The sequence below is a fragment of the Klebsiella sp. HMSC09D12 genome (genome assembly GCF_001808475.1).
GTDB lineage: Bacteria > Pseudomonadota > Gammaproteobacteria > Enterobacterales > Enterobacteriaceae > Klebsiella > Klebsiella oxytoca.
Genome location: NZ_KV793495.1, coordinates 149,427 through 201,249, shown reverse-complemented (window position 1 = coordinate 201,249; position 51,823 = coordinate 149,427). Strand labels below are relative to the sequence as shown.

At 55.4% G+C, this 51,823-nt stretch carries 43 protein-coding genes and 1 tRNA gene; 22 read left to right on the top strand and 22 right to left on the bottom strand.

Annotation, left to right across the window (positions count from 1 at the left end):
• Positions 1 to 326: 326 nt before the first annotated feature.
• Both cirA and HMPREF3178_RS20520 read right to left on the bottom strand, forming a co-directional pair.
• Positions 327 to 2,300, bottom strand: coding sequence for a catecholate siderophore receptor CirA (cirA, locus tag HMPREF3178_RS20525; protein WP_004114107.1), 1,974 nt, complete (start codon positions 2,298 to 2,300; stop codon positions 327 to 329).
• A 304-nt stretch (positions 2,301 to 2,604) separates the two neighbouring features.
• Positions 2,605 to 4,074, bottom strand: coding sequence for an amino acid permease (locus tag HMPREF3178_RS20520; RefSeq protein ID WP_004103903.1), 1,470 nt, complete (start codon positions 4,072 to 4,074; stop codon positions 2,605 to 2,607).
• Positions 4,075 to 4,279: 205 nt separating this feature from the next.
• Here HMPREF3178_RS20520 and HMPREF3178_RS20515 point away from each other — a divergent pair, with 205 nt between their 5' ends.
• On the top strand, positions 4,280 to 4,762 hold the full coding sequence (locus tag HMPREF3178_RS20515; RefSeq protein WP_024274493.1) for a hypothetical protein: 483 nt from the start codon (positions 4,280 to 4,282) through the stop codon (positions 4,760 to 4,762).
• Positions 4,762 to 5,250 carry a hypothetical protein gene (locus HMPREF3178_RS20510; protein ID WP_016809573.1) on the top strand — a complete coding sequence of 163 codons (489 nt, stop codon included), beginning with the start codon at positions 4,762 to 4,764 and terminating at the stop codon, positions 5,248 to 5,250. The genes HMPREF3178_RS20515 and HMPREF3178_RS20510 overlap by 1 nt, the downstream gene beginning before the upstream one ends.
• Here the strand turns inward: HMPREF3178_RS20510 and yieE are convergent.
• Positions 5,229 to 6,101, bottom strand: a complete 873-nt coding sequence (gene yieE, locus HMPREF3178_RS20505; protein ID WP_004103910.1) for a DNA-binding transcriptional regulator YeiE — start codon at positions 6,099 to 6,101, stop codon at positions 5,229 to 5,231. The two genes, HMPREF3178_RS20510 and yieE, sit on opposite strands and share 22 nt — an antisense overlap.
• Positions 6,102 to 6,273: 172 nt before the next feature.
• Between yieE and HMPREF3178_RS20500 the strand changes: the two genes are divergently transcribed.
• The 3 genes from HMPREF3178_RS20500 to HMPREF3178_RS20490 all read left to right on the top strand — a co-directional run bounded on the left by HMPREF3178_RS20500 (position 6,274) and on the right by HMPREF3178_RS20490 (position 9,367).
• A complete protein-coding gene (locus tag HMPREF3178_RS20500; RefSeq protein ID WP_004103912.1) occupies positions 6,274 to 7,323 on the top strand; it encodes a YeiH family protein in 1,050 nt (349 codons plus the stop codon).
• 96 nt (positions 7,324 to 7,419) lie between these two features.
• Positions 7,420 to 8,277 carry a deoxyribonuclease IV gene (gene nfo / locus HMPREF3178_RS20495; RefSeq protein ID WP_004103914.1) on the top strand — a complete coding sequence of 286 codons (858 nt, stop codon included), beginning with the start codon at positions 7,420 to 7,422 and terminating at the stop codon, positions 8,275 to 8,277.
• Between the two features lies 1 nt (position 8,278).
• Positions 8,279 to 9,367 carry a sugar kinase gene (locus HMPREF3178_RS20490; RefSeq protein WP_004103916.1) on the top strand — a complete coding sequence of 363 codons (1,089 nt, stop codon included), beginning with the start codon at positions 8,279 to 8,281 and terminating at the stop codon, positions 9,365 to 9,367.
• Positions 9,368 to 9,401: 34 nt separating this feature from the next.
• Here the strand turns inward: HMPREF3178_RS20490 and HMPREF3178_RS20485 are convergent, their stop codons facing one another.
• The 6 genes from HMPREF3178_RS20485 to fruB all read right to left on the bottom strand — a co-directional run bounded on the left by HMPREF3178_RS20485 (position 9,402) and on the right by fruB (position 16,712).
• Entirely contained in the window at positions 9,402 to 10,652 is a 1,251-nt protein-coding gene (locus HMPREF3178_RS20485) for a NupC/NupG family nucleoside CNT transporter (protein WP_004103919.1), read from the bottom strand.
• A gap of 96 nt (positions 10,653 to 10,748) precedes the next feature.
• Positions 10,749 to 11,684, bottom strand: coding sequence for a pseudouridine-5'-phosphate glycosidase (locus HMPREF3178_RS20480; RefSeq protein WP_004114116.1), 936 nt, complete (start codon positions 11,682 to 11,684; stop codon positions 10,749 to 10,751).
• Complete coding sequence (locus tag HMPREF3178_RS20475) at positions 11,677 to 12,612, bottom strand: pseudouridine kinase (RefSeq protein WP_053065084.1); 936 nt, start codon at positions 12,610 to 12,612, stop codon at positions 11,677 to 11,679. The genes HMPREF3178_RS20480 and HMPREF3178_RS20475 overlap by 8 nt, the downstream gene beginning before the upstream one ends.
• 325 nt (positions 12,613 to 12,937) lie before the next feature.
• Positions 12,938 to 14,626, bottom strand: a complete 1,689-nt coding sequence (gene fruA, locus HMPREF3178_RS20470) for a PTS fructose transporter subunit IIBC (RefSeq protein ID WP_070585469.1) — start codon at positions 14,624 to 14,626, stop codon at positions 12,938 to 12,940.
• A gap of 16 nt (positions 14,627 to 14,642) precedes the next feature.
• Positions 14,643 to 15,581, bottom strand: coding sequence for a 1-phosphofructokinase (gene fruK, locus HMPREF3178_RS20465; RefSeq protein WP_004103928.1), 939 nt, complete (start codon positions 15,579 to 15,581; stop codon positions 14,643 to 14,645).
• Positions 15,582 to 16,712, bottom strand: a complete 1,131-nt coding sequence (gene fruB, locus HMPREF3178_RS20460; RefSeq protein WP_032728557.1) for a fused PTS fructose transporter subunit IIA/HPr protein — start codon at positions 16,710 to 16,712, stop codon at positions 15,582 to 15,584. It abuts the gene before it with no gap.
• 330 nt (positions 16,713 to 17,042) lie between these two features.
• On the opposite strand from fruB, the gene setB reads away from it, so the two are divergent.
• On the top strand, positions 17,043 to 18,224 hold the full coding sequence (gene setB / locus HMPREF3178_RS20455; protein WP_053065085.1) for a sugar efflux transporter SetB: 1,182 nt from the start codon (positions 17,043 to 17,045) through the stop codon (positions 18,222 to 18,224).
• 25 nt (positions 18,225 to 18,249) lie between these two features.
• On the opposite strand, the gene HMPREF3178_RS20450 is transcribed toward setB, so the two are convergent.
• Positions 18,250 to 18,501: a YkgJ family cysteine cluster protein gene (locus HMPREF3178_RS20450; RefSeq protein WP_004103933.1), complete on the bottom strand. Its 252-nt coding sequence runs from the start codon at positions 18,499 to 18,501 to the stop codon at positions 18,250 to 18,252.
• 146 nt (positions 18,502 to 18,647) lie between these two features.
• Here HMPREF3178_RS20450 and yeiP point away from each other — a divergent pair, with 146 nt between their 5' ends.
• The 10 genes from yeiP (at position 18,648) to yejF (ending at position 31,186) form a co-directional block, all read left to right on the top strand.
• On the top strand, positions 18,648 to 19,220 hold the full coding sequence (gene yeiP / locus HMPREF3178_RS20445; RefSeq protein ID WP_004103935.1) for an elongation factor P-like protein YeiP: 573 nt from the start codon (positions 18,648 to 18,650) through the stop codon (positions 19,218 to 19,220).
• A gap of 315 nt (positions 19,221 to 19,535) precedes the next feature.
• Positions 19,536 to 21,002 carry a mannitol dehydrogenase family protein gene (locus HMPREF3178_RS20440; RefSeq protein ID WP_004103940.1) on the top strand — a complete coding sequence of 489 codons (1,467 nt, stop codon included), beginning with the start codon at positions 19,536 to 19,538 and terminating at the stop codon, positions 21,000 to 21,002.
• Between the two features lie 119 nt (positions 21,003 to 21,121).
• The gene (locus HMPREF3178_RS20435; protein WP_004103941.1) at positions 21,122 to 22,099 is read left to right on the top strand and encodes a CobW family GTP-binding protein; all 978 of its coding nucleotides are present in this window, start codon (positions 21,122 to 21,124) and stop codon (positions 22,097 to 22,099) included.
• 36 nt (positions 22,100 to 22,135) lie between these two features.
• Complete coding sequence (locus HMPREF3178_RS20430; protein WP_024274498.1) at positions 22,136 to 22,849, top strand: phosphatase PAP2 family protein; 714 nt, start codon at positions 22,136 to 22,138, stop codon at positions 22,847 to 22,849.
• A gap of 426 nt (positions 22,850 to 23,275) precedes the next feature.
• On the top strand, positions 23,276 to 23,845 hold the full coding sequence (mepS, locus tag HMPREF3178_RS20425) for a bifunctional murein DD-endopeptidase/murein LD-carboxypeptidase (protein ID WP_004103943.1): 570 nt from the start codon (positions 23,276 to 23,278) through the stop codon (positions 23,843 to 23,845).
• A 182-nt stretch (positions 23,846 to 24,027) separates the two neighbouring features.
• A complete protein-coding gene (locus HMPREF3178_RS20420) occupies positions 24,028 to 25,590 on the top strand; it encodes a cyclic di-GMP phosphodiesterase (protein WP_070585468.1) in 1,563 nt (520 codons plus the stop codon).
• Between the two features lie 70 nt (positions 25,591 to 25,660).
• Positions 25,661 to 27,466 carry an extracellular solute-binding protein gene (locus HMPREF3178_RS20415; protein WP_070585477.1) on the top strand — a complete coding sequence of 602 codons (1,806 nt, stop codon included), beginning with the start codon at positions 25,661 to 25,663 and terminating at the stop codon, positions 27,464 to 27,466.
• Positions 27,467 to 27,475: 9 nt separating this feature from the next.
• Positions 27,476 to 28,570, top strand: a complete 1,095-nt coding sequence (locus tag HMPREF3178_RS20410; protein WP_023329877.1) for a microcin C ABC transporter permease YejB — start codon at positions 27,476 to 27,478, stop codon at positions 28,568 to 28,570.
• Positions 28,570 to 29,595 carry a microcin C ABC transporter permease gene (locus tag HMPREF3178_RS20405; protein ID WP_032728558.1) on the top strand — a complete coding sequence of 342 codons (1,026 nt, stop codon included), beginning with the start codon at positions 28,570 to 28,572 and terminating at the stop codon, positions 29,593 to 29,595. Before HMPREF3178_RS20410 ends, HMPREF3178_RS20405 begins: the two co-directional genes overlap by 1 nt.
• Before the next feature lies 1 nt (position 29,596).
• A complete protein-coding gene (gene yejF, locus HMPREF3178_RS20400; protein ID WP_070585466.1) occupies positions 29,597 to 31,186 on the top strand; it encodes a microcin C ABC transporter ATP-binding protein YejF in 1,590 nt (529 codons plus the stop codon).
• A gap of 3 nt (positions 31,187 to 31,189) precedes the next feature.
• Here the strand turns inward: yejF and HMPREF3178_RS20395 are convergent, their stop codons facing one another.
• The 3 genes from HMPREF3178_RS20395 to rsuA form a co-directional block, all read right to left on the bottom strand.
• Positions 31,190 to 31,534 carry a YejG family protein gene (locus HMPREF3178_RS20395; protein WP_004103951.1) on the bottom strand — a complete coding sequence of 115 codons (345 nt, stop codon included), beginning with the start codon at positions 31,532 to 31,534 and terminating at the stop codon, positions 31,190 to 31,192.
• Between the two features lie 330 nt (positions 31,535 to 31,864).
• Positions 31,865 to 33,061: a Bcr/CflA family multidrug efflux MFS transporter gene (locus HMPREF3178_RS20390; protein ID WP_004103952.1), complete on the bottom strand. Its 1,197-nt coding sequence runs from the start codon at positions 33,059 to 33,061 to the stop codon at positions 31,865 to 31,867.
• Positions 33,058 to 33,777 (bottom strand): 16S rRNA pseudouridine(516) synthase RsuA, encoded by a 720-nt coding sequence (gene rsuA / locus HMPREF3178_RS20385; protein ID WP_004103953.1) that lies wholly within the window; start codon positions 33,775 to 33,777, stop codon positions 33,058 to 33,060. The genes HMPREF3178_RS20390 and rsuA overlap by 4 nt, the downstream gene beginning before the upstream one ends.
• A 148-nt stretch (positions 33,778 to 33,925) precedes the next feature.
• On the opposite strand from rsuA, the gene HMPREF3178_RS20380 reads away from it, so the two are divergent.
• Both HMPREF3178_RS20380 and rplY read left to right on the top strand, forming a co-directional pair.
• Entirely contained in the window at positions 33,926 to 35,683 is a 1,758-nt protein-coding gene (locus HMPREF3178_RS20380) for a DEAD/DEAH box helicase (RefSeq protein ID WP_004103954.1), read from the top strand.
• A gap of 137 nt (positions 35,684 to 35,820) precedes the next feature.
• The gene (rplY, locus tag HMPREF3178_RS20375) at positions 35,821 to 36,105 is read left to right on the top strand and encodes a 50S ribosomal protein L25 (protein ID WP_070585464.1); all 285 of its coding nucleotides are present in this window, start codon (positions 35,821 to 35,823) and stop codon (positions 36,103 to 36,105) included.
• Between the two features lie 61 nt (positions 36,106 to 36,166).
• Here the strand turns inward: rplY and HMPREF3178_RS20370 are convergent, their stop codons facing one another.
• The gene (locus HMPREF3178_RS20370) at positions 36,167 to 36,760 is read right to left on the bottom strand and encodes an NUDIX domain-containing protein (protein ID WP_016809562.1); all 594 of its coding nucleotides are present in this window, start codon (positions 36,758 to 36,760) and stop codon (positions 36,167 to 36,169) included.
• Between the two features lie 80 nt (positions 36,761 to 36,840).
• Here HMPREF3178_RS20370 and HMPREF3178_RS20365 point away from each other — a divergent pair, with 80 nt between their 5' ends.
• A complete protein-coding gene (locus HMPREF3178_RS20365) occupies positions 36,841 to 37,599 on the top strand; it encodes a DeoR/GlpR family DNA-binding transcription regulator (RefSeq protein ID WP_070585462.1) in 759 nt (252 codons plus the stop codon).
• Between the two features lie 50 nt (positions 37,600 to 37,649).
• Here the strand turns inward: HMPREF3178_RS20365 and yejK are convergent, their stop codons facing one another.
• Positions 37,650 to 38,657 (bottom strand): nucleoid-associated protein YejK, encoded by a 1,008-nt coding sequence (gene yejK / locus HMPREF3178_RS20360; protein WP_004114145.1) that lies wholly within the window; start codon positions 38,655 to 38,657, stop codon positions 37,650 to 37,652.
• A gap of 178 nt (positions 38,658 to 38,835) precedes the next feature.
• On the opposite strand from yejK, the gene HMPREF3178_RS20355 reads away from it, so the two are divergent.
• The 3 genes from HMPREF3178_RS20355 to HMPREF3178_RS20345 all read left to right on the top strand — a co-directional run bounded on the left by HMPREF3178_RS20355 (position 38,836) and on the right by HMPREF3178_RS20345 (position 40,997).
• Positions 38,836 to 39,063, top strand: coding sequence for a YejL family protein (locus HMPREF3178_RS20355; RefSeq protein WP_004133900.1), 228 nt, complete (start codon positions 38,836 to 38,838; stop codon positions 39,061 to 39,063).
• A gap of 19 nt (positions 39,064 to 39,082) precedes the next feature.
• Positions 39,083 to 40,843: an LPS biosynthesis-modulating metalloenzyme YejM gene (yejM, locus tag HMPREF3178_RS20350; RefSeq protein ID WP_004114147.1), complete on the top strand. Its 1,761-nt coding sequence runs from the start codon at positions 39,083 to 39,085 to the stop codon at positions 40,841 to 40,843.
• A gap of 77 nt (positions 40,844 to 40,920) precedes the next feature.
• Positions 40,921 to 40,997: transfer RNA gene (locus tag HMPREF3178_RS20345), tRNA-Pro, on the top strand.
• Positions 40,998 to 41,356: 359 nt separating this feature from the next.
• Here HMPREF3178_RS20345 and HMPREF3178_RS20340 read toward each other — a convergent pair.
• The 7 genes from HMPREF3178_RS20340 to HMPREF3178_RS20310 all read right to left on the bottom strand — a co-directional run.
• The gene (locus HMPREF3178_RS20340) at positions 41,357 to 44,569 is read right to left on the bottom strand and encodes an ImcF-related family protein (protein ID WP_070585460.1); all 3,213 of its coding nucleotides are present in this window, start codon (positions 44,567 to 44,569) and stop codon (positions 41,357 to 41,359) included.
• Positions 44,570 to 44,741: 172 nt separating this feature from the next.
• Positions 44,742 to 45,881 carry a hypothetical protein gene (locus HMPREF3178_RS20335; protein WP_070585458.1) on the bottom strand — a complete coding sequence of 380 codons (1,140 nt, stop codon included), beginning with the start codon at positions 45,879 to 45,881 and terminating at the stop codon, positions 44,742 to 44,744.
• Entirely contained in the window at positions 45,878 to 46,144 is a 267-nt protein-coding gene (locus tag HMPREF3178_RS20330; RefSeq protein ID WP_016809482.1) for a PAAR domain-containing protein, read from the bottom strand. The genes HMPREF3178_RS20335 and HMPREF3178_RS20330 overlap by 4 nt, the downstream gene beginning before the upstream one ends.
• Positions 46,145 to 46,150: 6 nt before the next feature.
• Positions 46,151 to 48,616 (bottom strand): T6SS phospholipase effector Tle1-like catalytic domain-containing protein, encoded by a 2,466-nt coding sequence (locus HMPREF3178_RS20325; protein WP_070585456.1) that lies wholly within the window; start codon positions 48,614 to 48,616, stop codon positions 46,151 to 46,153.
• Positions 48,604 to 49,134, bottom strand: a complete 531-nt coding sequence (locus tag HMPREF3178_RS20320) for a DUF3304 domain-containing protein (RefSeq protein WP_049128287.1) — start codon at positions 49,132 to 49,134, stop codon at positions 48,604 to 48,606. Before HMPREF3178_RS20320 ends, HMPREF3178_RS20325 begins: the two co-directional genes overlap by 13 nt.
• A 93-nt stretch (positions 49,135 to 49,227) precedes the next feature.
• Positions 49,228 to 50,034, bottom strand: a complete 807-nt coding sequence (locus HMPREF3178_RS20315) for a DUF4123 domain-containing protein (RefSeq protein WP_227628287.1) — start codon at positions 50,032 to 50,034, stop codon at positions 49,228 to 49,230.
• A gap of 15 nt (positions 50,035 to 50,049) precedes the next feature.
• Positions 50,050 to 51,823: DUF2345 domain-containing protein (locus tag HMPREF3178_RS20310; protein WP_070585475.1), on the bottom strand; the 1,774-nt coding region annotated here is incomplete at its 5' end.

Genomic DNA, 51,823 nt, shown 5'->3' with positions numbered 1-51,823 from the left:
AATTGCAATATCTCTGTGAACTTACACAGGAGAACAAACCATGAAGGTAACGCCCAACGTCCCGATCTGGTGTCTGCTCATCGTGTGTATACCCGTCATACTTCAAGTTGCATGTGCGTTGGCTTTCCTCGCTCACCCCAGTCACTTACTAGAGTAAGCTCCTGGGGATTCCCTGCGTCGCCGCCTTCCTGCAACTCGAATTATTTAGGGTATATTAGAAATAATTGCGGCAGTATTCGTGCCATTATTCGCCCCGGTAAGTAGCCACCTGAGCGCCTTTAACGAGGGCTGGCAGGGAAATCTGCCAGCCCTCTTTTATCGCCCGGTTAGAAGCGGTAATCGACGGCCATAAAGTAGCGGCGACCTTCTTCTGTATAGCTGTAGTCGTCGCGGCTCAGATCCTTATCGCCGACGTTAAGCACCCCGGAGCGCAGCTTGACGTTTTTGGTGACGTTCCAGGCCGCGCCGATATCAAACATGGTGTAGCCGCCGGGCGTTTTGCCCGTCGTGCTGACCGAACGCTGTTCGCCGGTATAGTTGGCGGTGACGTAGAAGGACCAGTCGTCCAGCGGTTTCCAGTCGAGTGTGCCGTTAGCCGTATGGAACGGCAGCGTCTGCAGCGGTTTATCGCCGCCGTTACTCAGGTCGCGACCATCGTTATAGGTGTAGTTCACCGTCAGCTTCCATTCATCGCCAAACGGTACTTTCAATTCCGTTTCTACCCCTTTGATTCGCGCCTTATTGACGTTGAAGTAGCGGAAGACCGGCACGCGTTTCCCGTTCACCGTTTTCCAGCCGACAAAGTTCGGATAGCCCGGCGCTTCGCTGGCGCTGGAGGTACGCAGAATATCGATCATATCGTCAACGTTGTTCTGGAAGGTGGTGACGCTTCCTTCCACGCCTTCAAGCCAGCCCTCTTCGCCGCGATAGTACAAACCCAGCTCGAAGCTTTCGCTGGTTTCCGGCTTCAGATCCGGGTTACCGATAATGCTGCACGAACCGCGGCAGGAGTTGGTGGTCCAGTCCGGGTTCAGCTGCAGCAGCGATGGCGCTTTAAATGCCGTCGCCCAGCCGCCCTTCACGGTCACGGTATCGGTAGCGTTATAGACCAGATAAGCACGCGGGCTCCAGTGATCGCCATAGGTCTGGTGATCGTCCATACGGATGCCGGTGGTTAAGGCCAGAGGTTCGATTATCCGCCATTCATCTTCCAGGAACAGCGCATACTGGCTGGCGGAAGTGGATTTACCGCCGCTGCTCAGGTTGACCGGATCCTTCAACTTATCGTGGCGCCATTCGCCGCCGAAGGTCAGCAGCTGGTTAATCATTCCCAGCGGCAGAACGTATTTGCCATCCACCGCGTTACTCTCAGAAGTGATGGTGCCGGCCTGTCCGGGATTTTTATTATCCACTTTCTCGCCGTAGAATTTCAGCTCGCTATTGCCGACATCCCAGCGACCGTTGTGGCTCAGGGAGTAGTTCTGACGTTCAAGGCGGTTGCGGTCGAGAGAGTCGGAATCACGATCCTGGCGATCAAAACCGTAGCCTGCGGTAATGTCCTGATTGTCATTGGGCGTCCAGGCGAATTCGACATTGCCGTCGCGGCTGGTGAAGCCTTCAATACGCGGCGTTTCGCCAGCTGCGTTGCTGGAAGCCTGCTGATCGTCCTTGGCGCGCTTTGCCAGGCTGCCGTAGGCCTTCATTCCGAGCACACCGTCAATCAGCGGGCCGCTGGTAAAGAACTGGCCATTGTACGTATCGCCGCGATCGCGGTGTTCCTGAATGGTGGTGTCCGCGCTGAGGGTGCCGGTCCACTGCTGGCCGACTTTTTTAGTGATGATATTCACTACGCCGCCGAGGGCGTCGGAACCATAGAGGGAAGACATCGGCCCGCGCACGACTTCGATACGCTCAATGGCATCAACCGGGATCCAGTTAAGGTCAAAATCATTGTGGCGGAAAACGGCGTTGCGCGAGTTAACGCGTTTGCCATCAACGAGGATCAGCGTATAGCCGCTGCTGAGGCCGCGAATACTCACCCCCTTGCGGTTATCCCCTTCGTTGGTGAGCTGCACGCCCGGCACTTCCCGCAGTACATCCTTCAGGTTTTGTACCGGTCTACGCTGCAGATCCTGTTGGGTGATAACGCTAATACTGGCGGGCGCATCTTTGACGCTCTGTTCAGTTGCCGCAGCGGTGACGACCAGCGTCTCTTCATTAACGTCAGCCAGCGCCGGAAACGCTAAGGATACGACGGACGCACATAATCCGGCCCGGACAAAAGGGTTTAGCCTGAACATTCCATATCTCCATGAGGTGTACAACAAAACAAACAAAAAAGGTGCTGCTCACAGGTACTGTCGGCATACCGCTCTAACGGCGGCGTGCGCGCAATTTTTTACAGTAGATGTGGCTGGTCGCCCCTTGTCAGTTTGAGTGTCTGCAAGATACGGGGATTGGCTTCATCCTGAATTTGGCGAAAATGATAAAGATAATGATTACAATTATCAATACAATTATGGAGATCTGTATCAATTTGTAAGAACTGGAGACATAAAAAAACCCTCTCGTTGAGAGGGTTTTATCTGACCGAGCAAGCTAACCTTAGCCTTTGAAGCGATCCGGGAACTTCATTTCACTGTAGCGCACAAAGCGCGTTCCTTTTGCCAGCTTGTAGCCAAACCAGATGACCAGGAACAGTGGAATGCCGATATAGGTTGCCGCAACGCCGCCCCAGTCGATGGTGTCTTTGAGGAACGCTTCGTAGTTCTGCCCCAGGGTAATGATAAGACACAGGACGAACGCGAAGATCGGCCCCAGCGGGAAGAAGCCTGAACGGTACGGCAGGTTATTCAGATCGTTCCCCTGCATAACGTAGCCGCGACGGAAGCGATAGTGGCTGATGGCAATCCCCAGCCAGGCAATAAAGCCAGTCATCCCCGAGGTGTTCAGCAGCCACAGGTAAACGGTCTGGTTACCGAACATTGAGCTCAGGAAGCACAGCGCAGCAATCACCGTGGTGGCATACAGCGCATTACGCGGCACGCCGCCTTTTGACAGCTTAGAGAAAATACGCGGCGCTTTGCCATCGCAGGCCAGGGTATAGAGCATGCGGGTGGACGCGTACATCCCGGAGTTACCCGCCGACAATACCGCAGTCAGAATAACCGCGTTCATAATCGCCGCCGCCGACAACAGCCCTGCGTGCTGGAATACCAGCGTAAACGGACTGACGGAAATATCTTTCACGTCGTTACGCAGCAGGCTCGGGTCGGTATAAGGAATAATCAGACTGATGATCAGGATGGCGAACACATAGAACAGCAGGATACGCCAGAACACCTGACGCACCGCGCGCGGGATGTTCTTCTCCGGGTTTTCCGATTCGCCGGCCGCGATGCCGATAAGCTCGGTTCCCTGAAATGAGAAGCCGACAATCATCGCCACGCCAATCATCGCCGCAAAGCCGCCCGCGAACGGCGCATCGTCGACAACCCAGTTGCTCCAGCCCGCAGGCTGTGCGCCTTTGAAGATGCCGAAGATCATCATCACGCCGACAATAATGAAGATAATGACGGTGGCGACTTTGATCAGCGAAAACCAGTATTCCGCCTCGCCAAAGCCTTTTACCGAAATCCAGTTCAGCAGGAACATGATCCCGAGGAACAGCGCGCTCCAGATCCAGCCGGGCGCGTCCGGGAACCAGTAGGTCATCACCAGCTGAGCGGCAACGAGGTCAACGGCGATGGTCACCGCCCAGTTGTACCAGTAGTTCCAGCCCAGCGCGAAGCCAAAACCTTCCTCGACGTAATTTTGCCCATAGGTAGCAAAAGAGCCGGAGACCGGCATAAACGCCGCCAGCTCGCCGAGGCTGGTCATCAGGAAATAAACCATCAGGCCGATGAGAATATAGGAGAGCAGCGCCCCGCCTGGGCCTGCCTGAGAAATCGTTGCGCCAGAGGCAACAAAAAGACCTGTACCTATGGAACCGCCAATAGCGATCATGGTCAAGTGGCGCGCCTTCAGTTCACGACGTAAACCGGGCGCTTCTGTGGTTTTAGTATCCGAAACCATGTGAAAATGCTATCCATCCAAAAAACGAGGCGAGATTGTAGCAGAGAGTCTGTGATCCATCCGATACAAATGCAAAGTTATAAGAGAGCTTCATGATCGACTGCCGATTATTAGTAAAGAACAAATCCGCCATTAGCACAAATAAATGCACAAACCAGAGGGATATCGGGCAAACTTCCGCGAAATTCCACGGAAGGAACCGACGATGAAACGCAAGAACAAGCGCAAACGCCGCACCATGTCGCTCGCTGAGGGAGTCTACGCAGCTTGCTTTTGCTTCATTCTTTTTATCATTGGCTTCTATCAAAGCATCAAGATTATTGAAGAGTGGTACTTCCGTCCGGATTATATTGTCGACAGCGCCGACTCGCTCTTCTCCGGCATCCTCTTTCTCGGTCTGGCACTGCTGATGGCGCTGATTGCCGCCTGCACCGCCAACGGTACGCCTGGCGAGCGCTACGCCACGCTCCTGTTTTTGTTCTTTATTGCGATGGGGCCGGTGTGGTCTGTCAGCCTTTATGTCCTGCAATACGTCACTATTGAGCACTATAAAAGCCCACAGTTTGGCGTGTGTATCAGCAAAGGCGGCCATGGGGCCACGTATATGTACGTCAGGAATAGCCGCTGGTGCCAGCATTTTGGCTACACCATTATCAGGCCATCGCCGGATGAGCGAGGGAGCAATTGATGCGCAAAGTGCAACCGCCGCCTCAGTATGACTGGCCGGTCTGGGTCGGCGTTTCGCTGATTTGCCCTCTGCTTGCTTTGTGCTCTCTTTACCTGGCAGGCGACTATTTCACGCTACTCAGGCTGCCACGGGCGCCGGATTTCTGTTCGCAGAATATTTTAAAAGCAAACTTTGTCTGCCTGGGGCCTGCGCTGCTGATATTGAGCATAGAGGGAAATAAAAAACTCTTTTTCCCCCAGGCTGCGCCGCTACCTTTTGCAACCCCCATCGTCAGGTCTTGCCTTTACCTGACGCCGCTATTGCTGCTCACCGCAAATACGCTGATTCTGGTTTTACATTTCACCCTTTTTAGCCCTGACCGCTATATTCGCTGCTGGGAACCTTATCCATGGGGAACATGGTATTACGCGAAAACAGCGGATATTTGCGTTCAACACGGGCTGGCGCCGGTGCAAAACCTCGCGTATCAGGTTGCGATCTCGCAATAGCTCAGGAAACGCTGTAATGCCTTGGAAATATGCTTCTGGCGGTGATGAATACGCCACAGGGTGCGGGTTAAGCGCGGCAGTGGAATCTTCAGCGCCACCAGCGATCCCACTTCAAGCTGCTCCGCAACCACGCGTCGCGACAGGCAGCTAATGCCCAGACCATGGCGCACCGCGTGCTTGATGGCTTCCGAATTACCCAGTTCCATTCCAAGATGAAATGCCGGTAGATGCGATAATAATAAATAGTCGACAATTTCCCGGGTCCCGGAGCCGTGCTCGCGTAGAATCCACGGCGCCTCCGCCAGCCGTTGCAGCGTCACCTCCCCTTCCAGCAGCGGTGAATCCGGCGCGGCAAAGACCACCAGTTCATCTTCCAGCCAGGGTTCGGCGATAATATCCGCCGCGTGGCAGGGACCTTCAATCAACCCGATATCCACCCGCAGATCGGCCACCGCGTTGATCACGTCCTGGCTATTGCCCACGCTCAGCTCCAGCGGTAAATCCGGCAGGTCGCGTCGATAGCGCGCAATGATCTCCGGCAAGATATAGTTGCCGATGGTGCTGCTGGCGTAGACGCGAATCGCGCCGTTGTCGCCGCGAAACAGCTGCTCTATCTCCAGCGCCCGCTCCAGCAGCGCCAGCGCCCGCGGATAGAGCAGCCTGCCGTGTTCGTTGACCACCAGCCTTTTCCCGACGCGGTCAAACAGCTGCACTCCCAACTGCCCTTCAAGATCGGTCAGCGCGGCGCTGACCGCCGACTGCGACAGCGCCAGCATTTGCGAGGCCTGGGTCGTCGACCCGCTTTTCAGAACTTCAGCAAAAACTTCCAGCTGCCGTAGCGTGATATGCATGATTTTTCCTGCCTTTATAGACGACCCGGCATCCGCGGCTAAGGCTTATACACATCGTGCTCACACCGCGAAACCGCTCGTTTACCACTTATTACGATTAATTATAAATATATAATCAATTTTATATTTAAACCAGCGCGTCGTATGCTTTTCCCAGACAAAGGAGAAGGTTATGACAGCACTCACTTTACCGACTAAACATCGCCCATTGCGGCACTTTGCACCTGGACTGGCGCTGACCGCCCTGCTCACCGGCGCAGCGCTGTGGGCCGGTAGTTTTCCGGCAATCGCTGGCGCGGGCTTCAGCGCCCTTACGTTGGCCATTTTGTTCGGCATGGTCATCGGTAACACGGTTTACCCGAAAATCTGGCAGCCCTGCGACGGCGGCGTACTCTTTGCCAAACAGCACCTACTGCGCCTCGGCATCATTCTATACGGCTTTCGCCTGACGTTCGCTCAGATTGCCGACGTTGGCGTCAGCGGTATCGTGATTGATGTGCTGACGCTTTCCAGCACCTTTTTTATCGCCTGTTTTCTTGGGCAAAAGGTTTTCGGCCTCGATAAACATACCAGTTGGCTGATTGGCGCCGGTAGCAGCATTTGCGGCGCGGCAGCGGTCCTGGCGACGGAACCGGTCGTCAAAGCGGAAGCCAGCAAAGTGACGGTCGCCGTGGCCACGGTGGTGATTTTCGGTACCATTGCTATCTTCCTGTACCCGGCAGTTTATCCTTTCCTGGCGCACTGGTTTACGCCGGAGGCCTACGGCATCTATATGGGTTCGACGATGCATGAGGTTGCCCAGGTTGTCGCCGCCGGCCACGCCGTAAGTCCGGATGCGGAAAACGCGGCGGTGATTGCAAAAATGCTGCGCGTGATGATGCTGGCTCCGTTCCTGCTGTTCCTTGCCGCTCGCGTGAAGCAATTAGCCCCGGCAAACGGCGGCGAGAAAAGCAAAATCACCATTCCGTGGTTTGCGATCCTGTTTATTCTGGTGGCGGTATTTAACTCCTTCCACCTGCTGCCGAAAGCGGTAGTTGATATGCTGGTGACCCTGGATACCGTGCTGCTGGCGATGGCGATGGCGGCCCTCGGCCTGACCACCCACGTCAGCGCGCTGAAAAAAGCCGGCGCTAAACCGCTGCTGATGGCGCTGATGCTCTTTGTCTGGCTGATTGTCGGCGGCGGCGCGATTAACCTTGCTATCCACAGTCTGATGGCCTGAGTCTCCTCAATACTCAGGTTGTATTAAGGATGATGTAACTCTCCGGCTAAGCCGCTATCATTACCCTCCCCCCAGCGGCTTAACTGGAGTTTTTTTATGAAATACATTGGAGCGCACGTCAGCGCCTCCGGCGGTGTAGCCAATGCCGCCATTCGCGCAGCCGAAATCGGCGCGACCGCATTTGCCCTCTTCACCAAAAACCAGCGCCAGTGGCGCGCCGCGCCTTTGAGCGACGACACCATTGCTGAATTTAAAGCCGCCTGCGAGAAGCATCATTTCGGCCCGGGACAAATTCTGCCGCACGACAGCTATCTGATTAACCTCGGCCACCCGGTTGCGGACGCGCTGGAAAAATCCCGCGATGCCTTTATTGATGAACTCTCCCGTTGCCAGCAGCTCGGCCTGACGCTGCTCAATTTTCATCCGGGTAGTCATCTGCAGCAAATTCCAGAAGACGAATGCCTGGCGCGCATTGCCGAGTCCATTAACATCGCGCTGGCCAAAACCGAAGGCGTGACGGCGGTCATTGAAAACACCGCCGGCCAGGGCAGTAACCTGGGGTTTAAGTTTGAACATCTGGCAGCCATCATCGATGGCGTGGAAGATAAATCGCGCGTCGGCGTGTGCATTGATACCTGCCACGCCTTCGCCGCCGGCTACGACCTGCGTAGCGCCGAAGAGTGTGAAAAAACCTTCGCTGATTTTGAACGGATTGTCGGTTTTCAGTATTTGCGCGGTATGCATCTGAACGATGCGAAAAGCACGTTCGGCAGCCGCGTTGACCGCCACCACAGCCTGGGTGAAGGCAATATCGGCCACGATGCCTTCCGCTGGATAATGCAGGATAGCCGCTTTGACGGTATCCCGCTGATCCTGGAAACGATCAATCCTGATATCTGGGCGGAAGAGATCGCCTGGCTGCGGGCGCAGCAGACGGAAGAGGCCGTGGTCTGATATGAACGACAGGGAAAAGCAGATCCTCAAAATTTTGCGGCGCAATCCGCTGATTCAGCAGCATGAGATTGCCGATATTCTGCAGATTAGCCGCTCCCGCGTAGCCGCGCATATTATGGACCTCACGCGTAAGGGGGCCATCAAGGGCAAAGGCTACATCCTTACCGAGCAGGAGTATTGCGTCTCGCTGGGCGCGGTGAATATGGATATCCGCGGCATTGCCGATATTCATTATCCCCAACCGGTCTCCAACCCGGGCAATATCCAGTGCTCCGCCGGCGGAGTGGCGCGGAACATCGCGCATAATCTGGCGCTGCTGGGCCGCGATGTGCATCTGATTTCCGCCGTCGGCAGCGACTTTTACGGCGAAACGTTGCTTGAGCAGACCCGACAAGCCGGGGTTAACGTGCAAAGCTGTATCCGCCTGCACGGTCACAATACCGCCACCTATCTCTCCATCGCCAATCCGCAGGAAGAGACGGTGCTGGCGATTAACGATACGCATATCTTACAGTCGCTCACCCCGCAGCTGCTGAATCAATATCGGGATCTGCTGACCCATGCCGGCGTCATCCTGGTCGATTGTAATTTAACGGAGCCGTTGCTGGAGTGGGTATTTACGCTGGCCAACGCTATTCCGGTATTTGTTGATACCGTGTCGGAGTTTAAAGCGCACCGCATTCGCCCGTGGCTGGGAAAGATCCATACCCTCAAGCCGACGCTGCGCGAACTGCAGATCCTCTGGGGAGAACCCATTGAAAACGAGGCCGATCGCGATCGCGCGTTAGCCTGGCTGCATGAAAGGGGAACGCGGCGCGTGGTAATTTGCTCGGAAGACGATTCCGTTTTCTGTAGCGAAGCCGGCGGTGAACGTTTTCAGATGAAGCTACCGGGCCATACCACGATAGACAGCTTTGGCGCCGACGATGCGCTGATGGCCGGGCTGCTTTATAGCTATCTTGACGGCAGCGATTTCAAAGAGAGCGTCGCTTTCGCCATGGCCTGCACCGCCATTACCCGCGCCAGCGACAGCATCAACAACCCTTCTTTATCCGTTGATAACGCGCTCAATTTACTTCCCAGCCTATAGCATCGCGCACCGCAGGCGCGGTGCGCGCGCTGTTTTATGCCAGACCGATAAAGAACCCGGCAATGGTGGCGCTCATCAGGTTAGAGAGCGTGGCCGCCGCCAGAGCGCGCAGCCCAAGCTGAGCAATTTCCGGCGCGCGCTGCGGTGAAATAGCCGAAAATGCCCCGACAACCACACCTATTGAGCCAAAGTTGGCGAAACCGCACAGCGCAAACGAGATAATCGCAACGGTTTTCACGTCCAGGGTACCGCCGGTTTGCAGATAAGGCGAAAAGTTGAGGTAGGCGACGAATTCGTTTATCGCCAGCTTTTGGCCAATCAGGCTTCCCGCCAGCGTCGCATCGCTCCAGTCAACGCCCATAATCCACGCCAGAGGCGCGAGCAGGAAACCGAAAATACCCTCCAGCGTGGCGTGACCGTAGCCAAACCAGCCGCCAATGCCGCCGATAATACCGTTCAGCAACGCGATGATCGCCACAAACGCCATCACCACCGTTGCCACCCCGGCGGCAATTTTCAGCCCGGTCATCGCCCCGGATGCTGCCGCCTCGATAATGCTTTTCGGCGGCGTCTCGGTGAAGGAGAGATTATCGAAAGTGACCCGGGAGGCTTCGGTTGCCGGGCTCAGCATACGAGCAAACAGAATCCCGCCTGGAATAGCCATCAGCGAAGCGGCTAACAGATAATCGATCGGTACGCCCATGCCGGCATAGCCGATCATCATCGATCCGGCGATCGACGCCATCCCGCTACAAATGGCGGTAAACAGCTCATTGCGGTTGAGACGGTCGATAAAGGGTTTGACGATCGCCGGGATCTCATTTTGGCCAAGAAAGATGGTGGTCACGGCGACAAAGGACTCAATCTTGCTGATATTCAGCGCTTTCTGGAAGATACCGCCGAGAATCCGGATCAGCAGCCCCATCACGCCGAGGTAGTAAAGCAGGCTTATCAGCGCGGTGACAAAAATGATGGCGGGCAGCACGCGGAAGGCGAAGATAAAACCCGCGCCGTCAAACAGCACATCCATTTTCGGACCGACAAGCGATCCAAAAATAAACGCGCTTCCGGCGTCGCTGTAGGACATGACTTTATGTACCCCGAGCGCCGCCTGTTCCACCAGCCACTTGCCCGGCGGGAAATAGAGCATCACTCCGCCAATCACGATCTGCAGCAGCAGCGCGGCCCCTACGGTTCTGATACTGATGCGTTTTTTATTTACTGACAGCGCAAAGGCGATGGCCAGCAATACCACCATCCCCAAAAGACTTCTCATGATGTCCATAATGATATCCTTACCTGGTGGAAAACCCGGCGTCAGGCCAGGCTTTCGGTATATTTGATATCGGGGCGGGCAACCGCAAACAGCCCGCTACTGTCGTCAGGCGATCTGCTGATACTCTTTGGCAATCTCGCAGGCCAGCACGGCATTATTGAAGACCAGCTGAATATTGGATTTCAGGCTATCCCCGCCGGTCAGCTCCGCAACGCGGGCCAGCAGGAACGGCGTACTCTCCTTACCCACCACACCCTGCTCTTCCGCTTCCTTCACCGCCTGGTCGATGGCGGCGTTGATTTTCGCTTCCGGCATCGCAAACTGTTCCGGTATCGGGTTCGCCACCACCATCCCCCCGTTCAGGCCCGACTGCCATTTCACCGCCATCGCTTTAGCGATTTCTTTAGCGCTATTCAGGCGAATACTGACGTCAAACGGACTGGTTCGACAGAAAAATGCCGGGAGCGCCGAAGTTTGATAGCCAATAAGCGGAACGCCAAACGTTTCTAAATATTCGGTTGTTAATCCAAGGTCGAGAATAGATTTTGCGCCGGCACAAACTACGGTAACATTGGTATTGGCCAGTTCCTGTAAATCGGCGGAAATATCAAAAGTATGCTCTGCTCCGCGGTGCACACCGCCAATACCGCCGGTCGCGAAGACTTTTATCCCGGCCATGGCGGCAATAATCATGGTAGAAGCCACGGTGGTCGCGCCATTTAATCCTGCGGCGACAACGAAAGGTAAATCACGGCGACTGACTTTGGTAACGTTATGTCCTTCACGACCGAGCAATTCAATTTCTTCGCGGCTCAGGCCAACTTTCATAACGCCATGAATAATCGCAATTGTTGCCGGAACCGCTCCCTGACGGCGAATCATTTCTTCGACTTCCAGCGCGGTCTGCGCATTTTCTGGAAACGGCATTCCGTGAGAAATAATAGTCGACTCCAGCGCGACTATGGGTTGGTTATTCTTTAATGCCTGCTGAACTTCCGCAGAAACCTGTAATAATTCAGAGGAAATATTTAATTCAGACATGTTCGTTCTCCACTACCTTTTTTACGTTGGCGTAAGATAATTCAGGGTTATTGGTGAATTCCGATGAGAGCGCCAGAGAAGAGCATCCCTGAGCAAACTTCACCGCTTGCGAAAATGAACAGCCGTCGAGCCAGCAGCAGGCCAGACCGGCCATCATGGCGTCACCGGCGCCGGTGACGTTGACTACCTGGGTTTTTAACGGCGCCGACCAGCCGCGCTCGCCGTCTTTCTCGCTGAAGTAAACCCCGTCGCCCCCCATGCTCAGCACCAGGCGCCGCAGGCCACGCTGGTGAAACCAGTCGGCAACGCGCGTGACGTCATCAGTGCCGGAAAGCGCAATTCCGCTCAGCGTTTCAGCTTCAATTCGGTTCGGTTTTAGAGTGTGGATACGCCCCAGATGCTGGCTGATTTTCACGCACTTCCAGGCAGAGACCGGGTCAACAAAAATGGGCGTCGGGCCGCTATTTTCCATCAACCAGGCCAGCGCCGATTCGCTGATATTACAGTCAACGACGATGACCGCAGCGCTGCGAATAAAATCCCGGTGCTGGCTTAAAAAGGCTGGCGTAATATGCTCGGTGATACTCATATCATTAATCGCCACCAGCATTTCACCGGTATTATCGAGCAGCGATAAATAGCTCGATGTCCCCTCGCCGTGGACGATCTGACATTTATCGACATGAACGCCGGACTGAGCCGTTTGTTTTAATAGGGAGTGGCCATAGAAATCATCTCCGACAACCGACAGTAGCCAGGATGGTTTATTCAATAAAGCAATATTCTGCGCAATATTCCGCCCCACTCCACCGGGAGTGTATTTTATTTTTCCGGGGTTAGAATCAGCATAGTTCAACGATACATGGGAATAACCAGCAACATCCATATTTGCCGATCCAATAATTACAACGTAATCATTTTCAGGCATAAAAATACCCTCCAGCATACAAAAACGCTTTGGCAGTGGAATGTTTGAATATCAGTAAATAATCATACGCCCATTCAGCACCCTCTCATTAAACACATGTTTGAATGTGAACATATGTTTATGTTAAGCGGATTGGTTTTAAAGTAAAGGGGTCCGCCAGAGGGATTTCATATGAACATGAAGAGAATCACAAAATTTGGCTAGTATGGTTTTTAAACAGCTTAAAAATGCGAAGGAGAGCACATATGGCGGGTTAAGCAGAGGGCGGATACGGCATAAAAAAAGGGCAGAGAAGACTCTGCCCTTTTGCGTGTAACACCGTCGATCAGGCGACTTTTTCTTCCACCTGAACTTCAGGACGTTTCAGCACCGCGTAGGAAAGGCCTGCGACCAGCGTACCGACCACAATCGCCATCAGATATCCGAGCACCGGGGTAATCGCGCCAGGGATCAGCAGGACGAACAGACCGCCGTGCGGCGCCATCAGTTTCGCGCCAACCCACATGGACATCGCACCGGTCACCGCGCCGCCAACGATACAGCAAGGCAGGACGCGCATCGGATCGCGAGCGGCAAAAGGAATTGCTCCTTCGGTGATAAAGCACAGGCCGAGAACCAGTGCGGCTTTACCGCCTTCCTGCTGCGCTTTGTCAAACTTTTTACGCGCAATCAGCGTCGCCAGACCCAGCGCCAGCGGTGGAACCATACCTGCCGCCATAATGGCCGCCATCGGGGCATAGGTTTGGGTACTCAGAAGACCAACACCAAAGGCGTAAGCTGCTTTGTTCACCGGGCCGCCCATGTCGGTACACATCATACCGCCGAGAATTGCACCGAGCAGAACCGCGTTCGCCGTCCCCATAGTTTGTAGCCAGTGGGTCAGGCCTTCGAGGATCCCGGCAACGGGTTTACCAATCAGGTAAATCATTGCCAGACCCACGATCAGGCTGGAAACCAGCGGAATGATGAGGATCGGTTTCAGCGCTTCCATACTTTGCGGCAGTTTCAGCCTGGTACTGATCGCTTTCGCCACGTAACCGGCAAGGAAGCCGGCGATAATACCGCCGATAAAGCCAGATCCGGTGCTAACCGCCAGCATACCGCCGATAAGACCTGGCGTCAGGCCAGGGCGGTCAGCGATGGAGAAGGCAATAAAGCCCGCCAGTACCGGTACCATCAGCGCGAAGGCTGATCCCCCGCCGATTTGCATCAGCGCGGCGGCCAGAGTGTCTTTTACTTCAAAGGCTTTGATACCAAAAGCGAAGGAGAGCGCGATACACAGGCCGCCCGCTACCACCATCGGCAGCATATACGATACGCCAGTCAGCAGATGACGATAGGCGCCCGCGGACTCTTTTTTGCCTTCTGCCGCGGCCTGGGATTTACCCGCAGGCTGATATGGTTTCGCTTCAACAACGGCTTTATCCAGCTCCTGAGCGGTTTTCTTCAGCGCCAGACCGGTTGTGGTGCGATACATCGGCTTGCCGGCAAATTTCGCCAGATCCACTTCGATATCAGCCGCGACAACCACCAGATCCGCCTGCTCAACCTCTTCAGGAGTGATGGTATTACCCGCCCCCACGGAGCCGCGAGTTTCAACTTTCACCCACCAGCCGCGTTTTTTGGCTTCGGTTTCAATCGCTTCCGCCGCCATAAAGGTGTGCGCGACGCCGGTCGGGCAGGCAGTGACCGCCACAATGCGTTTCGGACCATGAGTTGCCGCCGGTAAAGCTGTAGCAGCCGGAGCGGCATATGGCGTGGCATGGCTCCTGGCTTCCCCGAGGAATAGTTCCGGGTGAGCAACGGCGCGATTAATATCGCCGAGATAAACCTTTTTGCCGTTCAGCGCGCTATCAGCTGGCAGCGTCGCGCCCAGCACAATCGCCAGCTCAGCGTCGTTTGGGTTATCAATCAGTTCAAGTTGCGCTTTTTGCGCCGCGGTGCTTAACAGGGTCTTCGCCATATAGGCGCGGGCCTGTCCGAGCCCGGCATCAATAATCAGCAGCGTTTTCATTATGCCTCTCCTGCTGTTAATTAAAGGGTTGTAAGTCGACGCGCGCCATCATTGCGGCCAACTGGGTACGATCGGTAATACCGACATTGCTCTGACTCACCGCCAGCGCGGCGACGGCCGTTGCCAGGCGCAGCGTATGCTCGCTGGACTCACGCATCAGCAGTCCGTAAATCAGGCCGCCAACCATTGAATCGCCCGCGCCAACGGTGCTAACCACTTCCACTGAAGGCGGCTTGGCAATCCACTCGCCGGAGGCGTTAACCCACAGGGCGCCTTCTTCGCCAAGGGAGATCACCACGTGGGCAATCCCCTGCTCGCGCAGCGCATGAGCGGCCTCAATCACATCCTTCATTTCAGGTAACTTGCGACCCGCCCAGATTTCCAGCTCACGACGGTTAGGTTTAACCAGCCACGGCGCCGCTTTAAGACCGGCAACCAGCGCTTCGCGGCTGCTGTCAAAAATGATGCACGGGCACTGGCTGCGCAAGCGGGTCATCCAGTCGGTGAACGCTTCCGGACTTACGCCGGAAGGTAAGCTGCCGCTCACGCAGACCATATCGAACTGGCCCAGCCAGCTCAGGGAGTCGTTAACAAAACGCTCCCAGTCACCCGGCGTGACTTCAAAGCCGGAGAAGTTGAAGTCGGTCACTTCGCCATCTTTTTCTGTCAGCTTGACGTTAATACGGGTACGGCCCTGAACGACCTGAAAACGGTTAGCGATGCCCAGCTCACTGAACAGTTGCTGAAAGCCATCCTGATTATCTTTACCGAGAAAACCGCCCACGGTGACGTCGATACCGAGATCTTTCAGCACTTTTGCAACGTTGATCCCCTTCCCTGCGGCGTGCAAGCCGGTCGTGCGAACAAGGTTAACCTCACCGCGTTCAATTTCCGGGGTAAAACCCACCAGGTCATAGGCCGGGTTTAAAGTAATCGTTGCGACACGTCTGCTCATTTATGCGCCCTCCCCAAGGCCTGCGGCGATCGCTTCGCCAATCGCATCCAGCGCCTGCTGCGCATCTTCACCCTGCGCGGTGAAGCGCAAGCGGTGACCTTTTTTCACTCCCAGGGCCACGACTTTCATCAGGCTGCGGCCGTTTGCCGGCTTGCCCGAACCATCGAGGTTAGTGACCGTAATGTCGCTGGAAAATTGTTTAATGGTATTCACCAGCATCGTGCCGGGACGCGCGTGCAGCCCGTGCTCGTTGCGGATAACGTATTCAGCGCTGAGAACATCTTCAGCAATCGCATCGTCGCTGGTCAGCAGCGCCAGCAGCGTTGCGCCATCGGACTTCAGCAAACGGTCAGCTTTTTTGTCCAGCAGCAAATTGCTCAGGCGATTAAGGACCGCCGTCGGCTGGTCATCGGCCATCGCCACGGTGATCAGCAGGGAAACCGGCTGCTCATCGCGAATAAAGGCGTTGGCCGCGCGGCTCACGGCAATGGCGCTACGCAGGTTGCCTTCCGGACTGTCGTTCAGCCAGATGCCCTGGCCGAGGTTCAGCGGTTTGTCATTAATCGCATGGCTAACAAAGGAAGCATCGACGGCGCCCGCTTCTTTCAGCCGCGCGGCGTTGAGCGCCTGCAGGGTCAGCAGATCGCTGGCGACCACGTCCAGGGTCAGCGTTTCGTTATCCAGCTTCAGCGCTTCGCTCTGCTTTTCACCCATCAGCAGGGCGCGCAGCTCTTCAGCGGTGGTGGCGGACTTTAGCTGTTCAGCAACCGAGTCGTCGCTCAGCACATGGGTCAGCTGACGCAGCAGCCCAAGGTGTTCATCCGAACTGGCGGCGATACCGATAGCGACGTAGGCGGTCTGCCCTTCGCCCCAGGTCACGCCCTGCGGGAACTGATAAACCTGAACGCCGGTTTTCAGCACCTGATCGCGCGTGTCGGTGGTGCCGTGCGGAATCGCAATACCGTTGCCAAGGAAAGTGGAGGTTTGCTGCTCGCGAGCCAGCATCCCGTTGATGTACCCTTCAGCCACATTGCCCGCGCTAACCAGCGCGGAGGCAACCTGACGAATAGCCTCTTCTTTATTACCGGCCTGCTGACCGGGATGAATATCCTGCACAGATAACTGGAACATGGTTCTCCTCTCCTGCTGAATTGAATCGTTTCAGCTACTTTGAGAAAAAATGCGTCACCTGACTGCCGGAGAATCTCCCGATGACGCTGAAACGTTTCAAGAAGTCTGTACCTTTATTAGGCAGCGCGCAAGAAAAGTTACTCTCCCGATAACAGAAGTTAGAGATACAGCACACTTTTGCTGACGAGGTGGTGACAAACCCGCCAGAACTTCAGCATTTTGCTGAAGCAAAATTTTGAAACGTCTTTTTGATTTATTCGTGCCCTGGTACTGTTCATTATCTGACTGACGGCGTAAACTCCGCGACTCCTGAAACCGATGAAAGCCGACATGCAAAACAGTAGCGCCGCCCTGCCACGACGCGGGTTCGATTTAACCTCTTCCGCCTTCCTGATCGTCGCCTTCCTGACGGGCATTGCCGGGGCGCTACAAACGCCTACCCTGAGCCTGTTCCTGACTGGCGAAGTTCACGTACGACCGGCGATGGTCGGCTTCTTTTTTACCGGCAGCGCGGTGATCGGCATTCTGGTGAGCCAGTTTCTCGCCGGGCGCTCAGATCGCAAAGGCGACCGCAAGCAGCTGATCGTCTTCTGCTGCCTGATGGGCGTACTGGCCTGCGTGCTCTTCGCGTGGAATCGTAACTACTTTATTTTGCTCTTCGTCGGCGTTTTCCTCAGCAGCTTTGGTTCCACCGCGAACCCGCAGATGTTTGCCCTCGCCCGCGAACATGCGGACAAAACGGGCCGCGAGGCGGTCATGTTCAGCTCGATCCTGCGCGCTCAGGTGTCGCTGGCATGGGTCATCGGTCCGCCGCTGGCCTACGCGCTGGCGATGGGTTTCGGCTTTACGGTGATGTACCTCAGCGCGGCGATTGCCTTCGTGGTCTGCGGCGCAATAGTCTGGTTTTTTCTCCCCAGCATGCGCAAAGAGCCGAAGTTGGTGACGGGACATCTTGAAGCGCCGCGCACCAACCGCCGCGACGCGCTGCTGCTGTTTATCATCTGTACGCTGATGTGGGGAATTAACAGCCTGTACATCATTAACATGCCGCTGTTCATTATTAATGAGCTGCATTTACCTGAAAAACTGGCGGGATTAATGATGGGCACCGCCGCCGGGCTGGAAATCCCGACCATGCTGATTGCGGGTTACTACGCCAAACGTTTCGGTAAGCGTTTCCTGATGCAGATCTCTGCGGTTGCCGGGGTGCTGTTCTATGTCGGCATGCTAACCGTACACACCCCGGGACTGCTGCTGGCCCTGCAGGTGCTGAATGCTATTTTTATCGGCATTCTGGCCGGTATCGGTATGCTCTATTTTCAGGACCTGATGCCAGGCCAGGCTGGTGCGGCCACGACCCTCTATACCAATACTATCCGCGTTGGCTGGATTATTGCCGGTTCGCTGGCGGGGGTCGTTGCGGAAGTCTGGAGCTATCACGCCGTATTCTGGATTGCGCTGGTGATGGGCCTCGCCACTCAGGCCTGCCTGTGGCGCATTAAAGACGTATAAAGGGTGTCCGTGCGGGCTTCCGACGTCACGAAGTGCTCAGCTCAAGATGAAGAAGCCAGATCATGGCTTCTTCGCGATTTGTGGCGCACATCTCCGCTTCCGGCTTCAGGCTGGCGCACACTTTGGGCCTCAACGGCGAGCCAAAAATCGCGCACAGGTTATTGTCCGAAAGCTGTATACAGCGGGTATTTGCCGGTTTGCCCTGCGGCATACCCGGGATAGGGCTGGAGATAGAAGGAGCGATACAGCAAGCTCCGCATTCAGGGCGGCATTCCATAATCGACTCTTCCGATAGGCTTTTGCGGCCCAGCCTAAACGTTTTACCCGAAGATAGCAAAACACACGAATTCCGCTTGCCTGAAAGGCCCGGCGCGAGTAGTTTTACGCGATATTTTCGACCCTTTAAGTGACAGGATTACTGCAATGCCAAGAGCGAATGAAATTAAGAAAGGTATGGTGCTGAATTACAACGGCAAACTGCTGATTGTTAAAAATATTGATATTCAGTCACCGAGCGCCCGCGGCGCAGCGACGCTGTACAAAATGCGTTTCTCCGATGTGCGCACCGGCCTGAAAGTGGAAGAGCGCTTCAAAGGCGACGACATTGTCGATACCGTTACCCTGACCCGCCGCTTCGTTGACTTCTCCTATATCGATGGCAATGAATACGTCTTTATGGATAAAGAAGATTACACCCCGTATATCTTCACCAAAGAGCAAATCGAAGAAGAGCTGCTGTTTATGCCGGAAGGCGGCATGCCTGACATGCAGGTTCTGACCTGGGACGGCCAACTGCTGGCGCTGGAACTGCCGCAGACCGTGGATCTGGAAATTATTGAGACGGCGCCGGGCATCAAAGGCGCATCCGCCAGCGCCCGCAACAAACCGGCTACCCTCAGCACCGGCCTGGTCGTTCAGGTGCCGGAATACCTCAGCGCGGGCGAGCGCATTCGTATTCATATCGAAGAGAGCCGCTACATGGGCCGCGCGGACTAAATCCAGCCTTTAAAGTCAGTGCAAAATGCAAAAGACAGTCAATGGCTGTCTTTTTGCTTCTTAATGCGCGCCATACGGCTGTTGGCCCTTCATCATCGCCAGGCTATCCCCTACAAAGCCTCCCAAAGTTGTCATACCAATAGCGACGAAATTATCGCTAATTTCCCGCTCCTGTTAGCAGGATCTTCGCTAAACAGCGCTCGATTGCTTGATCAAGCTCACACTAAGCGGATAAACAAGGCTCACCAATTTAATTTGCTGTCATATAACTTTACACTAGAGATGTTAATTATCGGTTAATCAGGTGTATTAAGAATGACTACCATTGCGACGGCCACGCTGCCGGAAGGCGTACAGCTCCCTCATTATGACCGCAGCCAGCTGCGCTCACGTATTGTGCATTTCGGCTTTGGCGCTTTTCATCGCGCGCATCAGGCGCTACTCACCGATCGGGTGCTTAACGCCAGCGGCGGAGACTGGGGGATTTGTGAGATTAGCCTGTTCAGCGGCGATCGGCTGATGAGCCAGCTTCGCCAGCAAAACCACCTGTTTACCGTGCTGGAAAAAGGCGCTGAGGGCAGCCAGCCAATTGTTGTCGGCGCCGTGCATGAATGTCTGAACGCTAAACTCGATTCACTCGCCGCTATTATTGAGAAATTTTGTGAACCGCAGGTGGCGATTGTCTCTCTGACCATTACCGAAAAAGGCTACTGCATCGACCCCGCCAGCGGCCTGCTGGATATGACGCAGCCGCGTATTATTCACGATCTGCAAAACCCGACTTTGCCGCAATCGGTTCCTGGAATCCTGGTTGAAGCGCTGGCGCGCCGCCGTCAGCGAGGGCTGTCACCCTTTACCGTGCTCTCCTGCGACAACATCCCTGATAATGGACATGTAGTGAAAAACGCCGTGCTGGGCATGGCTGAAAAACGCGATCCGCAGCTGGCACAGTGGATTGCTGAGCACGTCAGCTTCCCCGGCACCATGGTTGATCGCATCGTACCAGCCGCCACCGAGGAGTCGCTGGCGGAAATTCGCGCCGCGTTGGGCGTAGAAGATCCCTGCGCCATAAGCTGCGAACCCTTTATTCAGTGGGTTATTGAAGATAACTTCGTGGCCGGTCGCCCGGACTGGGAAACGGCGGGCGTTCAGATGACCGACGACGTTTTACCGTGGGAGCAGATGAAGCTGCGGATGCTCAACGGTAGCCACTCGTTCCTCGCCTGGCTTGGCTACCTGGCGGGCCATGCGCATATTAGCGACTGCATGCAGGATCCGATTTTTCACAGCGCCGCATACCGGCTGATGGTTGATGAACAGGCGCCGACGCTATCCATTCAGGGCGTTGACCTGTCGGCATACGCTGACAGCCTGATCGAACGTTTCAGCAACCCGGCGCTGAAGCACCGCACCTGGCAAATCGCCATGGACGGTAGCCAGAAGCTGCCGCAACGTATGCTTGACGGAATTCGCGTCCATCTTGCGCAAGAGAGCCGCTGGCCGCTACTGGCGCTGGGCGTCGCTGGCTGGATGCGCTATGTTAGCGGCGTGGATGACGCCGGAGCCGTCATTGATATTCGCGATCCGCTGGCCGATAAAATACACCACCTCGTTGCCACCAGCGATGAGCGACAGCGCGTAGCGGCGCTGCTTACGCTTGAGGAGATCTTCGGCCGCGACCTGCCGCAGAATCCGCAGTTCGTCGCTGATGTCACCGCCGCGTGGCATCAGCTCGCCGCTTTTGGCGCACGCCAGGCCGTCGCCGCCGCGCTGAATGATTAACAATTTCTGCCTTTAAGCGGACGGAGCGCCTTTCTGTCCGCGTTAACGCTTCTCTTTTCCCCTTTTTTTCGTCAGGATAGCCTCAACTGTTACAACATTACATTTATCCTGGAGAAAAAGTGACCAAAACCAACTTGATCACGGGGTTTCTCGGCAGCGGTAAGACCACTTCCATTCTGCACCTGCTGGCCAATAAGCCCGCAAATGAAAAATGGGCCGTACTGGTCAACGAGTTTGGCGAAGTGGGCATTGACGGCGCGCTGCTTGCGGAAAGCGGCGCGCTGCTGAAAGAGATCCCCGGCGGCTGCATGTGCTGCGTTAACGGCCTGCCGATGCAGGTTGGGCTCAACACCCTGCTGCGCCAGGGCAAACCTGACCGTCTGCTGATAGAACCCACCGGACTAGGCCATCCTAAACAGATCCTCGATATGCTGACCGCGCCGGTCTACGCGCCGTGGATCGATCTGCGCGCCACCCTGTGCATACTGGATCCGCGTCAGCTGCTGGACGAAAAAGTCGTGAGCAACGAAAACTTTCGCGACCAGCTGGCTGCCGCTGACGTTATTGTCAGCAATAAAGCCGACCGCTCGACGGAGGAGAGCCAGCGCGCTTTTGTCGCCTGGCGTGAGGCGTACGCCGGTGAGCGTCGCTGCGTCAGCGCTAGCCAAGGTAATATCGACCCGGCGCTGCTTGATTTGCCGCGCCGCAATCTGGCGCCGCTACCCGCAGGGGTCGGGCATGCGCACGACCACGGGCAGAAAAAAGGCCTTGCCGCGCTTAGCCTTCCCGCGCACCAGCGCTGGCGTCGTAGCCTCAATAGCGCTCAGGGCTATCACGCCTGCGGCTGGATTTTTGACGCTGAAACCGTCTTCGATACCGTCGCTCTGCTTGAATGGGCGCGCCTGGCGCCGGTTGGACGAGTTAAAGGCGTCATGCGTATTGCCGAAGGGCTGGTTCGTATCAATCGCCAGCAGCTCGATCTGCATATTGAGACGCAAAACGTTGCCCCGCCCGATAGCCGTATTGAGCTGATAGCCGATACAGAAACGGACTGGAATGCTCTTCAGGCCTCTTTGTTGAAGATTCGTTTAACTTAGGGCGGCTATGGTTGCCGTCGTTTTACACAACACGCGATAGTTATGATTAAAAATCGAATTCCCCTCATCCTGCTGTTAAACGCGGCAGGTATAGCGCTTTTCTGTTCATGGTATCTTCCGGTTAACCATGGTTTCTGGGCTCCGCTGGACGCGGCGATTTTCTATTTCTTTAACCACCTGGTCGGCGTCAACACCGCTTACACCTGGCTGTTGGCGGTTATCAACAACCGCGCGTTTGACGCCTGTTCGCTGCTGGCGATGGGCAGCCTGATGCTGAGCTTCTGGTTTAAAGAACAGAGCGCCGGACGCCGCCGGGTGATTATCATCGGCCTGGTGATGCTGCTGGCTGCCGTCATTATCAATCAGCTGGCCCAGCACCTGATGCCGGTGAAGCGAGCCAGCCCTTCGCTCTCGTTCACCGATATCACTAAAGTCAGCGATGTCATCTCCTTTCCGACTAAAGATGCGTCTAAAGACAGCTTCCCGGGCGATCACGGCATGATGCTGCTGATTTTTGCCTCTTTCATGTGGCGCTATTTTGGCCGTCGCGCCTTCGCTATTGCGCTGGTTATCTTTGTGGTGTTCGCTTTCCCGCGGGTGATGATCGGCGCGCACTGGTTTACCGATATTGCCGTCGGATCATTAACGGCCGTGCTCATTGGCGCTCCCTGGGTGTTGATGACCCCACTGAGCGATAAAGTGATTACTTTATTTGAACGTTACCTCCCCGGCGGAAGAACGAAAATTTAAAGTGATCTTTACAATTAATTAATATCATTCATAAGGGATCGTTCTGGGTCCCTTTTTTTATCATCTCACTCTTTCTCACCCGCTATCATCTTGCTGTCACATTAATCCTGTTAAAAATGAGTAAATTGCATATTTTTTACCCATCCCTGCCGCTATTTTGGCCTTTGCCGATGATTCACTTTTTGTCGCAAAAATACTTATAAGAAAATGCGCAAAACCGCTCGCCATCCCCCGTTCGATCGGGTAACCTCAATCTCGTTTTGCCTCTCCAGCAACATCAATTCAGATAATGAATAAATTTGTGCGTCAGGCCACAATTTTATGCTTACGGAATTGTCTCATTGCGACCAGGTAATTAGGCTCTAACACGTTTGGCATTTTTTATAACGACATTGTCGTTAAGGACAACAAGGGATAACACACAGCATGGTCAAATCTCAGCCGATTTTGAGATATATCTTGCGGGTCGCCCCCGCGATTGCAGTTGCGGTTCTGCTTTCCGCGTGTAGTTCAAATAGTACCGCCAGAAATATGCATTCTGAGACGCTTGCTGTGGGTAGTGGCGATTTATCATCACTGCAAGCCTCTCAGGATGAATTTGAAACCATGGTCCGCAACCTGGACGTTAAGTCCCGTTTGATGGATCAATATGCCAGCTGGAAGGGCGTGCGTTACCGCCTCGGCGGCAGCACTCGCAAAGGCATTGATTGTTCCGCCTTTGTGCAGCGTACTTTCCGTGAACAGTTTGGCCTGGAGCTGCCGCGTTCGACTTCTGAGCAACAGGATTCCGGAAAATCCATCAGCCGTTCACAGCTGCGTACCGGTGATTTAGTACTGTTCCGTGCGGGTTCAACGGGCCGTCATGTAGGCATCTACATCGGCAACAACCAGTTTGTTCATGCTTCCACCAGCAGCGGTGTGACGATTTCCAGCATGGATGAGCCGTACTGGAAAAAGCGCTATAACGAAGCGCGACGCGTTCTGAGCCGCTCGTAATCTCTTCTGCCGTTGGTTATTCCCTTGGCCAACGGAAGAAACAAAACACTGCTGAAGCAGTGTTTTTTTTGCTCGCCAGCCAATAAACTTCGTAAAATAGGCTATCTCTTGAAGCGACGACAGAAAACGCATGTTTCTGTTAGCGCATTGCGCGAATCAACCACACGGACTGCCTGGAGCCTATGCCTACCCGTCACCTCTCTCCCCGGCGAAAAATCTGGCTAACCAGCATATGCGTTGGCGTAGCCGTCGCCCTGCTGGCCGGTAGCATCCAGTTTATGGTGATCTATCACAACCGCGCGGAGCGTTTCGACGTTATCATCAACAATGTTCATGCTTATCTGACGGGCTATTTTCACGATTTAGACCAGACGATTGCGGGACTACAGCCGCTGGTGAGTCAGCCCTGCGAAAATATCGATTCCGGATTAACCGCCCATGCGGCATTCAGCCCAAACGTACGCGCTTTCCTGCTGGTTAAAAATGGTATTGCGTTTTGCTCCTCCGCCACCGGTGCAATGAACACACCTTTTAACCAGCTCATTCCACAGCTGGATATCACTCAAGCGGTGGATATGGCGATCCTTCCCGGTACGCCCATGATGCCGAAAAGCGCGGCGCTGGCGATGTGGGTTCGTAGCCCGCACGGCGGTAAAGACGGCGTTTTTGTCTCGATCAATGCGAATCTGACACCCTATATACTCTACTCCTCACGGCAGAATGATTTCAGCGGCCTGGCGCTGTCCATTAAGCACACCGCGATCCCGACCTTCAGCAACAAGCTTATCGACCCGCAGACCCTGCTCTCGCCGCCTATTCGCCAGACGCAGATTGAGGGTTTACCGTTGAAAATCTATCTCTATGCTAACAGCTGGCTGGCGGAGAATACGCAGTTTGCCCTGCTGCTGGGGGTGGTGTGCGGGCTGCTGGCCGGACTGTTAAGCTATTACATTCTCACGATAAAATCAGACCCGCGAAAGGAGCTGCTGCTGGCGATCAAAAACGATCAGTTTTACCTGGTCTATCAGCCGGTGGTGAAATCGGAGACGCTGCAGATCAGCGGCGTTGAGGTACTGATGCGCTGGAAACATCCGGTGGCCGGAGAGATCCCCCCTGACGTCTTTATTAATCTTGCGGAAACCCAGCAGATCATCATTCCGCTTACTCGCCACCTCTTAAAACTGATTGCGCACGATGCGCCTGTTTTGCAGACGCTCCTGCCCGCAGGGATCAAGCTTGGGATCAATATTTCCCCCCTTCATCTGCACGCAGAGAGCTTTCAGCAGGACCTTAAGCACTTCGCCGCCGCCATGCCAGCCGACCACTTTAAGCTGGTACTGGAGATCACCGAGCGCGCGATGATCGATAAAAATCGTTCATTAGAGAACTTCGACTGGCTGCACGAGCAGGGTTTTGAAATCGCGATTGATGATTTTGGTACCGGCCATAGCGCGCTCATCTATCTGGAGCGCTTTAGCTTTGATTACCTGAAGATTGATCGCGGCTTCGTACAGGCTATCGGGACGGAGACCGTGACCTCGCCGGTGCTCGATGCCGTCATCACTCTAAGCCGCCGCCTGAAGCTCGCTACCGTTGCCGAAGGCGTGGAAACGCAGGAACAGGCGGAATGGCTGCGCGATCATGGCGTAAACTTTTTGCAGGGCTACTGGTTAAGTCGCCCGCTGACGCTGGAAGCGCTGATCGCCGCCCACGCGCAGCCGGCGAAATATTTCCCAACCCGCTAAGTGTCCTTTATTATTTGCTATCAGAGGTCAGGCCACTTCAGGCCTGTCATTGGAGGACGATACCCTGGTTATGTTTGCCCGCATCAGCCTGATACTGCTGACCTTATTTAGCCTGCACAGCCGGGCGCAAACTATTCTGACGAGCGATACGTTCGCGATTATCGGCCAACCGAAGTACGCCGCGGGCTTTGACCACTACGATTATGCGAATCCCGCCGCGCCTAAAGGCGGCGCGATTACCCTTGCGGCTATCGGTACCTTTGATAATTTCAACCGCTACGCCCTGCGCGGTAATCCGGGTATTCGAACCGAAGCGCTATACGATACGCTGTTCACCACCTCTGACGATGAGCCCGGCAGTTACTACCCGCTGATTGCCGAGCATACGCGCTATGCCGATGATTTTTCGTGGATGGAGATTACGCTCAATCCGCACGCCCGCTATCACGACGGCAGTCCCATCACCGCCAGCGATGTCGCTTTTACCTTCCAGAAGTTTATGACCGAAGGGGTGCCGCAGTTTCGTCTCTATTATAAAGGCACTACCGTTAAAGCTATCGCCCCGCTAACCGTTCGCATTGAGTTAGCCAAACCGGGCAAAGAGAACATGCTTAGCCTGATGACGCTACCGGTGATGCCGGAAAAATTCTGGAAAAAGCATAAACTCAGCGACCCGCTCTCCGCTCCACCGCTGGCCAGCGGCCCCTACCGCATTACCGCCTGGCGCATGGGCCAGTACATCACCTATTCCCGCGTGAAGGACTACTGGGCCGCCGATTTACCGGTCAACCGCGGGCGCTGGAATTTCGATACGCTACGCTACGATTATTACCTTGATGACAATGTCGCCTTCGAAGCCTTTAAGGCCGGCGCCGTCGATCGTCGGGAAGAGAACGTCGCCAAAAACTGGGCGACCCGCTACGTCGGGCGCAACTTTAGCCACGGCTATATCGTTAAAGACGAATACACCAATACCTCGGCGCAAAATACCCAGTGGCTGGCCTTTAATATTCAGCGCCCGATATTTGCCGACCGCCGGATTCGCGAGGCCATCACCCTCGCCTTTGATTTTGAATGGATGAATAAGGCGCTGTTCTATCACTCCTACAGCCGCGCCAACAGCTTCTTTCAGAATACCGAATACGCGGCGCGCGATTATCCTGATGCCGACGAGCTCGCCCTGCTGACGCCGCTGAAAAAAGAGATCCCGGCCGAAGTCTTCACGCAGATTTACCGGCCGCCGGTTTCCAGCGGCGATGGTTTTGCACGGGAGAATTTACTCAAAGCGGATGCCATCCTCAACCAGGCGGGATGGATAGTGAAAAACCAGCGGCGGGTAAACGCGCAGAGCGGCAAACCGTTACGCTTTGAGCTGCTGCTCCCCTCCGGCAGCAGCGATCGCTGGGTACTGCCATTTCAGCACAATCTTCAGCGGCTCGGCATCGTTATGGACATTCGCCAGGTCGATAACTCCCAGTACAGTAACCGCAAGCGCAGCCGGGATTACGACATGATGCCAAACGTCTGGCGCGCGTCGCCCTGGCCCGACACCGGCCTGCAAATCTCCTGGGATTCGGAATATATTAATTCCAGCTATAACGCCTCAGGGGTTCAAAACCCGGCCGTCGACCAGCTTATTGCGCAGATCATTCGCTGGCAGGGCAACAAGGAAAAACTGCTGCCGCTGGGCCGGGCCCTCGACCGCGTGCTGACCTGGAACTATTACATGCTGCCGATGTGGTATATGGCGCAGGATCGCACCGCCTACTGGGATAAATTCTCCTTCCCGAAGACTCGCGCGATTTACTCATCCGGTTTCGAAAACTGGTGGTACGACGCCAACAAAGCGGCCAGACTTCCCGCGGACAGACGTTAAGGAATTAAGATGGGTGCATATCTGCTCCGCCGACTACTGCTCATCGTCCCCACCCTGTGGGCGATTATCACCATTAACTTTTTCATTGTGCAAATCGCTCCCGGCGGCCCGGTCGATCAAGCGATTGCGGCGATAGAGTTCGGCGATCGCGGCGGTCTGCCCGGAGCCGGAGACGGCGGGATGGCCGCCAGCCATGCGCGTACCGGCGTCAGCAACATCAGCGACGGCCACTATCGAGGTGGGCGCGGGCTGGACCCGGAAGTCATCGCCGAGATAACCCAACGCTACGGCTTTGATAAGCCTCTCCACGAGCGCTATTTTAAAATGCTCGGCGACTACCTGCGCTTTGATTTTGGCGACAGCCTGTTTCGCAGCTCATCGGTCGTGCAGCTGATCGGGGACAGCCTGCCGGTCTCTATCTCGCTGGGCTTGTGGAGCACGCTCATCATCTATCTGGTGTCGATCCCGCTGGGGATCCGCAAAGCGGTCAGCAACGGCAGTCATTTTGACGTCTGGAGCAGTACGCTGATTATTATCGGCTATGCGATCCCGGCCTTTCTGTTCGCCATTTTGTTGATCGTTATCTTTGCCGGCGGCAGCTATTTCGATCTCTTTCCGCTGCGCGGGCTGGTGTCAGCCAACTTCGACAGCCTGCCGTGGTATCAAAAAATCCTCGACTATCTCTGGCATATCACCCTACCGGTGCTGGCCACGGTGATCGGCGGTTTTGCCGCCCTCACCATGCTCACCAAAAACAGCTTTCTCGACGAAATTCGCAAGCAGTACGTCGTCACCGCCCGCGCAAAGGGCGTTAGCGAAAAGCAGATCCTGTGGGGCCACGTATTTCGCAACGCGATGCTGCTGGTGATCGCCGGTTTCCCGGCCACCTTTATCAGCATGTTTTTTACCGGCTCGCTGCTGATTGAAGTGATGTTCTCGCTGAACGGACTGGGGCTGCTGGGCTATGAAGCCACGGTATCTCGTGATTACCCGGTCATGTTCGGCACGCTGTATATTTTTACTCTGATTGGCCTGCTGCTGAATATCATCAGCGACATCAGCTATACGCTGGTCGATCCGCGTATCGATTTTGAGGGCCGCTAATGTCATTTTTCAGTCCCGTCAATCAGGCCCGCTGGGCGCGCTTTCGCGACAACCGCCGCGGCTACTGGTCGCTCTGGTTATTCTTAGTCATTTTCGCCTGCAGCCTGTGCGCCGAGCTGATTGCTAACGATAAACCGCTGCTGGTGCAGTACCGCGGCAGTCTCTACGTACCGTTATTAAAAAACTATAGCGAGAGCACCTTCGGTGGCCGCTTTGCTACTGCCGCCGACTATCAGGACCCGTGGCTGCAAAAACGACTGGACGATAACGGCTGGGCCCTGTGGGCGCCGGTTCGCTTCGGCGCAACGACCATTAATTTCGCCACCGAAACCCCCTTCCCTTCGCCGCCGTCAAGGCTGAACTGGCTGGGCACCGATGCCAACGGCGGCGACGTGCTGGCACGTATTCTGTACGGCACGCGCATTTCCATTCTCTTTGGCCTGCTGCTGACCTTCTTCTCCAGCGTGCTGGGGGTGATGGCCGGCGCCGTTCAGGGATATTACGGCGGAAAGATTGATCTCTGGGGACAGCGCTTTATCGAGGTCTGGTCGGGGATGCCGACCCTGTTTCTGATTATCCTGCTTTCGAGCGTCGTGCAGGCCAACTTCTGGTGGCTGCTGGCCATTACCGTGCTGTTCGGCTGGATGACGCTGGTCGGGGTCGTCCGCGCCGAGTTTCTGCGCACCCGCAACTATGATTATATCCGCGCCGCGCAGGCGCTCGGCGTTAGCGATCGCGCCATTATTCTGCGCCATATGCTGCCTAACGCTATGGTCGCCACCCTGACCTTCCTGCCGTTTATTCTGTGCAGTTCGATTACGACTCTGACCTCGCTGGACTTCCTCGGCTTCGGCCTGCCGCTGGGCTCTCCTTCGCTGGGCGAGCTGCTGTTGCAGGGTAAAAATAATCTTCAGGCGCCGTGGCTGGGCATCGCCGCCTTTCTGTCGGTAGCACTCCTGCTGACGTTATTGATTTTTATCGGTGAAGCGGTTCGCGACGCTTTTGACCCAAGCAAGGCGGTGTAGCATGACGCAACCTCTGTTAGATATCGACAACCTTTCCATCGCCTTTCGCCAGCAGGGGGAAACCACCACCGTGGTCAGCGAGCTGTCGCTACGCATTGCGGTCGGTGAAACCCTGGCGCTGGTGGGCGAATCCGGCTCCGGTAAGAGCGTTTCCGCGCTGTCGATACTGCGGCTGCTGCCCTCGCCGCCGGTCTGCTACCCCGCAGGGGATATCCGCTTTCACGGCCAGTCGCTGCTACACGCCGATGAACATACGCTGCGCGGCGTGCGCGGCAACCGCATCGCGATGATTTTTCAGGAGCCGATGGTTTCACTCAATCCGCTGCATACCCTCGAAAAACAGCTCTACGAAGTGCTCTCTTTGCATCGCGGGATGCGTAAAGAAGCGGCGCGCGGAGAGATCCTCGACTGTCTGGATCGCGTTGGGATCCGCAATGCGCCGCGGCGTCTGGCCGACTACCCGCACCAGCTCTCCGGCGGCGAACGCCAGCGGGTAATGATCGCCATGGCGCTGTTGACTCGTCCGGAGCTGCTCATCGCCGACGAACCCACGACCGCGCTGGACGTGTCGGTACAGGCGCAAATCCTCGCGCTGCTGCGCGAACTCAAGCAAGAGTTAAATATGGGGCTGCTGTTTATCACCCATAACCTGAGCATCGTTCGTCAGCTTGCCGATCGCGTCGCGGTGATGCAGAACGGCCGATGCGTGGAGCAAAACGGCTGCCGGGCACTATTCTCCGCTGCCGAACACCCTTACACCCGCCGCCTGCTGGACAGCGAGCCGTCGGGCGATCCCGTGCCCCTCGCGCCGGATGCGCCAGAATTACTGCGGGCGGAAAACTTAAGTATCGCCTTTCCGATCCGCAAAGGGGTTCTGCGGCGGGTGGTCGATCATAATCGCGTGGTTAACGCCCTCAGCTTTCAATTGCGCGCGGGAGAAACGCTGGGTCTGGTCGGCGAATCCGGATCGGGCAAGAGTACTACAGGGCTGGCGCTGCTGCGCCTGATTCATTCTGAAGGCGCAATCGTCTTTGACGGCGAGACGCTCCAGGGGCGCAGCCGTCGGCAGATGCTGCCGCTGCGTCGACGCATGCAGGTAGTCTTTCAGGATCCCAACTCATCGCTAAACCCACGGCTTAACGTTCTGCAAATTATTGAAGAAGGATTGCGCGTCCATCAGCCAACGCTCACGCCGGCCGAGCGAGAGCAGGCGGTGATTCAGGCGATGCAGGAGGTCGGGCTCGATCCGCAATCCCGGCATCGCTACCCTGCCGCTTTCTCCGGCGGACAGCGCCAGCGCATCGCTATCGCCAGGGCGCTGGTCGTCAAACCGCAGCTAATCGTGCTGGATGAGCCCACCTCTTCGCTGGATAAAACCGTGCAGGCGCAAATTCTGGCGCTGCTGAAGGCGCTACAGCAAAAGCATCAGCTGGCCTATATTTTCATCAGCCATGATTTGCGCGTCGTGCGTGCGCTTTGTCATCAGGTAATGGTGCTGCGGCAGGGAGAGGTCGTCGAGCAGGGTAAGTGCGAACGCGTGTTTACCGCTCCGCAACAGGAGTATACCCGTCAGCTGCTGGCGTTAAGCTGACGGTCAGAATGGGTTGTTGCCGGAGAACGGTTCTGCAATCGCCACGCCGAAATTTTTCAGCCGGCAGGTTGCCGCGAATTCGTCCTGACGATTAACAAACAGGCACGGTTCGCCCTCGCATTCAACAACGGAACTGTCGACTTCGATGTCGCTCAGCGCCTGGCTGAGTTTATGCATAACCGGCCAGGCCTTATCGCCATCGGGGCTAAGTAATTTCAACGCCACAAGGCTATTTTCGCTCTGAGCGCCGTTTTGCGGAATCGGTTCAACTCTTGAACCTGCAAAACCGGCCAGCCAGCGATAGCTCTGCGGCAGACGGTGTACGATAGAGAGTTGCAGTGTATTCACGTGTTTTCCCCGGAAGCAAAATACTTCACAATAATTTTACAACAATACTAACACATTATTGACAATTAGTCCTGTTCCTGCACCGAAAACGCTTACACCAGCGGCATAGCCGTGTTAGTGGTTTGTAATATAAAAGTTTATAATTGTGCAGAGTGAACATCTTCGGGCTATATGTACCCGTTTCTGTGATCTAAAACAACTTTTTTATCGCAATAATGCGACTAATTGAGCGATTTGATTTTACATAAAAGAAACAAATTGCTGAACAGAGAAGCCGGTTTCGGTTGATATGTATCAAAAAAGGGGGCGATATCGCCCCCTGGAAGTCGCTTATCGTGCGGCTTTTCGCCGCCGACTGGCATAGAGGTAGAACAGAATAGAGCTGCTGGCGCAGAAGGCGATGGAAATCAGCATTGGCCAGGCCGTGGTAAAGGTCGCCATCGACAGCAGCGCGCCGACAATGGCGCCAATCCCAAAGCGGAACGTCCCAGCCAGCGAGGAGGCCGTCCCGGCCATATGCGGAAACTCATCGAGAATAACCGCCATCGCGTTGGAGGAGACCATCGAAACGCAGCCGATGAAAGCCGCCACGCCAAACACCAGCGCCCAGAAGCCGACGTCAAACAGCGCACACACCACCATCCATACCGCCATCGCAAACTGGATCCACAGCCCCGCGCGGAACATATTCAGCGCCCCAACCCGCCGCACAAACCGGCTGTTGATCATGGTCATGACAAACAGGAAAACCACGTTCAGCGCAAAATAGTAGCCAAAGTGCTGCGGTGAAACGTGGTTGATATTGATATAGACAAACGGGCCAGCGCTCAGAAACGAGAACATCCCGGCAAAGCTAAATCCGCTTGCCAGCATATAACTTAGCACGCGCTTATGGCGAAACAGGGTGGCGAAGTTGCCAAGCGTAGTGCGAATATGAAATTTCTGTCGCCGTTCCGGCGGCAGGGTTTCGCTAATGAAAAATGCGATCATCGCCGACGCTAACAGGGCCGCAAGCGCGAGGATCCAGAAGATCGCATGCCAGCTAAACCATACCAGCACCGCTCCGCCGACCATCGGCGCCACCAGCGGCGCAACGGTGGTGACCAGCATGACGAACGACATCATCCGCGAGAACTCTTCCTTGGGATAGATATCGCGCATCAGGGCGTTAATCACCACGCTTGCCGCTGCGGCTGCCAGGCCGTGGAAAAAGCGCATGGTAATCAGCATATCGATAGTCTGCGACAGCGCGCAGGCCACCGCCGCCGCGGCAAAAATGAGCGTCCCGCCTAGTATCACTGGTTTACGGCCAAGACTATCCGCCATCGGGCCATATAAAAGCTGGCCCAGCGCAAAGCCCAGAATATAGGTACTGAGCGTCATCTGCGCGCTGCCGTCCGGCACATTAAACTGGGCCGCAATCACCGGCAGCGCCGGAAGATACATATCAATCGACAGCGGCATTAACATAGCCAGCAGGCCAAGAATAAACACAATCCCTAATGAAGAATTCTGCTTTGCCGTCACGTTTTACTCCGTGCATGTTGGCCGCCGACGCTGGCGACTTCTTCTGCCGTCAGCGGACGATATTCACCCGGCGCCAGCGAAGCATCCAGCGCAATGTCGCCAATGCGTTCGCGATGCAGGCCAACCACATGATTCCCCACGGCGGCAAACATCCGCTTAACCTGATGGTAACGCCCTTCGCTAATGGTCAGGCGGACTTCGGTTGGTGTCACCACTTCCAGCACTGCAGGCCTGGTCAGCTCTTTCTCATTATGCAGCTGAACGCCTTTAGCAAACTGCCCGGCAGTGGAGTCATCAACCGGATTTTCCAGCGTCACCAGATAGGTTTTTTCGCAATGGTGGCGCGGAGACGTAATGCGGTGCGACCACTGACCATCGTCGGTCATCAGCACCAGACCGGTGGTGTCGATATCCAGACGACCGGCAGCATGCAGCTTGTGCGCCACCGGCTCATCGAGGAAATAGAGTACCGTCGGATGATCCGGATCGTCGGTAGAACAAACGTAACCCTGCGGCTTGTTGAGCATAAAGTAGCGCGGGCCGTTCTGCTGAACCAGCGTATTGCCGTCATACTCGACGTCATGCTCCGGCTGAAGCTTGAAGGAGGAGTCTTTTACAATTTCGCCGTCCACGGTAACGCGGCTGCCGCGGATTTCACGCCCGGCAATAGCCCGACTAACGCCAAGTTGCTGAGCGATAAACTTATCAAGTCGCATGAGATTTTTTTAGCCTGTACAAGTGCTGGAGCGGGCAACGCGCCCGAAAAAGAAGAATTTCATGGGGTAGTATAACGGGCTATTAACACCACTCAAGGGAAAAGATTCGTGGCATACTATTCGCGAGTTAATTAACCGCCATAAATTCATGACATTTACATTACGTCCCTACCAAAAAGAGGCGGTCGACGCCACGCTCGCCTGGTTTCGCCGCCATCATGAACCTGCCGCGATTGTCCTGCCAACAGGCGCAGGTAAAAGCCTGGTCATTGCTGAACTCGCACGCCTGGCGCGCGGTCGCGTGCTGGTGCTGGCGCACGTAAAAGAGCTGGTGGCGCAGAACCACGCCAAGTATTGCGCGCTCGGCCTGGAAGCGGATATTTTCGCCGCGGGCCTTAAACGGAAAGAGAGCCACGGTAAAGTGGTCTTTGGCAGCGTGCAGTCGGTAGCCCGTAACCTTGACCAGTTTCAGGGGGAGTTCTCGCTGCTGATCGTCGACGAGTGTCACCGCATCGGCGACGATAATGACAGCCAGTATCAGCAGATTATCAGCCACCTTCAGCAGGTCAATCCGCATCTGCGCCTGCTGGGGCTGACCGCAACGCCGTTTCGCCTGGGTAAAGGTTGGATTTATCAGTTTCACTATCACGGCATGGTGCGCGGTGATGAAAAAGCGCTGTTTCGCGACTGCATTTATGAACTGCCGCTGCGCTATATGATTAAGAATGGCTACCTGACGCCGCCGGAGCGGCTGGACATGCCGGTGGTTCAATACGACTTCAGCCGTTTACAGGCACAAAGTAACGGCCTGTTCAGCGAAGCCGATCTGAATCACGAGCTGAAAAAGCAGCAGCGGGTCACGCCGCATATCGTCAGCCAAATCGTTGAATTCGCCGAAACGCGCAAAGGGGTGATGATTTTCGCCGCCACCGTTGAACACGCCCGTGAAGTGACCGGGTTGCTTCCGCAGGGCGAGGCGGCTCTTATCACCGGTGAAACGCCAGGGCCGGAGCGCGATCGCATCATCGAAGCGTTTAAAGCGCAGCAGTACCGCTATCTGGTTAACGTCGCGGTGTTGACGACCGGCTTTGATGCGCCGCATGTCGATCTGATCGCCATCCTGCGCCCGACCGAGTCGGTGAGCCTTTACCAACAGATCGTCGGCCGTGGCCTGCGCCTGGCGCCGGGTAAAACTGACTGCCTGATTCTCGATTACGCCGGCAATCCGCACGACCTGTATGCCCCTGAAGTGGGAACGCCGAAGGGAAAAAGCGACAACGTTCCGGTCCAGGTTTTTTGTCCGGCATGCGGTTTCGCCAATACCTTCTGGGGAAAAACTACCGCTGACGGCACGCTGATTGAACACTTTGGCCGCCGCTGCCAGGGCTGGTTTGAGGATGACGAAGGCCATCGTGAACAGTGCGATTTTCGTTTTCGCTTTAAAAACTGCCCGCAGTGTAACGCGGAAAACGATATCGCCGCCCGCCGCTGCCGCGAGTGCGATACCATTCTGGTCGACCCCGATGACATGCTGAAAGCCGCGCTGAAGCTCAAAGATGCGCTGGTGCTGCGCTGTAGCGGTATGGTTCTTCAGCACGGTGCGGATGACAAAGGCGCCTGGTTAAAAATCACCTATTACGATGAAGATGGCGCGGATGTTAGTGAGCGCTTCCGCCTGCATACGCCCGCCCAGCGTACCGCCTTTGAGCAGCTCTTTATCCGACCGCATACCCGAACGCCGGGCGTGCCGCTGCGCTGGATAACGCCTGCCGATATCCTCGCCCAGCAGGCGCTTCTGCGCCACCCGGACTTTGTCGTTGCCCGCATGAAGGGGCAATACTGGCAGGTCCGGGAGAAAGTGTTTGATTATCAGGGGCGATTCCGCCGGGCCAACGAACTGCGCTAATCGTCCTCAGGACTGAGGTTTTGGTTGCTGCAAAAACGCAGGGCGGATATAATGCCGCCCGCTTTTGCATTCGCGAAGCAGATAATCTGCCTGCTGCTGGGTCGCCTGTAGCAGGATTTATATATAGAGAGACATCAATGTTTACTATCAACGCAGAAGTACGTAAAGAGCAGGGTAAGGGTGCGAGCCGCCGCCTGCGTGCAGCTAACAAATTCCCGGCCATCATCTATGGCGGCGAAGCTGCGCCAGTAGCAATCGAACTGGATCACGACAAAGTGTGGAACATGCAGACCAATGCAGAGTTCTACAACGAAGTTCTGACCATCGTTGTTGATGGCAAAGAAGAGAAAGTTAAAGCTCAGGCTGTTCAGCGTCACCCGTTCAAGCCGAAGCTGACCTACATCGACTTCGTTCGCGCTTAATCGCTCGCTGAAAGTTGTATGGCAAACGCCCCGCTCCGCAAGGTTCGGGGCGTTTTGTTTATTAGGCGAGTAGCGTTGAGGCATTCAGCGCGAGATGCTGCAACAGCATAATCGTTTTCGCATCGACGATTTCTCCTTCGCGAATAGCCTGCAGCGCTTTTTCCAGCGGCCACTCCAGCACTTCGATATCTTCTCCCTCCGTCGCCAGGCCGCCACCGTCGCTGCGCCGATCGTCGGCAGAGTATTCAGCGATGAAAAAGTAAAGCTTCTCCGTCACCGAACCGGGACTCATATAAGCGGTAAATACCGGCTCGATCCGGGTGACGCGAAAACCGGTCTCTTCTTCGGCCTCGGCAACGATGCGTTCTTCCGGAGAAGCGTCATCCAGCAGTCCTGCGGCGGCTTCGATCAAAAACCCATCATGACCGTTAATCCATACCGGAAAGCGAAACTGACGGACCAGCACTACCGTTTGCTTTTCACGATTGTAGAGCAGGATCACCGCGCCGTTGCCGCGATCGTAAGCTTCCCGACTCTGCTCCTGCCAGCGCCCGTCACGGCGCAGTAGTTCAAAGGTATATTTCTTGAGCGTGTACCAGTTGTCCGATAATAGCGTTTCGCGGATATGGCGAACGCGCGGTGCGTCAGCGTGCATGTTTTTCCCCTTTTAGGTGACAGCGAGCAACATAACATGCATAATCGTGCACAAACAAGATCACTCATGAAGGTATTTTGATGCTTGCCAGCCAGAGAAAACAGCAGATTTTGCAGATCCTCGCTGAGGAAAAACAGGTGATGTCAGGCGATCTTAGCCAGCGCTTCAGCGTCTCAGAAGACTCTATTCGCCGGGATCTGCGGGAGCTGGCAGCGGAAGGCAAACTGCAGCGCGTGCACGGCGGGGCGCTGCCGGTATCCGAAGCCATCGCGCCTATTGAAACAAGAAAGAACGTGCAGATGGCCTCAAAGCTAACTATTGCCCAGCGCGCGGTTGAGCTTATTCAGCCCGGTCAGGTGGTGATTATCGACGGAGGCACGACTACCGGAGAGATGGTGCGCCTGCTGCCCGATAACCTCGCGTGTACCGTGGTCACCCATAGCCCGGGAATTGCCGTCGCGCTGGTGGAGAAACCGCTTATCGAGGTGATTTTGATCGGCGGCCGGTTGTTTAAGCATTCGGTCGTCAGCGTCGGGGCTGCGGCCCTGGAAAGCATTTCCCGCATCAATGCCGATCTGTTTTTCATGGGCGTTACCGGCGTGCACCCGCGGGCGGGATTAACCACCGGTGATTATGAAGAAGCGGGCATCAAGCGCGCGCTTGCGGCACGGGCAGCCGAAACGGTGGTGATGGCGTCGCAAGAAAAGCTGAACTCCGCTTCGACCTTTGCTATCGGCGAGCTGGGGGGCGTCAGTACGCTGATCGTGGATACGACTCTCGACGAGGCGCTGCGACAGCAGCTAACCCTGAATGGGGTGGAAATCCTCTACGCGCTGTAGGGCAGGTCTGACGCTAAAAAAATCCCGACTCGGCGTCGGGATTTTGCATTTTAATTTCCGCCAGAAGTGCGGCGCTGCAGCTGATCGCGCAGATTCGGCGGCGTGCCTTTAATGGTTAAGGTATCCGTAGCCGGATCCCAGAACACCCGCTCGCCCAGCAGCATAGCGTCAAAGTTGATGGTTAACCCGCCGCCGCTGCCGGCAAACTTGGTTAACTGACGCAAAGTGCTGCGATCCGCCGGAAAGCTCTCTTCCAGCTCGTAACCTTGCTCGGCGGTAAATTCCTGGAAGGTCTTCTCGCTGACGCCAGCCAGCTCTTTGGACAGCGATTCCAGTTCGATTTCCTCACCGGCCTGCAGCTGTTCGTTGCAGTAGCTGTATACCTGCTGACGTACGTTCTGACGTTCAGATTTGTCCAGCTGCGCATCGGCGGCGAAATCATCCAGCGCCTGCAGCAGGCCGCGATTTTGCGCTTTCGCATTCAGCCCTTCGCTGGCGCCGAGGAAGTCCATGAAGAAATCCGCCACTTTGCGCCCTACCCGCCCCTTCAGGAAGGTCAAATAGCGCGTTGACTCCGGGTTGGTTTCCCATTCGGTTAAATCAATACGCGCGACGATGTCAGCGTGATTGATATCCAGATAATGGGTAGAGCTGATATCCAGCTCTTCGTTGACGCGCATGCTGCTTAAGTTATTCAGCACCGCCACCATCAGGTATTCCACCGCCAGATAGCGATACTGGCAAAACAGCACGATCCCGCCTTCAGCAAAAGGGTATTTTGCCAGTTCGTCACGCAGGCGCCCGGTAGCGGCGCGGCTGAACGGCAGGAACTCTTCTTCGCCTTTACGCTGCCCGCGCAGCGCCTGCGCCAGCTCGCTCTCTTCAGTAAACAGGCCATAGGCTTTATTTTTTGCGCTGTAGACACGATGCAGCTCAGCCATCATCTCAACAACCGTCGCCGTCGGCTCCAGCAACGATTCGCGCAGCACCAGTTCCAGATTTTGTTCATCACGTTTGATTAACTGATGCAGGGCAATCTGGTCGATATCCAGACTCATGTTAAACTCTCCTTTTAGACCGGGCGGTATTCAACCACCGCCGGGGCGACGACGCAACCGCCGCGTGACTCTTTGCGAGCGAAGCCGCGCGCTTTTGCGTCGTGGCGAAAAAATGCGGAAAAAAAGCTTCTGCTACGGTAATATGTTGCCCTTTCACGAACAAACAGATTTTGAGTTTATGCCGCAATTATCCCGCTATAGCGATGAACACGTCGAACAGCTGCTCAGCGAGCTGACGAGCGTTCTGGAAACACATAAAGCGCCCGTTGACCTTTCACTGATGGTATTGGGCAATATGGTGACTAACCTGATTAACAGTAGCGTCGCGCCGGCGCAGCGTCAGGCCATCGCCCGTTCTTTTGCCCAGGCGCTGCAGTCATCTATCAACGACGATCCAGCGCACTAAGGATAACGAACAACAGTATATGGTGACTCTTCGTCAGCCCTACCGAGAAAAAGTCTCCCAGATGGTCAGCTGGGGACACTGGTTCGCCCTTTTCAACATGTTGTTGGCTATGGCGCTCGGCAGTCGCTATCTGTTTGTCGCCGACTGGCCAACGACGCTTGCCGGGCGCCTTTTTTCGTACGTCAGCCTCGTTGGTCACTTCAGCTTCCTGGTCTTTACCAGCTATGTGCTGATTCTTTTCCCGCTAACGTTTATCGTTGTCTCTCAGCGCTTAATGCGCTTTATCTCGGTGGTTCTCGCGACCATCGGCATGACGCTGCTGTTGATCGACAGCGAAGTATTCACCCGTTTCCACCTGCATCTTAATCCCTTTGTCTGGGAACTGGTCATTAACCCCGATCAGAACGAGATGGCGCGCGACTGGCAGCTGATGTTTATCAGCGTCCCGATCATCTTCCTTCTGGAAATGCTCTTTGCGACCTGGAGCTGGCAGAAACTGCGCAGCCTGACGCGCCGCCGCCACTATGCCCGGCCCGTTGCGTGGTTCTTCTTTATTTCTTTTATCAGTAGCCACCTGGTCTATATCTGGGCGGATGCCAATTTCTATCGCCCGATAACCATGCAGCGGGCCAATCTGCCGCTTTCCTATCCAATGACGGCGCGCCGTTTTCTGGAAAAACACGGCCTGCTCGACGCGCAGGACTATCAGCGCCGTCTGGTAGAACAAGGCGCGCCGGAAGCCGTTTCGGTGCAGTACCCGCTTAGCGAACTGCGTTACCGCGATCTCGGTACCGGTTATAACGTGCTGCTGATTACCGTCGATAATCTTAACTACTCGCGCTTTGAGCAAAACATGCCAGCGCTGACCGGCTTCGCGAAAGAAAACGTTAACTTTACCCAGCATATGAGCTCCGGTAACACTGCCGACAGCGGCATGTTTGGCCTGTTCTATGGTATTTCGCCGAGCTATATGGACGGCGTCCTGTCAGCGCGTATCCCCGCAGCGCTGATTACGTCGCTGAATCAGCAGGGCTACCAGTTGGGCCTGTTCTCTTCTGACGGTTTTAGCAGCCCGCTGTACCGCCAGGCGCTGCTGTCCGATTTCTCGCTGCCGGCGGCGAAAGCGCAAAGCGACGAGCAGACGGCAAACCAGTGGATAAACTGGCTGGACCGCTACGCCCAGGACGAAAACCGCTGGTTCTCATGGGTTGCGCTCAACGGCACCGCTCTGGATAACGGGCAGCAGCAAAACTTTGTCCGGCGCTACGCCAGCGCCGCTGGCGCGGTCGATACGCAAATTGGTCGCGTGCTGAATGCGCTGCGCGAAGCGGGCAAGCTGGACAACACGGTAGTTATCGTGACGGCGGGCCACGGTATGCCGCTGAACCCACAGCATGACGCGTTTGGCTGGTCGCGCGAAGAGCTTCAGGTTCCGTTGGTGATCCATTGGCCTGGCACCCCGGCCCAGGAGATCGCTACGCTGACCGATAATAAAGACGTGATGACGACGCTGATGCAGCGCTTACTTCACGTCTCCACACCGGCGAATGAGTATTCGCAAGGTGAAGACCTGTTTAGCGCCGCCCGCCGCCGCGCCTGGGTTACCGCAGCCAATAGCGATACGCTGGCTATTACCACGCCGAAGGTTACCGTCGTGCTCAATCACAACGGTACCTACAGAACATGGAACAGCGACGGCGAGAAAATTAAAGATCAAAAACCGCAGCTCAGCTTGCTGCTGCAGGTGCTGACCGATGAAAAACGCTTTATCGCTAACTGATTGATTATTTATAAATCAATCAGTCATTTCCCGGCTTGCATTCGCCCGGGGAACGGGTAATATTGTTCCCCACAAATCGGCACGTAGCGCAGCCTGGTAGCGCACCGTCATGGGGTGTCGGGGGTCGGAGGTTCAAATCCTCTCGTGCCGACCAAATAATCCCAGTAAAACCAGCCTTTTAAGGCTGGTTTTTTTATGCCTGTTTTTCGAGCGGGGTGAAATTGGGGTGTTTCGTTCAGCGCAGAGGCTTACAGATACTGCCGCCGTTTCAGATAGCGAACAAGCCCCCTGCTACCGGACATACATTCGTGGCATCGCGCTCCGGGCATCTGCTGAAAGATTTTCGACATATCAAGCCGATCGTTTCCCGTCAGGATGTAAATGCAGTGACGCGCCAGTTGAGAGAATGCGCTGCACGTTGTCCAGTATCGGCAGACCTGGCTGATGACTTCTTCTTTCTTTTTTATTTCTGTCCAGCGTCAGGCGCTACGATCGTGGCCGCCGCCGGGTTCATTATTCACTCACCTTCCCCGCGTCGTATTCCTCTTCATCCGTGCGGCCGGCTGCCGGGACACCGGCGCTGAATATCTGCGCCGGCAGCCTGAAGTTGCGCAGTTTCAGCAGCGCCAGCGGACCGTCGCCCAGCTCCGTGCGCAGCAGCCACTGCAGCTGCCGCCTGTCCGGCGCGGTGACGGTCAGCCGGTACAGCCCGTCCCCCGCTTTCTGCCGCGCCATCGGCTCCAGCATCCGGATGACGCCCCACGGGCCGCTGTGGTTTGCATACAGACGGCTTCCCGCCGTCGTTGACGTCCAGGTCAGCATCGCCCCCGGTTTATTCATCACCCCCGGCCAGCGGAAGCGCTGCCAGTCGGCCAGCTGGTTAAAATAGTGCAGCGTCTGCCCGTCAAGCGTCAGCGCTGTTTCCACCACTTCCCGCATCGCCACCCCCTGCATCTCAAAGCTGATGCCCTGGCTGCCGTCGGTGAACAGGATATCGGACAGCTGGCTGAGCTGGTTCACCGCGTTCAGGAAGGCCGGGCTGAAGGTCAGCCCCTGGCTGCGGGTGCTGTCCGCCACCCAGTCGCTGCCCTCCCGGCGCAGCACCCCGCCCAGCTCCGTACTGAGAAAACGGTCAATACGTCCGGTATCGCGGCGGATAAACGCCGCCAGCATCGGCAGCGAAGCGTCGCTCTTCCCGGCCGCAAAGGGATAGCGCCCCTGAAACGCCGCATTCCAGTTCGCGACCACGGAGCGCTGCCACGCCTCGTTCAGGCTGGCCGCCGACGGCTGCAGTACCGCCTCCCGGGCCTGAGTCAGCGGCTGAACAAACATCGTCTGCCCGAAACCGCGCCACGCCTCACCGAGGCTGGCCGCCACCAAGGTGCCGTACTCCTGCGTGTCGGTCAGCTCCACGCTCCGGCCCCGGAACACCGTCTGCGCCAGCTGCTGCATCATCGCCTGCGGGTCGGCGGCGTTCGCCACCTGCTGAAGTTTCAGGCGCACGCGGGTGATGCGGGTGAGCCAGGTCTGTAAGCTGAGCGAGCTGTCGGCAGCCATCACCTTCTGCGCGCTGTTTTTGCCCGTCAGGGTCAGCAGCGGGCCGAAGGTGCTGTCCAGCGGGCCGCGAGGACCGGCTGCCTGCTGGTCAATGACCGGCTTTTTATCCTTACCCGGCAGATTTTTCGCCGTCCTCACCAGGAAATCAGAGAGAGCCTCCCCCTGCTCTCCGGTCTGCCCCTGCCAGGCCAGAGTGTTCATCAGCGCAATCAGCGGCGACTGGCGGACATCGCCGGTCAGGGTGAGCTGGTCGGTGACATCGGTAATGTTGTGCGCCGGATTCAGCCGGATGCTGTTAAGGAAGTTCAGCCACGCTCCGGCAAAATCGGTAAAGTAGCGGTTCGTCAGCCGCTGTTTCAGCGCCTCCGGGGAGACATCCGTGGACACGGTGTTACGGTTGTCGCTCAGCACCCAGTCGATTTCATCGCGCCGCGAGGCCACGGCGGCGTCGATGGCGTCCTGAATCCCGCCTTCCCACGCCTGGCGGGTGAACATTCCCGGCACCACCTCGCCCGTGCTGAACAGACGGCGGGCGTCGGTCTGCGGCGTCATGTCCTCAAGCGTCATATCGGCATAGTTGCGCCGGACGGCCGTCAGCATGTTCTCATAGAGCGTGCTTTCGGCGTTGCGCTGGCCTGCCTGCTCCAGCAGCACCCTGCGCACCTGCGCCACCAGCGCCGCATCCGGCGTGATTTTCCATGACGGCTGCGCGGGCAGGCTCTGCATGTAAAAGGTGTGCAAATCCGGCGCCATCTCCTGCCACAGCGCCGGGGACAGACCCGGACGGGACGGTTCGGCGGTTTTCATCACCTGCGCAAAAAACGCGGCGTCCGCCTTCTCCGGGTGCGCCATCATCAGGTACGCCTTCAGCTGGTCGTAGCCCCGCTTCGCCCGTTTCTCGCGCAGCGGACTGCGCGGCGGCAGGTCTGCCAGCGCGTTCAGCTGCTTTGTGAGCGCCTGCGCCGCCGCATCGCGTATCAGCCGGTTATTCGCCTGCCCGTACCACGGCATCAGGGCCGCCAGCAGCGGGGCGTTATGGTCCAGCCCGAAGCGCTGATACCAGGGCGCGCCGTGCGCCTGCTGATGCTGTAACCGTCCGATATCGTTACGCAGCGCCTGCAGCGCCATCAGCTGTTCATCATTCACCGCGGGAGAGCTCACCAGCAGCTGCGCCGCGCTGACAATATGCTGGCGGTTAACGGCGAAGGAGACCAGGCTGCCCGCCCCCCACAGGGCCATCAGCGACAGGGCGATAACCCCCGATGCGCGCTGCCAGGGCAGACCGGCCCGCACGCCCCGCGCCTGAGCGCAGTCCGCCGTCACTCCCTGCCAGACCGCCGGAGCGGACCAGCGGTGAGGATGTGGCGCCTCCCCGGCGGTCGTGTCCGGCGCCAGCGGCGGGCTGAACATCAGGCCGCGCAGCGGAACGCGCTGCAGGCGCTCCGTCAGCCAGGGCGTCAGCAGCGTACGCCAGCGGGCAATGCCGCTCCCCTCAAGCGTGCGCCCCAGGCGCAGCAGATAATCATGGGCCGGGTCGGCGCACAGCTGCTGCATTCCCCTTTCCCCCAGGGACGGCAGAATGGCGCGGAGTTGTTGCGCCACCCCCTCCGGCGTGGCGCCGGGCGGGAACAGCGCCCCCACCGTCTGACTGATGCGGGTATCCTGCGGCCAGGCGCTGTCAGTCACCTGCCACAGGTACACCGGCGGCTGCCAGCGCAGGGCCTCCCCGACCTGCTCGAGGGTGCGAAGATGGTTATCCAGGCTAGCGCTGGTCGCCTGCGCCTCATCAAGCGCCAGCACGATGCCGTCCAGCGGACGGCTGCGGCGCAGCTTGCGCAGGGCGGTCAGGCGTTCAGTATCCGGCGCCGATGACAGAGTGCCGCCGTAAATCAGCACCGTGCGGTGGCCTTCGAGCCACTGCTTTTCCGCCAGACCGGGGGCGATGGCGGCAATGTGCGCGGGTTCACCGGCCACCAGCAGCAGGCGGACTTTGTGGCGCCAGAAACGGTTATAGCGGCGGCGGAGATATTGACGCAGTTCAGTAAGATAATGCGAATTTGCATCCAGGGTTTGTTGATGTGTGGCGGGTCCTGGATGATAAATCTTGTTTAAAGCCTCGGCTCGCGCCAAAGCATTCCACCCTTGCAGAATAAAAGGTGATAACCACATCAGTAAAAACCACGCTCCTGCAAGGTATAGCAGGAACATTTGTAATGTGAAGGGAGGTAAACCGAGCGCGTCCTTTAAAAACCAATACAGGCAACCAATAATCACCAGAAATAGAGTGATCGTAACTGAACACCAGATGAACTGGCGAAAAAGAGAGCCTTGATGTTCCTTATCATTTATCAATGGTAATTACTCCAATAATACATTTACGCATTTGATCCTGGGCTATCCATCCACATGATTGCCCAGCCTCAAGGCTTCTGAAGGCAGCCATAGAAATTGCAACAAATGGGGACATTTGCTGCAGGTCCCCCCAATATGGGGCAAGGATGTGTTCCAGCGTCGGCCATCCTCCCGATTGCAAATATTCTGCTGCACGGTTATTAAATGACAGACAGTGTTCAGGCGGAGAAGTCATAAGGGAAATTTTTTCAACCTGCCTGGTTAGCATCAGGGCGGTTTCATCTGGAGTATCCTGCCGTTCAGCACGTTGCACGATAACTTTTTTTTCTACCCCGACGCACCAGACAAACCCTGCTTCTCCGGTAATCTGCGTAGAGTCGATGTGGCTCGCCGAATAAATGCCAGCACACAGTAATCTATTTTTATGCCGGGAGAGACGATGGTAATGGTCGATAGCATCATCTAACTGATCGATATCGTTCAGCGGTAAAAGCGGCTGCTGAAACTGCCATCCTGAATCACATAACGTCTGCATAAACTGTTGCCCCGCTTGTGACGAACCACACCAGTACAACGCCTGAAATACTGGAGGACATGAGCTTTTTAATGCGTATGTCTCAATCAACGTGCGCACTAAATGTCGAGTTAATGCCGCCTCCCGGCGCCAAATGTCGTTTTCCAGTATTTGTGGGCAACGCAAAACCCTGAAACCATGCTGGGTTATTAAATATTCTGGCGGAGAGCTATCTCGCGCCAGAGCAGCCAGATGATGCTCTGGTTTATCACCGCCCGGCCCCAGCAAACACCATGGTTCTATCGGAAGTCCGGCCGCTCGTTGCCGCCACCATCGCACTTCCTCCTGCTGCAGTATATGGCGATAAGCCCGTTGGTTCCCTGAAGCCACCTGATAAATCAAGACTCGTGCAGCAAACAGAAATCCGATAAAAAGGGTAGGAAAAACGGCAGTCCAGAACCAGAATTCTGCAGTATGGGTGACCTTGTCTAAAGGCCATAACCAGAGGATAAAAAATGTAAACAGTAAATTACCCCCCAGCCATGCCACTCCCCAGCGTTTTTTACAGGGGGGAACAACTCCCCGGTAATCAGGATAAAGCCGCGGATATTTCATAGCGCGATATCCATCTCCTGTAATGAACTCACCAAAGCGCAACCGCAGGTGCAACGGTGTCCATCCAGAGCAACAGACTTACCATCAATCATGGTTCCTGCTGCTCCCTCAATAATTGTTGTAGCTCCATGCTTATTGCACTGCACCGCATCCCCCACGCGGGCAATAGGCTTGCCAAAAGCAAGATATTTCCCGGATAAGACAGTTCCACCATATTCCCGTAAAGTATCGCCCTGTCGGACTATTTTTTTTAACGCGCTCATTGCCGGCTATCTCCTGTTACTGGCTGGCTCGACAAAGTTATTTAAATTTTCCACCAGTTCATCCAACTGTTTTTTATCACTCGCTGCTTCTTGCTGATTATAAATTTTGCGTAACTGGGTAACATTACGCGTGGGGAAAACTATATTCACATATAGCGGAACCTGGCATATCATTTCGCCATTGATATCGGAAACAGGACATGTTTGCATAGAAGACATATGCCTTACTTTCTCGACCATGCCACGGATAACTTTCCCGCCCATTTCACGGATCTTTTTATTTCTGGCAGCGATAGCCTCATTCTCCAGCTGCTGCGCCTGTGCCGATAATTCCATGCCGTCTTTCATGACGTTTCCTAACTTATCCACACCCCGATCCACTGCGGCAAATGCTTTATTTTCCTCAGCAACTAAATAAATATTTATGCCAATAAGCACCTCGCCACCTTTTTGGCTCATTTTTAACAAAGAAGTCTCTTTATTAGCATCATCCCCGCTATAAATGGTACGGTAGCGAAAATAACCCGCCCACAGTTCGCGATACCCCAGACTAGATTGCATAAACCACGCACGTGAATCATGAATATGATCGTCATACAACTTACAAACTTGGGCATAGTCATTATCATCGGTAATCGCGCCACGATCGTCTTTAAAGAGTATTCCTTTTAACGAGTTAGCCGCGGTTTTCATCTGCGTATATTCAGCCGCCTGATCGTCAGGATCGAAGATGTACGTAATCCTCCCACCGATGCCATCAACCAGCATCTGCCATCCACCGCCAGTGTTATTCCGCGTCATGCCTACCGTGTAAGGAGAGAGAGCGTGATAATCTGCACGAAATTCGTCCGCTGCCTGCTGCAACTGCTGCTGATCGAGAGCAGGTTCGAATATTGGTACTCCCGGCGTATCCGGTATTATCTTGCGAGCCTTTTCACGCTCTTTCTGTTTTTCATCACGCGCCCTCTCACTTGCGTCACGGTGCTGCTGGTCCGTATCCCCACTATTCCATGCCGCTTCCTGATAAAAGGACTGACGCTGGTAACTGCCATTCGCAAAACGTCCTATACGCCAGGCAGTTATCCACGCCATCTGCTGTTCAATCACATTTTCCAGCGCATGCTTCAGGTCAACAGGTTGATAACCAGAGGTGGCGTTCTGCGGCAGGTCTGGCTGCAAAGTGGTGCGCCAGGCATTGAAGCGCTCGATAAGCGGTTGTTTGATTTTAAATTCCTGCAGAACGTCCTCACTCATATTCCGTGAAGGCTTACGCGATACTAAATCGGGCGGGATCATCTGTTCCGGTACCATCAGGGGGGCGCCCATAGCAAAGGCTGCGGCATAAAGATCGTGCAGCACAATCTGCGAGAGAATCAGCGCATCCTCAACGCTCTTCCCCTGCTCCCCCCGGGCATAGCCGCCGCCCACGTCAGAGTGAACACCAGGGTAAACCACCTCAAAGGTACTGGCGGGGTAATTTCCCTCCGTGCGTCTGACAGAATCGAGCGGAAAGCACAAACGCTGCTCGTGAGCGGAGACAAAATGGCAGCAGCGCTGAATAAATCCGGGGAATTGACTTTCATCCGGCAGCGCCAGATTATCATCCGCCCACGCCATATGCCCCTGAAATCCAGGGGCTATGCGTGCAATCCCTACCGAGGCCACGGTGTCGCAGAGACCAAGAAACTCAACGGCTATCGGCCAGCCCAGCAGAGTGGGTTGCGGAGTTTTCTCCTGTAGCAATGCCGCATCCAGGATGTCCGTTAACCAGTTCACAAAGGCGCGCGCCTCGGCGGCGCCGCGGGAGAAACCGTAGATAAACAGCTTGATTTTGAGGATTTTCGGCTGATGGGTTTTCGCTCTAGCGCGCAGTGGGGCAAACAGGTGACGGAATACGACCTGCCGCCTCATCGTTCTTATTGGTTTGTTTACTTTCGCCTTGCCTGCCATGTCCTTTGAAAGAGACTGTGCCAACCCCTTCGCTTCGCTATCACCCAGACGTTCTCCGGTTAATGTATGCCTGACGGCATCGACAATGCGCAGCAGTGCCCAATTAATTCGCGCCTCTCCCCCCGTGGCATATCTTAACCCCGCATCGCTAAAATCCAACTCGCCAATTTCCGGAAAAGCAGTCCCCACACCGGGTATATAGTAGCTATAATATCCGCTATCGATATCTTCAAGCGCCGTATGATAAAGTCGGGCGATATTGCTGGGGTTCGGTCTTTTTGCCTCAGCGCTTGCTTTTTCATTATTATTAGTGCCGTCAAAAAATAGGCTGACATGCAGGCTTTTACAACAAGGAGGGGTATTATTAAGACCATTTTGCGCATTCAGCGTTAGTTTAAACTCCTTCTCCTCACGTGTCTGTAAATCTACATTGGCTTGTACCAAGTCAATATTTTTGGGCAACCGGCCTTCAGCGGGGAAATACGGAGGTGCTAAAACCGACCTGACATTCATTTGGGGCATTGCTCAGGCTCCTCCATTTCACGGGGCTCTTTAATCGGATATTCAGCGGCACCATATGTTTTGCAAGAGGCAGTAACCTTGATTTGATTACAGGGCAAAAAATGGACGGTTAATCCGCATTTCCTGTCACCGTAGTCGGGGATATCGACTGTGGTGTAGTGTTTAACCCTCCCCTCTATAACTTTTTTTTCCCATGCCTTATATTTCTCCCAATCCTCATATCCAGGAAAGTTGATTATGTCTGAAGTCGTACTGACCACCCACACAACATCAGCCTTTAAACCTGGTCGCCATTTATCAGGCAGGGAAATGCAACAAGCTCCTCCCTTTTCCCCGAAGGAACCAATATTCGGCCCGATACTGCCGTTGACGCTGAAGCCGGGAATCTCCTGGCGTGTATGGTTAACCCCACGCAAATCACCGCTGCTCCAGGTTTCCGGTTGTTCACAACTGGTCAATAATAATGCCGCAAACAAAAACAGCGTATAGCCCCTGCATTTAGTAAGCATCTTGATCATATTTATTTTTACTCTTTGTCTCACTCATGTAGGCGCATGCTGGCTTTAGGATACACACCAATGAATTATGCGCGAAAAATTACAGAGCCATTATTAATCAGGTCTCTTCTTTTTATCGATGGTTTGCTGTTCACCCCCCCCTCCCGATAAATACTCACTAAAAAAGCGCTCATTATCAAGCGGTGTTTCTTCATCCATCATCTGCAATCGCTGCCACAAATGATTAAATAATGTTTGCTTTGTAAACTCAGGATGCCTGAAGTGATATTTTCTGATAAATCCTTCGATATCACTAATCATACCTAATTGGCTGTATTGAGCATCGGTAAGCGTTAGTAATGTCGTCTCGCTAAAGTTATATTCACAGTTTTCACCCCGAAACCAGACGGATTGCCCATCGCGATTACGCCAGCTCCATAGTTGCGCAATATGTAGAAAATAATTTTTTTGTTGCTCAGTCAATACTGACGTTACCAACGCCGGGAATACTCGGGTATCATAAAATCGCATTAAGCCCTTACGGCCCTCCCATTCCGCAATAATCAGGTTCTGCAAATGTTTTGCCAACGAACTAAAATCACACACAGAAAAAAAGAGCAATATTCGCGCCGGATCATTATATTGCCGAAGTAAGGCTGACAACCACTCTTTGTGCTGCCATACATCAATACATAATTGCAAAAAAAGAGGCGCATCTTCAATAAACTCATTTTCCGGTTCATTCTCTAATAGCGAAACCCAGGCAATCTGCGGTTGAAACCGCATCAAATCATGAACTAAAGAGGGGGCATCCCCAGCCTGATCCACAATAATATTTACTGACACGGTATCCAGACAAGCACACACTTGTTCGATCTGTTTTAACCAATTTAATATTGAATTATCAGTATCTGCGTCCATTTGATATCCTTTTAGTTAGCGAGGGATAAATCCAGCGGCAGCTTCCTGTGCTTTACATAGACACTCTTTACAAATCGATTGTGGGAGTTCTGGTAATGGAAAGTCCTGCCTTGTCGGGCCTTCAAATACATGTTTTCCCTTAAGGCTTAACAAACCAGGCCCATGTATTTCAATTCGACCATCGGGAGACAACCGAATATACGCGCCACCGCATGCCAGGGTAATCCCATTTTTGGCTGTCAATTGCAAATGGCCCTGCGTGGACTGAATAGTAATATCTTTGAGCGCAGTAATAGACAGAGTATCTGCATGCGATTCCAGTTCGCAAGGCCCCTTACCAGAGACAATCCTTACTCCCTCTGTTTGAGCTAATAAAGAAATAGCGTAATTAGCATTAAGCGCAATGCGTTTGCTGCTGGCAATATGTACTTCGCCCATACTTTGGGCATAGAGTGCTTTCCCCGTCTGTAGCATCACTGTATCCGGACTGACAATCCCTACTCCAGCAGGGGCTGTCAACAACATAGCGGGTTTTTGAAGCCGTTCGGCCGCTTTTAAATAGTCACGTAAGCATTGTGCGTCGGGTTGCACGTTATGATGACTCTCAGCAATCTCTCCCCACTCAGTAGCCTGATGAATAGCACCTTTAACAAGGCTTATTGCTGACCCCATCTCAAGTACCTGCCCCTGCGCTTTCATCTGCGCATCAGCGGTGATGAATATCCCTTTCCCGGCCCGTATCGCTCCGTAGCTGTCGGTACGCAGCTCGAATCCCTCCCCGCGCGGCTGTTTTCCGCCGTCCACCAGATGCCCCAGGTTCAGCTGGCTCTTGCCGCCGTACTCCGTGCTGACCTTGATGTGCTCTTTTCCCCGCGCGTCGTCGAGGCGGATTTTGTTGTTCGCCGGCGTGCGCAGCACGTTACGTTTATAGTTCCGGATGGTGACAGGGTCCGGCTGCGCCGAGTCGTGCAGGACACCGGCTATATACGGCCGGTCCGGGTCACCCTGTTCAAAGGCGATGGCCACCTCGGTGCCCGCCAGCAGCGGCAGATGCAGGCCGTACGTGTCACCGGCATACGGGCGCGCCTGGCGTACCCACAGGCTCTCTTCTCCCGGCTGCCAGTGGTCGCGGTCGAACAGCAGGCTGACCCTGTAACGCCCGTCGCGGTCGATATGGCCGTAGATATCACTGCTTTTCGTGCTGGTGACCCGCGCCGGCAGCGTCCCGGCCATCACCGGCCTGGCGATAGTGGCCGGGCGGAAGCCGTAATCTTCTAAGTACGGGATGGCGTGGAAGGCCACCTCAAAACTGCGGTCGCGCCGGGCGCGGCTGTGGAGGTGGGTTATCACCACCCCCTCACGGAAGGTGCCGGTGACCTCTTCGCCGCCGCTCACCTTCAGTTCCTGACCGGGGGCGAGCGTCGCGCAGCTGCTCTTTCCGCTCAGCCGGGTCTGGTCGTTCAGGTAGCGCTCGTGACGCAGGCGGGCATAAAACGCCCCGCTCTCCGGCGCCGGGTCGCGCGGATGGCTGTCGCCCGGCGTCAGGTAGTTATCCCCCCAGTGGTACGCCTCGCCGTAAGTGGTGCTGTCGCCCCGGCTGACATCGATGCTGAGGCTCATCTCCGCCGGCGCGTTGCGGTAGTTATAGTCCCGGGTGAACACCGACTGCGGCACCACGCGATGCCGGCTTTTCAGCGCCCACACCGACTCGGTACCGCTGTCGTGCTGGCCGGAGGGCGGCACCGACGGCAGAATCAGCCCCTGCCCGTCGTGCCGCTGGTCGTCGTAA

Excerpts from the sequence above, each read along its gene's own strand:
- cirA (WP_004114107.1), bottom strand. The coding sequence starts at position 2,300 with ATGTTCAGGCTAAACCCTTTTGTCCGGGCCGGATTATGTGCGTCCGTC.
- HMPREF3178_RS20520 (WP_004103903.1), bottom strand. The coding sequence starts at position 4,074 with ATGGTTTCGGATACTAAAACCACAGAAGCGCCCGGTTTACGTCGTGAA.
- HMPREF3178_RS20515 (WP_024274493.1), top strand. The coding sequence starts at position 4,280 with ATGAAACGCAAGAACAAGCGCAAACGCCGCACCATGTCGCTCGCTGAG.
- HMPREF3178_RS20510 (WP_016809573.1), top strand. The coding sequence starts at position 4,762 with ATGCGCAAAGTGCAACCGCCGCCTCAGTATGACTGGCCGGTCTGGGTC.
- yieE (WP_004103910.1), bottom strand. The coding sequence starts at position 6,101 with ATGCATATCACGCTACGGCAGCTGGAAGTTTTTGCTGAAGTTCTGAAA.
- HMPREF3178_RS20500 (WP_004103912.1), top strand. The coding sequence starts at position 6,274 with ATGACAGCACTCACTTTACCGACTAAACATCGCCCATTGCGGCACTTT.
- nfo (WP_004103914.1), top strand. The coding sequence starts at position 7,420 with ATGAAATACATTGGAGCGCACGTCAGCGCCTCCGGCGGTGTAGCCAAT.
- HMPREF3178_RS20490 (WP_004103916.1), top strand. The coding sequence starts at position 8,279 with ATGAACGACAGGGAAAAGCAGATCCTCAAAATTTTGCGGCGCAATCCG.
- HMPREF3178_RS20485 (WP_004103919.1), bottom strand. The coding sequence starts at position 10,652 with ATGGACATCATGAGAAGTCTTTTGGGGATGGTGGTATTGCTGGCCATC.
- HMPREF3178_RS20480 (WP_004114116.1), bottom strand. The coding sequence starts at position 11,684 with ATGTCTGAATTAAATATTTCCTCTGAATTATTACAGGTTTCTGCGGAA.
- HMPREF3178_RS20475 (WP_053065084.1), bottom strand. The coding sequence starts at position 12,612 with ATGCCTGAAAATGATTACGTTGTAATTATTGGATCGGCAAATATGGAT.
- fruA (WP_070585469.1), bottom strand. The coding sequence starts at position 14,626 with ATGAAAACGCTGCTGATTATTGATGCCGGGCTCGGACAGGCCCGCGCC.
- fruK (WP_004103928.1), bottom strand. The coding sequence starts at position 15,581 with ATGAGCAGACGTGTCGCAACGATTACTTTAAACCCGGCCTATGACCTG.
- fruB (WP_032728557.1), bottom strand. The coding sequence starts at position 16,712 with ATGTTCCAGTTATCTGTGCAGGATATTCATCCCGGTCAGCAGGCCGGT.
- setB (WP_053065085.1), top strand. The coding sequence starts at position 17,043 with ATGCAAAACAGTAGCGCCGCCCTGCCACGACGCGGGTTCGATTTAACC.
- HMPREF3178_RS20450 (WP_004103933.1), bottom strand. The coding sequence starts at position 18,501 with ATGGAATGCCGCCCTGAATGCGGAGCTTGCTGTATCGCTCCTTCTATC.
- yeiP (WP_004103935.1), top strand. The coding sequence starts at position 18,648 with ATGCCAAGAGCGAATGAAATTAAGAAAGGTATGGTGCTGAATTACAAC.
- HMPREF3178_RS20440 (WP_004103940.1), top strand. The coding sequence starts at position 19,536 with ATGACTACCATTGCGACGGCCACGCTGCCGGAAGGCGTACAGCTCCCT.
- mepS (WP_004103943.1), top strand. The coding sequence starts at position 23,276 with ATGGTCAAATCTCAGCCGATTTTGAGATATATCTTGCGGGTCGCCCCC.
- HMPREF3178_RS20420 (WP_070585468.1), top strand. The coding sequence starts at position 24,028 with ATGCCTACCCGTCACCTCTCTCCCCGGCGAAAAATCTGGCTAACCAGC.
- HMPREF3178_RS20415 (WP_070585477.1), top strand. The coding sequence starts at position 25,661 with ATGTTTGCCCGCATCAGCCTGATACTGCTGACCTTATTTAGCCTGCAC.
- HMPREF3178_RS20410 (WP_023329877.1), top strand. The coding sequence starts at position 27,476 with ATGGGTGCATATCTGCTCCGCCGACTACTGCTCATCGTCCCCACCCTG.
- HMPREF3178_RS20405 (WP_032728558.1), top strand. The coding sequence starts at position 28,570 with ATGTCATTTTTCAGTCCCGTCAATCAGGCCCGCTGGGCGCGCTTTCGC.
- yejF (WP_070585466.1), top strand. The coding sequence starts at position 29,597 with ATGACGCAACCTCTGTTAGATATCGACAACCTTTCCATCGCCTTTCGC.
- rsuA (WP_004103953.1), bottom strand. The coding sequence starts at position 33,777 with ATGCGACTTGATAAGTTTATCGCTCAGCAACTTGGCGTTAGTCGGGCT.
- HMPREF3178_RS20380 (WP_004103954.1), top strand. The coding sequence starts at position 33,926 with ATGACATTTACATTACGTCCCTACCAAAAAGAGGCGGTCGACGCCACG.
- rplY (WP_070585464.1), top strand. The coding sequence starts at position 35,821 with ATGTTTACTATCAACGCAGAAGTACGTAAAGAGCAGGGTAAGGGTGCG.
- HMPREF3178_RS20370 (WP_016809562.1), bottom strand. The coding sequence starts at position 36,760 with ATGCACGCTGACGCACCGCGCGTTCGCCATATCCGCGAAACGCTATTA.
- HMPREF3178_RS20365 (WP_070585462.1), top strand. The coding sequence starts at position 36,841 with ATGCTTGCCAGCCAGAGAAAACAGCAGATTTTGCAGATCCTCGCTGAG.
- yejK (WP_004114145.1), bottom strand. The coding sequence starts at position 38,657 with ATGAGTCTGGATATCGACCAGATTGCCCTGCATCAGTTAATCAAACGT.
- HMPREF3178_RS20355 (WP_004133900.1), top strand. The coding sequence starts at position 38,836 with ATGCCGCAATTATCCCGCTATAGCGATGAACACGTCGAACAGCTGCTC.
- yejM (WP_004114147.1), top strand. The coding sequence starts at position 39,083 with ATGGTGACTCTTCGTCAGCCCTACCGAGAAAAAGTCTCCCAGATGGTC.
- HMPREF3178_RS20340 (WP_070585460.1), bottom strand. The coding sequence starts at position 44,569 with ATGTGGTTATCACCTTTTATTCTGCAAGGGTGGAATGCTTTGGCGCGA.
- HMPREF3178_RS20335 (WP_070585458.1), bottom strand. The coding sequence starts at position 45,881 with ATGAAATATCCGCGGCTTTATCCTGATTACCGGGGAGTTGTTCCCCCC.
- HMPREF3178_RS20330 (WP_016809482.1), bottom strand. The coding sequence starts at position 46,144 with ATGAGCGCGTTAAAAAAAATAGTCCGACAGGGCGATACTTTACGGGAA.
- HMPREF3178_RS20325 (WP_070585456.1), bottom strand. The coding sequence starts at position 48,616 with ATGCCCCAAATGAATGTCAGGTCGGTTTTAGCACCTCCGTATTTCCCC.
- HMPREF3178_RS20320 (WP_049128287.1), bottom strand. The coding sequence starts at position 49,134 with ATGATCAAGATGCTTACTAAATGCAGGGGCTATACGCTGTTTTTGTTT.
- HMPREF3178_RS20315 (WP_227628287.1), bottom strand. The coding sequence starts at position 50,034 with ATGGACGCAGATACTGATAATTCAATATTAAATTGGTTAAAACAGATC.